General features: G+C 69.6%; 59 protein-coding genes, 1 tRNA gene and 1 pseudogene (1 of these 61 cut by a window edge). 24 read left to right on the forward strand and 37 right to left on the reverse strand.

Translation table 11 applies throughout. The annotated features are described in order from the left end of the window. The 9 genes from ACP2AD_RS04680 to ACP2AD_RS04720 all read left to right on the forward strand — a co-directional run. On the forward strand, window positions 1–757 hold a 757-nt coding region (locus ACP2AD_RS04680; RefSeq protein WP_425228928.1), incomplete at its 5' end, for a PrpF domain-containing protein. Between the two features lie 29 nt (window positions 758–786). Further along, window positions 787–2205 (forward strand): aldehyde dehydrogenase, encoded by a 1419-nt coding sequence (locus ACP2AD_RS04685; RefSeq protein WP_425228929.1) that lies wholly within the window; start codon window positions 787–789, stop codon window positions 2203–2205. 12 nt (window positions 2206–2217) lie between these two features. Beyond that, window positions 2218–3054 carry a p-hydroxycinnamoyl CoA hydratase/lyase gene (locus ACP2AD_RS04690; RefSeq protein ID WP_425228930.1) on the forward strand — a complete coding sequence of 279 codons (837 nt, stop codon included), beginning with the start codon at window positions 2218–2220 and terminating at the stop codon, window positions 3052–3054. Further along, entirely contained in the window at window positions 3051–4523 is a 1473-nt protein-coding gene (locus tag ACP2AD_RS04695) for an AMP-binding protein (RefSeq protein WP_425228931.1), read from the forward strand. The genes ACP2AD_RS04690 and ACP2AD_RS04695 overlap by 4 nt, the downstream gene beginning before the upstream one ends. Before the next feature lie 82 nt (window positions 4524–4605). Then, window positions 4606–5412 carry an IclR family transcriptional regulator gene (locus ACP2AD_RS04700; RefSeq protein WP_425228932.1) on the forward strand — a complete coding sequence of 269 codons (807 nt, stop codon included), beginning with the start codon at window positions 4606–4608 and terminating at the stop codon, window positions 5410–5412. Between the two features lie 107 nt (window positions 5413–5519). Then, window positions 5520–8078, forward strand: coding sequence for a TonB-dependent receptor (locus ACP2AD_RS04705; protein WP_425228933.1), 2559 nt, complete (start codon window positions 5520–5522; stop codon window positions 8076–8078). Window positions 8079–8080: 2 nt separating this feature from the next. Next, window positions 8081–8503 (forward strand): DoxX family protein, encoded by a 423-nt coding sequence (locus ACP2AD_RS04710; protein ID WP_425228934.1) that lies wholly within the window; start codon window positions 8081–8083, stop codon window positions 8501–8503. After that, window positions 8500–9159: a glutathione S-transferase family protein gene (locus ACP2AD_RS04715; protein WP_425228935.1), complete on the forward strand. Its 660-nt coding sequence runs from the start codon at window positions 8500–8502 to the stop codon at window positions 9157–9159. Before ACP2AD_RS04710 ends, ACP2AD_RS04715 begins: the two co-directional genes overlap by 4 nt. An 8-nt stretch (window positions 9160–9167) precedes the next feature. Next, window positions 9168–9854: a DAPG hydrolase family protein gene (locus ACP2AD_RS04720; RefSeq protein WP_425228936.1), complete on the forward strand. Its 687-nt coding sequence runs from the start codon at window positions 9168–9170 to the stop codon at window positions 9852–9854. 9 nt (window positions 9855–9863) lie between these two features. Here ACP2AD_RS04720 and ACP2AD_RS04725 read toward each other — a convergent pair whose 3' ends face one another. The 13 genes from ACP2AD_RS04725 to ACP2AD_RS04785 all read right to left on the reverse strand — a co-directional run bounded on the left by ACP2AD_RS04725 (window position 9864) and on the right by ACP2AD_RS04785 (window position 20602). Further along, complete coding sequence (locus ACP2AD_RS04725; protein ID WP_425228937.1) at window positions 9864–11366, reverse strand: carotenoid oxygenase family protein; 1503 nt, start codon at window positions 11364–11366, stop codon at window positions 9864–9866. Continuing rightward, window positions 11363–12565 (reverse strand): M24 family metallopeptidase, encoded by a 1203-nt coding sequence (locus ACP2AD_RS04730; RefSeq protein ID WP_425228938.1) that lies wholly within the window; start codon window positions 12563–12565, stop codon window positions 11363–11365. The genes ACP2AD_RS04725 and ACP2AD_RS04730 overlap by 4 nt, the downstream gene beginning before the upstream one ends. Then, window positions 12562–13518, reverse strand: a complete 957-nt coding sequence (locus ACP2AD_RS04735) for a D-2-hydroxyacid dehydrogenase (protein ID WP_425228939.1) — start codon at window positions 13516–13518, stop codon at window positions 12562–12564. The genes ACP2AD_RS04730 and ACP2AD_RS04735 overlap by 4 nt, the downstream gene beginning before the upstream one ends. After that, window positions 13515–13937, reverse strand: a complete 423-nt coding sequence (locus ACP2AD_RS04740) for a GlcG/HbpS family heme-binding protein (protein WP_425228940.1) — start codon at window positions 13935–13937, stop codon at window positions 13515–13517. The genes ACP2AD_RS04735 and ACP2AD_RS04740 overlap by 4 nt, the downstream gene beginning before the upstream one ends. Beyond that, window positions 13931–14407, reverse strand: coding sequence for a hypothetical protein (locus ACP2AD_RS04745; RefSeq protein ID WP_425228941.1), 477 nt, complete (start codon window positions 14405–14407; stop codon window positions 13931–13933). The genes ACP2AD_RS04740 and ACP2AD_RS04745 overlap by 7 nt, the downstream gene beginning before the upstream one ends. Next, window positions 14404–15234 (reverse strand): 3-hydroxyacyl-CoA dehydrogenase family protein, encoded by an 831-nt coding sequence (locus ACP2AD_RS04750; protein WP_425228942.1) that lies wholly within the window; start codon window positions 15232–15234, stop codon window positions 14404–14406. The genes ACP2AD_RS04745 and ACP2AD_RS04750 overlap by 4 nt, the downstream gene beginning before the upstream one ends. A gap of 1 nt (window position 15235) precedes the next feature. Next, on the reverse strand, window positions 15236–16162 hold the full coding sequence (locus ACP2AD_RS04755) for a 3-keto-5-aminohexanoate cleavage protein (RefSeq protein ID WP_425228943.1): 927 nt from the start codon (window positions 16160–16162) through the stop codon (window positions 15236–15238). Window positions 16163–16165: 3 nt separating this feature from the next. After that, a complete protein-coding gene (locus tag ACP2AD_RS04760) occupies window positions 16166–16966 on the reverse strand; it encodes an SDR family NAD(P)-dependent oxidoreductase (RefSeq protein WP_425228944.1) in 801 nt (266 codons plus the stop codon). Beyond that, window positions 16963–17313: a cupin domain-containing protein gene (locus ACP2AD_RS04765; protein ID WP_425228945.1), complete on the reverse strand. Its 351-nt coding sequence runs from the start codon at window positions 17311–17313 to the stop codon at window positions 16963–16965. Before ACP2AD_RS04765 ends, ACP2AD_RS04760 begins: the two co-directional genes overlap by 4 nt. Before the next feature lie 2 nt (window positions 17314–17315). Beyond that, the gene (locus ACP2AD_RS04770; RefSeq protein WP_425228946.1) at window positions 17316–18167 is read right to left on the reverse strand and encodes a cyclase family protein; all 852 of its coding nucleotides are present in this window, start codon (window positions 18165–18167) and stop codon (window positions 17316–17318) included. Between the two features lie 315 nt (window positions 18168–18482). Then, window positions 18483–19421 carry a diaminopimelate epimerase gene (gene dapF, locus ACP2AD_RS04775; protein WP_425228947.1) on the reverse strand — a complete coding sequence of 313 codons (939 nt, stop codon included), beginning with the start codon at window positions 19419–19421 and terminating at the stop codon, window positions 18483–18485. Window position 19422: 1 nt separating this feature from the next. Then, entirely contained in the window at window positions 19423–20079 is a 657-nt protein-coding gene (locus ACP2AD_RS04780) for a glutathione S-transferase family protein (protein WP_425228948.1), read from the reverse strand. A 61-nt stretch (window positions 20080–20140) separates the two neighbouring features. Further along, a complete protein-coding gene (locus ACP2AD_RS04785) occupies window positions 20141–20602 on the reverse strand; it encodes a DUF6456 domain-containing protein (RefSeq protein ID WP_425228949.1) in 462 nt (153 codons plus the stop codon). 93 nt (window positions 20603–20695) lie between these two features. Here ACP2AD_RS04785 and ACP2AD_RS04790 point away from each other — a divergent pair, with 93 nt between their 5' ends. Both ACP2AD_RS04790 and ACP2AD_RS04795 read left to right on the forward strand, forming a co-directional pair. Then, window positions 20696–21259, forward strand: coding sequence for a helix-turn-helix domain-containing protein (locus ACP2AD_RS04790; RefSeq protein ID WP_425228950.1), 564 nt, complete (start codon window positions 20696–20698; stop codon window positions 21257–21259). Further along, the gene (locus tag ACP2AD_RS04795) at window positions 21256–22041 is read left to right on the forward strand and encodes a GNAT family N-acetyltransferase (protein ID WP_425229213.1); all 786 of its coding nucleotides are present in this window, start codon (window positions 21256–21258) and stop codon (window positions 22039–22041) included. The genes ACP2AD_RS04790 and ACP2AD_RS04795 overlap by 4 nt, the downstream gene beginning before the upstream one ends. On the opposite strand, the gene ACP2AD_RS04800 is transcribed toward ACP2AD_RS04795, so the two are convergent. From ACP2AD_RS04800 to ACP2AD_RS04835, 8 genes are all read right to left on the reverse strand, one after another. After that, window positions 21998–22073: transfer RNA gene (locus tag ACP2AD_RS04800), tRNA-Val, on the reverse strand. The two genes, ACP2AD_RS04795 and ACP2AD_RS04800, sit on opposite strands and share 44 nt — an antisense overlap. Before the next feature lie 136 nt (window positions 22074–22209). Continuing rightward, window positions 22210–23094: a hypothetical protein gene (locus tag ACP2AD_RS04805; protein ID WP_425228951.1), complete on the reverse strand. Its 885-nt coding sequence runs from the start codon at window positions 23092–23094 to the stop codon at window positions 22210–22212. Further along, a complete protein-coding gene (locus ACP2AD_RS04810; RefSeq protein WP_425228952.1) occupies window positions 23091–24569 on the reverse strand; it encodes an NAD(P)(+) transhydrogenase (Re/Si-specific) subunit beta in 1479 nt (492 codons plus the stop codon). The genes ACP2AD_RS04805 and ACP2AD_RS04810 overlap by 4 nt, the downstream gene beginning before the upstream one ends. A gap of 160 nt (window positions 24570–24729) precedes the next feature. Continuing rightward, window positions 24730–25023 (reverse strand): proton-translocating transhydrogenase family protein, encoded by a 294-nt coding sequence (locus tag ACP2AD_RS04815; RefSeq protein ID WP_425228953.1) that lies wholly within the window; start codon window positions 25021–25023, stop codon window positions 24730–24732. Window position 25024: 1 nt separating this feature from the next. Beyond that, the gene (locus tag ACP2AD_RS04820) at window positions 25025–25240 is read right to left on the reverse strand and encodes a type II toxin-antitoxin system HicB family antitoxin (RefSeq protein ID WP_425228954.1); all 216 of its coding nucleotides are present in this window, start codon (window positions 25238–25240) and stop codon (window positions 25025–25027) included. After that, window positions 25237–25479 (reverse strand): type II toxin-antitoxin system HicA family toxin, encoded by a 243-nt coding sequence (locus tag ACP2AD_RS04825; RefSeq protein WP_425228955.1) that lies wholly within the window; start codon window positions 25477–25479, stop codon window positions 25237–25239. Before ACP2AD_RS04825 ends, ACP2AD_RS04820 begins: the two co-directional genes overlap by 4 nt. Beyond that, complete coding sequence (locus ACP2AD_RS04830) at window positions 25479–26615, reverse strand: NAD(P) transhydrogenase subunit alpha (RefSeq protein ID WP_425228956.1); 1137 nt, start codon at window positions 26613–26615, stop codon at window positions 25479–25481. Before ACP2AD_RS04830 ends, ACP2AD_RS04825 begins: the two co-directional genes overlap by 1 nt. A 1-nt stretch (window position 26616) precedes the next feature. Further along, window positions 26617–26754: an aa3-type cytochrome c oxidase subunit IV gene (locus tag ACP2AD_RS04835; protein WP_425228957.1), complete on the reverse strand. Its 138-nt coding sequence runs from the start codon at window positions 26752–26754 to the stop codon at window positions 26617–26619. Window positions 26755–26920: 166 nt separating this feature from the next. Between ACP2AD_RS04835 and ACP2AD_RS04840 the strand changes: the two genes are divergently transcribed. Together ACP2AD_RS04840 and ACP2AD_RS04845 are read left to right on the forward strand one after the other, a co-directional pair. Beyond that, complete coding sequence (locus ACP2AD_RS04840; RefSeq protein WP_425228958.1) at window positions 26921–28333, forward strand: sigma-54-dependent transcriptional regulator; 1413 nt, start codon at window positions 26921–26923, stop codon at window positions 28331–28333. Window positions 28334–28470: 137 nt separating this feature from the next. After that, entirely contained in the window at window positions 28471–29232 is a 762-nt protein-coding gene (locus tag ACP2AD_RS04845; RefSeq protein WP_425228959.1) for an SDR family NAD(P)-dependent oxidoreductase, read from the forward strand. An 8-nt stretch (window positions 29233–29240) separates the two neighbouring features. Here ACP2AD_RS04845 and ACP2AD_RS04850 read toward each other — a convergent pair whose 3' ends face one another. Next, entirely contained in the window at window positions 29241–29780 is a 540-nt protein-coding gene (locus ACP2AD_RS04850; RefSeq protein WP_425228960.1) for a DUF2306 domain-containing protein, read from the reverse strand. A 146-nt stretch (window positions 29781–29926) separates the two neighbouring features. On the opposite strand from ACP2AD_RS04850, the gene ACP2AD_RS04855 reads away from it, so the two are divergent. Beyond that, the gene (locus ACP2AD_RS04855; protein WP_425228961.1) at window positions 29927–30751 is read left to right on the forward strand and encodes a LytTR family DNA-binding domain-containing protein; all 825 of its coding nucleotides are present in this window, start codon (window positions 29927–29929) and stop codon (window positions 30749–30751) included. Here the strand turns inward: ACP2AD_RS04855 and folP are convergent. Beyond that, window positions 30748–31794, reverse strand: coding sequence for a dihydropteroate synthase (folP, locus tag ACP2AD_RS04860; protein ID WP_425228962.1), 1047 nt, complete (start codon window positions 31792–31794; stop codon window positions 30748–30750). The two genes, ACP2AD_RS04855 and folP, sit on opposite strands and share 4 nt — an antisense overlap. 58 nt (window positions 31795–31852) lie before the next feature. On the opposite strand from folP, the gene ACP2AD_RS04865 reads away from it, so the two are divergent. Then, entirely contained in the window at window positions 31853–32023 is a 171-nt protein-coding gene (locus ACP2AD_RS04865; RefSeq protein ID WP_425228963.1) for a hypothetical protein, read from the forward strand. Window positions 32024–32071: 48 nt separating this feature from the next. After that, on the forward strand, window positions 32072–32422 hold the full coding sequence (locus ACP2AD_RS04870; protein WP_425228964.1) for a hypothetical protein: 351 nt from the start codon (window positions 32072–32074) through the stop codon (window positions 32420–32422). Here the strand turns inward: ACP2AD_RS04870 and ACP2AD_RS04875 are convergent. The 7 genes from ACP2AD_RS04875 to glmM all read right to left on the reverse strand — a co-directional run bounded on the left by ACP2AD_RS04875 (window position 32419) and on the right by glmM (window position 38503). Continuing rightward, on the reverse strand, window positions 32419–33543 hold the full coding sequence (locus tag ACP2AD_RS04875; protein WP_425229214.1) for a site-specific DNA-methyltransferase: 1125 nt from the start codon (window positions 33541–33543) through the stop codon (window positions 32419–32421). The two genes, ACP2AD_RS04870 and ACP2AD_RS04875, sit on opposite strands and share 4 nt — an antisense overlap. A 179-nt stretch (window positions 33544–33722) precedes the next feature. After that, entirely contained in the window at window positions 33723–34346 is a 624-nt protein-coding gene (locus ACP2AD_RS04880) for a ribonuclease HII (RefSeq protein WP_425228965.1), read from the reverse strand. Beyond that, window positions 34346–35113 (reverse strand): bifunctional hydroxymethylpyrimidine kinase/phosphomethylpyrimidine kinase, encoded by a 768-nt coding sequence (gene thiD, locus ACP2AD_RS04885; RefSeq protein ID WP_425228966.1) that lies wholly within the window; start codon window positions 35111–35113, stop codon window positions 34346–34348. The genes ACP2AD_RS04880 and thiD overlap by 1 nt, the downstream gene beginning before the upstream one ends. Continuing rightward, a complete protein-coding gene (locus ACP2AD_RS04890; protein WP_425228967.1) occupies window positions 35046–36233 on the reverse strand; it encodes an acyltransferase family protein in 1188 nt (395 codons plus the stop codon). The genes thiD and ACP2AD_RS04890 overlap by 68 nt, the downstream gene beginning before the upstream one ends. Window positions 36234–36293: 60 nt before the next feature. Continuing rightward, window positions 36294–36518 carry a DUF1272 domain-containing protein gene (locus tag ACP2AD_RS04895; protein ID WP_425228968.1) on the reverse strand — a complete coding sequence of 75 codons (225 nt, stop codon included), beginning with the start codon at window positions 36516–36518 and terminating at the stop codon, window positions 36294–36296. Next, a complete protein-coding gene (locus ACP2AD_RS04900; RefSeq protein WP_425228969.1) occupies window positions 36511–36783 on the reverse strand; it encodes an HNH endonuclease in 273 nt (90 codons plus the stop codon). The genes ACP2AD_RS04895 and ACP2AD_RS04900 overlap by 8 nt, the downstream gene beginning before the upstream one ends. A 379-nt stretch (window positions 36784–37162) precedes the next feature. After that, window positions 37163–38503, reverse strand: coding sequence for a phosphoglucosamine mutase (gene glmM, locus ACP2AD_RS04905; RefSeq protein WP_425228970.1), 1341 nt, complete (start codon window positions 38501–38503; stop codon window positions 37163–37165). A gap of 72 nt (window positions 38504–38575) precedes the next feature. Here glmM and ACP2AD_RS04910 point away from each other — a divergent pair, with 72 nt between their 5' ends. Together ACP2AD_RS04910 and ACP2AD_RS04915 are read left to right on the forward strand one after the other, a co-directional pair. Further along, window positions 38576–39856, forward strand: a complete 1281-nt coding sequence (locus tag ACP2AD_RS04910; RefSeq protein ID WP_425228971.1) for a dicarboxylate/amino acid:cation symporter — start codon at window positions 38576–38578, stop codon at window positions 39854–39856. Then, window positions 39853–40848, forward strand: coding sequence for an aldo/keto reductase (locus ACP2AD_RS04915; RefSeq protein WP_425228972.1), 996 nt, complete (start codon window positions 39853–39855; stop codon window positions 40846–40848). Before ACP2AD_RS04910 ends, ACP2AD_RS04915 begins: the two co-directional genes overlap by 4 nt. Window positions 40849–41090: 242 nt before the next feature. Here the strand turns inward: ACP2AD_RS04915 and ACP2AD_RS04920 are convergent, their stop codons facing one another. Continuing rightward, window positions 41091–42905, reverse strand: a complete 1815-nt coding sequence (locus ACP2AD_RS04920; protein WP_425228973.1) for a peptide MFS transporter — start codon at window positions 42903–42905, stop codon at window positions 41091–41093. Between the two features lie 188 nt (window positions 42906–43093). Between ACP2AD_RS04920 and ACP2AD_RS04925 the strand changes: the two genes are divergently transcribed. Together ACP2AD_RS04925 and ACP2AD_RS04930 are read left to right on the forward strand one after the other, a co-directional pair. After that, a complete protein-coding gene (locus ACP2AD_RS04925) occupies window positions 43094–43660 on the forward strand; it encodes a nitroreductase family protein (RefSeq protein ID WP_425228974.1) in 567 nt (188 codons plus the stop codon). 72 nt (window positions 43661–43732) lie between these two features. Further along, window positions 43733–44080 (forward strand): GntR family transcriptional regulator, encoded by a 348-nt coding sequence (locus ACP2AD_RS04930; protein ID WP_425229215.1) that lies wholly within the window; start codon window positions 43733–43735, stop codon window positions 44078–44080. Window positions 44081–44095: 15 nt separating this feature from the next. On the opposite strand, the gene ACP2AD_RS04935 is transcribed toward ACP2AD_RS04930, so the two are convergent. From ACP2AD_RS04935 to ACP2AD_RS04945, 3 genes are all read right to left on the reverse strand, one after another. Then, window positions 44096–44749: a PEPxxWA-CTERM sorting domain-containing protein gene (locus ACP2AD_RS04935; RefSeq protein ID WP_425228975.1), complete on the reverse strand. Its 654-nt coding sequence runs from the start codon at window positions 44747–44749 to the stop codon at window positions 44096–44098. 82 nt (window positions 44750–44831) lie between these two features. After that, on the reverse strand, window positions 44832–45659 hold the full coding sequence (locus ACP2AD_RS04940) for an arylamine N-acetyltransferase family protein (RefSeq protein ID WP_425228976.1): 828 nt from the start codon (window positions 45657–45659) through the stop codon (window positions 44832–44834). A 9-nt stretch (window positions 45660–45668) separates the two neighbouring features. After that, the gene (locus ACP2AD_RS04945) at window positions 45669–47354 is read right to left on the reverse strand and encodes an acyl-CoA dehydrogenase (RefSeq protein WP_425228977.1); all 1686 of its coding nucleotides are present in this window, start codon (window positions 47352–47354) and stop codon (window positions 45669–45671) included. Between the two features lie 56 nt (window positions 47355–47410). Between ACP2AD_RS04945 and ACP2AD_RS04950 the strand changes: the two are divergent. Next, window positions 47411–48373, forward strand: a pseudogene (locus ACP2AD_RS04950) (L-threonylcarbamoyladenylate synthase); the annotation flags it as partial. 729 nt (window positions 48374–49102) lie between these two features. Here ACP2AD_RS04950 and msrA read toward each other — a convergent pair. Beyond that, the gene (gene msrA / locus ACP2AD_RS04955; RefSeq protein WP_425228978.1) at window positions 49103–49648 is read right to left on the reverse strand and encodes a peptide-methionine (S)-S-oxide reductase MsrA; all 546 of its coding nucleotides are present in this window, start codon (window positions 49646–49648) and stop codon (window positions 49103–49105) included. Window positions 49649–49695: 47 nt separating this feature from the next. Here msrA and galE point away from each other — a divergent pair, with 47 nt between their 5' ends. Continuing rightward, window positions 49696–50700: a UDP-glucose 4-epimerase GalE gene (galE, locus tag ACP2AD_RS04960; protein ID WP_425228979.1), complete on the forward strand. Its 1005-nt coding sequence runs from the start codon at window positions 49696–49698 to the stop codon at window positions 50698–50700. Further along, window positions 50697–51533 carry an HpcH/HpaI aldolase/citrate lyase family protein gene (locus tag ACP2AD_RS04965; RefSeq protein WP_425228980.1) on the forward strand — a complete coding sequence of 279 codons (837 nt, stop codon included), beginning with the start codon at window positions 50697–50699 and terminating at the stop codon, window positions 51531–51533. The genes galE and ACP2AD_RS04965 overlap by 4 nt, the downstream gene beginning before the upstream one ends. Here the strand turns inward: ACP2AD_RS04965 and ACP2AD_RS04970 are convergent. Further along, window positions 51504–52223, reverse strand: coding sequence for a phosphatase PAP2 family protein (locus ACP2AD_RS04970; protein ID WP_425228981.1), 720 nt, complete (start codon window positions 52221–52223; stop codon window positions 51504–51506). The genes ACP2AD_RS04965 and ACP2AD_RS04970 overlap by 30 nt on opposite strands. Beyond that, window positions 52211–54187 carry a beta-galactosidase gene (locus tag ACP2AD_RS04975; RefSeq protein WP_425228982.1) on the reverse strand — a complete coding sequence of 659 codons (1977 nt, stop codon included), beginning with the start codon at window positions 54185–54187 and terminating at the stop codon, window positions 52211–52213. Before ACP2AD_RS04975 ends, ACP2AD_RS04970 begins: the two co-directional genes overlap by 13 nt. Window positions 54188–54206: 19 nt before the next feature. On the opposite strand from ACP2AD_RS04975, the gene ACP2AD_RS04980 reads away from it, so the two are divergent. Then, on the forward strand, window positions 54207–55486 hold the 5' portion of the coding sequence (locus ACP2AD_RS04980; protein ID WP_425228983.1) for a beta-glucosidase family protein. The gene runs 736 nt beyond the window's last position; only the first 1280 of its 2016 coding nucleotides appear in the window; it begins with the start codon at window positions 54207–54209; its stop codon lies off the right edge, out of view.

The raw sequence follows: 55486 nt of genomic DNA on the forward strand, positions 1-55486 counted from the left end.
TGTCGGCCCGTTCGCGATCGAGCGCGGACTGGTCGCCGCTGTCGACGTCGAGACCGCGGTCGCGATCCACATGGTCAACACCGGGCAGACCGCGGTGGCGACGGTACAGACGCCGGGGGGCATGCCGGCGTTTGCGGGCCTGGCGCGGATCGACGGCGTGCCGGGCACCGCCGCACCGGTCGCGCTGCGGTTCCGCGCCACGGCCGGCTCGTCGTGCGGAGCGCTGCTTCCGACCGGACATGCCATCGACGAGATCGACGGCGTCGCCTGCACGCTGATCGACAACGGCATGCCCTGCGTGGTGCTGCGCGCGACCGATGTCGGCGCCAGCGGGTACGAGGATCGCGACGCGCTCGACGCCGACACTTCGCTCAAGGCCAGGATCGAGGGCATACGCCTGCGCGCGGGTCCGATGATGAACCTTGGCGACGTCGCCGCGAAGACGGTGCCGAAGATCATGCTGGTGGCGCCCCCACGGCACGGCGGCGCAGTAACGGTGCGCAGCTTCATCCCGCACCGTGCCCATGCATCGGTCGGCGTGCTGGGCGCGGTCAGCGTCGCCACCGCCTGCCTGCTGCCCGGCTCGCCGGCGGCCGCCGTCGCGGTGGTCGAGGCCGGCGATCGCGTCACCGTGGCGGTGGAGCACCCGACCGGCGAGATGACCTGCATCCTCGATATGGGCCGGAACGGACAGGTCGTCGGTGCCGCGCTGCTGCGCACCGCGCGCAAGCTGATGGACGGGGTCGTGTTCGCGTGATCGCCGCAAGAAAACAGAGGAGAGACGGCATGGCCGAGGCCGATCGGGCGGGCATGGTTCACCGGCGCAACCCGCTGACCGGCGCCGTGGCGAGCAGCGCGCCGGCGATGACCCCGGGCGAGGCGGTCGCGGTAGCCGACCGTGCGGCGGCGGCGTTCCCCGCCTGGGCCGGGAGCGGGCCGAACGCGCGCCGCGCCGTGCTGACCGCCGCCGCCGAAGCGCTGGCCGCGCGCGGCGACGAGATCGTGACGGCGATGAGGGAAGAGATCGGCGCGACCGAGGGGTGGGCGCGCTTCAACATCGCACTGGCGGTCGGCATGATCCGCGAGGCGGCGGCACTCACGACGCAGATCGGCGGCGAGGTGATCCCGTCCGACAAGCCCGGCTGCCTCGCTATGGCGCTGCGTGAGCCGGCGGGCGTCGTGCTCGGCATCGCGCCCTGGAACGCGCCGGTGATCCTGGGCGTCCGCGCGATCGCGGTGCCGCTCGCCTGCGGCAACGCGGTGGTCTTCAAGGCGTCGGAGGTCTGCCCGCGAACCCACCAGATCATCGTCGAGGCTTTTGCCGCCGCCGGCCTGCCCGACGGGCTGATCGGCGTCGTCAGCAATGCACCCAAGGACGCGGGCGAGGTGGTCGGCGCGCTGATCGACCACGCGGCGGTGCGGCGGATCAACTTCACCGGCTCGACCGCGGTCGGCCGCATCATCGCGCGGCGCGCGGCCGACAATCTGAAGCCGGCGTTGCTGGAGCTGGGCGGCAAGGCGCCGCTGATCGTGCTGGAGGACGCCGACGTCGACGAGGCGGTCAAGGCGGCGGCGTTCGGCGCGTTTATGAACCAGGGCCAGATCTGCATGTCGACTGAGCGGATTATCGTCGTCGAGGCGATCGCCGACGCCTTTGCCGAGAAGTTCAGCGCGAAGGTGGCGACGATGGCGGTCGGCGATCCACGCGAGGGGCGGACCCCGCTGGGCGCAGTGGTCGACCTGAAGACCGTCGGCCATGTCCAGGCCCTGGTCGCCGACGCGCTCGATGCAGGCGCGGTCGTGCTGAACGGCGGTGCGGCGGACGGCGTGCTGATGCCCGCGCACGTCGTCGACTGCGTGACGCCCGCGATGAAGCTGTTCCGCGAGGAGAGCTTCGGCCCCGTGGTGGCGATCGTCCGTGCGGCGGACGAGGAGGACGCGATCCGCCTTGCCAACGACAGCGACTACGGCCTGTCCGCCGCCGTCTTCACCCGCGACACCGCGCGCGGCCTGCGCGTCGCGCGGCGGATCCGGTCGGGTATCTGCCATGTCAACGGCCCGACCGTTCATGACGAGGCGCAGATGCCCTTCGGCGGCGTCGGCGCCAGTGGCTATGGCCGGTTCGGCGGCAAGGCCGGCATCGACGCCTTTACCGAGCTGCGCTGGATTACGATCGAGACGCAGCCCGGCCATTATCCGATCTGAACGGGGATCAGCATGACGGACCGCGCCGAACACGACACCGTCGCCTTCGAGGTGATCGACCGCATCGCCTGGGTGCGGTTCAACCGTCCCGAAAAGCGCAACTGCATGAGCCCCCGGCTCAACCGGCGGATGGGCGCGGTGCTGGACGAGCTGGAGCATCGCGACGATGTCGGCGTGCTGGTGCTGACGGGCGAGGGCAGCGCCTGGTCTGCGGGCATGGACCTGAAGGAGTATTTCCGCGAGACCGAGGCGCAAGGGCTGGCCGGCACGCGGCAGGCGCAGCGCGAGGCCTATGGCTGGTGGCGGCGGCTGCGCTGGTTCCAGAAGCCGACGATCGCGATGGTCAACGGCTGGTGCTTCGGCGGCGGCTATGGCCCGCTGTTCGCGTGCGATCTCGCCTTTGCCGACGAAAACGCGCAGTTCGGCCTGTCAGAGATAAACTGGGGCATCCTGCCCGGCGGCGGCGCGACTAAGGTAGCGGCGAGCCTGACCGGCTTTCGCAATACCATGTACCATGCGCTGACCGGCGAGAACATCGACGGGCGCACCGCCGCCGCCTGGGGTTTCGTCAACGCGGCGATGCCGGCCGACGCGCTGAGGGCCCGCGTCGAGGCGGTCGCGGCAGTGCTGCTCGCCAAGAATCCGGTCGCGCTCAAGGCGACGAAGGACGCGGTGCGCCGCGTGTCGGAAATGACCTATGACAATGCCGAGGACTATCTGATCCGCGCGCAGGAAGCAGCCAACAGCTATGACAATGAGGGGCGCAAAGAGGGCATTCGGCAGTTCATCGACGACAAGAGCTACAAGCCCGGGCTCGCCACCTATGACCTGGCGCGACCGGCGACATGATCGACTACATCGCCGCGCATGGCCGCGCGCGCGGCGCGGCGCTGGCCTGTGTCGACCTGGCGAGCGGCCGGCGGTGGAGCTGGGCGGCGTTCGACGCGGACGTCGACCGCGCCGCCAATGAACTGCTCGCCCGGTTCGGACCGGCGAGCGGCGCGCGGGTGGCGACCTTGGCGCGCAACCGTGCGGACCTGCTGATCCTCCAGCTCGGCTGCGCGCGGGCCGGAGCGATCTTCGTACCGCTCAACTGGCGCCTCGCCGAACCGGAGATCGCGGCGCTGCTGGCGGACAGCGGCGCCGTGCTGCTCGTGGCCGACGACGACTTCGCCGCGCCGGGCTATTCCGGCGAGCGGCTGATCTCCGCCGACTGGACCGCGGCGATCGCCACTCGTCCCGCGACACCACCCCCGATTACGGCGCGCCAGCCTTGGGACGCGCCGACGACGCTGCTCTACACCTCGGGCACCAGCGGATTGCCGAAGGGGGTGATGATCAGCGAGGCGAACGCGTGGTGGGGCAGCATCGCGTTCATGCTCGGCAACCAAGTGGCGAGCGACAGCGTCTTTCTGGTCGACAACCCGCTGTTCCACACTGCCGGCCTCTTCGCGGCCGCACGGACGCCGTTGCTGGCGGGGGGCACGGTGCTGATCTCGTCCGGCTTCGATCCCGCAGTGACGCTCGCGCGGCTCGCCGACCCGGCGCTGCGCGTCACCCACTATTTTTCGGTGCCTCAGATGGCGCAGCGGCTTTGGAACGCGCCCGGCTTCGACCCGGCGATGCTGCGCGGGCTGACGGTGCTCGCGACCGGTGGTGCGCCGAACCCGGCCGCGCAGATCGAGCGCTTCGTCACCGCCGGCATCGCGATGTCGGACGGTTTCGGCATGACGGAGACCTGCTCCACGACGGGCATGCCGGTCGGCGATCCCGCACAGCTGATCAACAAGGCCGGGTCGATCGGGTTGCCCTATGCCGGTGTCTCGCTGCGCATCGTTGACGAGGAGGGGCGGGATTTGCCCGATGGCGAGGTCGGCGAGCTGTGGGTTCGCGGGCCGGGCGTGACCGCTGGCTACTGGAACCGGCCCGCACTGTCTGCCGCCGCATTCTGCGACGGCTGGTTCCGCTCGGGCGACCTGGTCCGCCGTGATGCCGACGGCTTCTACTTCATCGTCGATCGGCGCAAGGACATGTACATCTCGGGCGGCGAGAACGTGTATCCGGCCGAGGTGGAGACAGTCCTCGCCGAGCTGGCGGAAGTCGCCGAATGCGCGGTAATCGGGGTGCCTGACGCGCGCTGGGGAGAGGTTGGCCGCGCGTTCGTGGTGGCGGCGCCAGGGCGCACGGTCACGGGCGAGCAGCTGCTCGGGCATTGCCGCGCGCGGCTCGCCGCGTTCAAGGTGCCCGCGACGATCGTCTGCGGCCGCCCGATCCCGCGCACCGCATCGGGCAAGGTGCAGAAGCACCTGTTGCGCTGACCGGCACGTCCATATTGCGGATGATTGTTGCCACATGGCGGTGTTTCTGCACACGGCTGGCCCGATCAACGAAAGGCGGGCCGTGGCAGTCATCGAGGACGTGGACGAGGCCGAGAACAAGGCGAACGACCGGAGCGGCGGGATCCAGGTCATCGCTCGCGCCGCGTCGATCCTGCGCGCGCTGGAGAACGAGCCGGACGGGCTGAGCTTGGGCGAACTCGCGCTGCGGCTGGGGCTCGCGAGATCGACCGTCCAGCGCATCGTCGCCGCGCTCGGCGAGGAGCAGCTGCTGATCAGCGCGGGCCCCCGCGCCGGCGTGATGCTGGGTCCGGCGCTGGTCCGGCTGGCGTCGGCGGCGAACATCGAAACGGACAAGATCGTTCGCCCGATTATGCAGGACCTATCGCGGTCGCTGGGCGAGACAGTAGACCTTTCGGTGTTGCAGGGCAGGACCGCGATGTTCGTCGACCAGGCGATCGGCACGCTGCGGCTGGTCGCGATCTCCTCGGTCGGCGAGACCTTTCCGCTGCATTGCACCGCCAATGGCAAGGCGCTGCTCGCCTGCCTGCCGGCCGCGCGGCGCGCAATCCTGCTGCCACGGCGACTGCCCGCGCACACCCCGCGCACGGTGACGAGCCTGGCGATGCTGGCCGACGAGATCGAGGAAGCGGCGGCGACGCACCTCGCCTACGATGTAGAGGAGCATTCGGAAGGGATCAGCGCGGTCGGCACCGCCTTTGTCGATCCGCTGCGCCGCCCCTTTGCCCTCTCCGTCCCGATGCCGTCTCAACGCTTCGCCCAACGCCGGGAAGAGGTGCAGGCGGCACTTCTCGCCACCCGCGCAGAGATCATGCAGCTGATCCCCGGCGCCAGTTCGACCTCAAGCTAAAACCACGATGCGGTCGGTATTGACCGCGATACGGAACACAGGCATGACGAGGCCGACCCGGCTTTCGATCGGGCGGCAATGGCGTAATCGCGCCGGGAGAGGTTCCGATGAAGCATCTTGTGCTCACGACAAGCGTTCTGGCCCTCGCCGTCGCCGCACAACCCGCATGGGCGCAGTCGGCCACGACCGCTCCCCAATCCAGCGAGCCCGCGCAGGCGGGTTCCCCCGCCGCCGCTGATCCGGCCGCGCCGGCGCCTGCCGCCGATCAGCCGGCAACGACGGAGGCGACCGACCGGGCCGGGGCCGGGCTCGCCGACATCATCGTCACCGCCCAGCGCCGCAGCGAGTCGGCACAGCGCGCCGCGGTGGCGATCGCCGTCGTGACGCCGGGCGTGCTGACCAATGCGGGCGTCGTCACCCCTACCACGCTCAACGCCGCCGTGCCCGCGCTGATCGTCACCAAGGCGGGGGGCGCCAACACCAGCTTTTTCGTGCGCGGTGTCGGCAACTTCACCGTCAACGCGTATGCCGACCCGGCGATCGCGTTCAATGTCGACGGGGTCTATCTGGGCCGGCCGACGTCCACCACCGGCACCTTCTTCGACCTTGACCGGGTCGAGGTGCTGAAGGGGCCGCAGGGCACGCTGTACGGCCGCAATGCGACGGGCGGCGCGGTCAACGTCATTCCCGCCAAGCCCATCCTGGGCGAGTTCAGCGGCTATGTGCGCGGCGGCTATGGCAGGTTCGACGCGGTCGATGGCGAGGCGGCGGTAAACATCCCGCTGGGCGACCGGTTTGCCTTCCGCGCTGCGGGCAAGGTCGTCCACGATGACGGCTACAATCGCGACGGCACCAACGACGAGGTCGGCCAGGCGGTCCGTCTCCAGCTCTATGGCCGGCTGAGCGACAGCCTCAGCGTTCGGATCGCCGCCGACTATTCGCACCAGGGCGGGGTGGGGCCTGGCGCCTCGTTTAACGGCTCGTTGCGCTACACGCCGGGGTCGCCCGCGACTGCGGCATCGACCGCCAACTATACTTACATCCCTGCCAACATACCCGCCTATGACGGGCTGCACACCGCGAGGAGCCAGGCGTATTTCCGCACCCTTGTGATCGGTGGCGCGTTCATCAATCCCGGTACCTTTCCGGCTCTAGGCGAGTTTCTCAAGCCGGGGCAGGCCTATGCCTATCCGGCGCTGGACAACGACTATCGGGGCATCCTCGCGGAGGTGTCGCTCGATACCGGCATCGGCCAGTTCACGTTCCTTCCCGCCTATCGCAAGTCGACGCTGGATTCGGTGTTCAACGGACCTGCCTTCGCCGCCGGGATCAACACCGAGGAGGATCGCCAATACAGCGCCGAGCTGCGGCTCCAGGGCAAGACGATCGGGCCGATCGAATGGCTGATCGGCGGCTATTACTTCGACGAAAGCATCCGTGCACAATACACGTTCTCGCAATTTCAGATCAATGTGTTTCAGAACATCGCAACGGGCACCAAGTCCGTCGCCGGCTTCGGCCGGATCGTCGCCAACCTGACGGACAGGCTGCGGCTGGTAGGCGGCGCGCGGTATACCCGCGACCGCAAGCGGTTCGACTACGTGGCCGACACGCTGGTGGAGATCTGTTCGCGACCGCCACCGCCGAACGGCCCCGGCTGCTTCGGGGGACCTTCGGTGACCCCGGCTCGCTCGCTCGACCAGCTGCCGTTCGCGCCCATTCCCATGCCGAACCGCGGCCCGGTCCCGTTCGGGACGGCCGGCAACCTCATCCTCGACAATCAGGATAGCGGCAACCCGCGCGAGGCGTTCAGCCGCTTCACCTATCGCGCCGCGGCCGAATATGATCTGGGCCCCGCCTCGCTCCTGTACGTCAGTTACGAGACCGGGTTCCGCAGCGGCGGTTTCTCGGCTTCGGCCACCTATCCGACCTATCAGCCCGAATATATAACGGCGCTGACGCTGGGGTCGAAGAACCGGTTCCTCGACAATCGCCTGCAGGTCAACGTCGAGCTGTTCCGCTGGAAATACACCAATCAGCAGGTTTCGCATTTCGGCTTCGAGGCGAGTGGCGCGACCAACCTGTTTACCGAGAATATCGGGCGATCGACGATCCAGGGCGTCGACTTCGATACGCAGCTACGGGCGACGCCGACAACGCTGCTGCGTGGCTCCGTTCAGTATCTCGACAATCGCATCGATCGCTTCGCCTATACCAATCCGTTCGGCGGCACCAACCTGACGCCGGTTACCGGCTGCCGGGTGAGCGCACCCGCAAGCGCCGCTGCGCAGCAGGTCTACACGGTCGATTGCGCCGGTCAGCGCGGCTACAACTCGCCACGCTGGTCGTTCAACGCAGGGGGCGACCAGAGCTTCACCGTTGGCGACTACCGGGCGACTCTGACCGGAGAGGTACGCTATCGCTCTAACCGCGTGATCGGTTTCGAGCGGCTGCCCCAGCAGAACTCCGGCGACGACACCACAGTGGACCTGTCGGTCACCTTCGGTCCCGCGGACGAACGATGGATGCTGACCGGCTATGTCCGCAATCTGTTCGATGTCACCGCCGCCGCGGCGGCGCAGTTCAGCGGCAGCACCGGCAATTCGATCAGCACCAACTATTACCCGCGCCGGAGCTACGGCGTGCGCGGCAGCGTCAAGTTCTGAGGGTGGTGGACCGAACCCTGCTTGACGTGCGGCACGAGCGCTCTTTCCTGCTGCTGGCGCGCATCGGCATGGCGTCGCTGTTCGTGTTCAGCGGCTTGGAAAAGCTGACCGACCCGGCGGGAGCGGCCGGATTCGCGGCGGCGTTCGGCATTCCGGTGCCACAGCTCGCCATTCCCGCGGCGATCGTGATCGAGCTGGCGGGGGCGGCGGCGCTGCTGATCCCCGCCACCTGCCGCTACGGCGCCGCAGTGCTGGCGCTGTGGGCGTTTGGCCTCAATCTGTGGTTTCATCGCTTCTGGGCGGTGCCGCCCGACCAGTGGCAGATGATGATCGACAATTTCTTCCATCATTTCGTGATGGTCGGCGGCCTCCTCTACGTGGTCGTGTTCGGTGCCGGCCGACCCGTGACAGCCGCGCACGAATGAGGACCCTCTACGGCCATCCCTACTCGCGGGCGCACCGCGTCATGTGGATGCTCAAAGAACTTGATCTGCCGTTCAAGCATGTCCCGACCAGCTTCACCGACGGCAGCACGCGCGCGCCCGACTTCCTGGCGATCAACCCAAACGGCCGGGTGCCCGTGCTGATCGACGATGGCGAGACGTTCGTCGAGTCGCTTTCAATCAACCTCTATCTCGCGGCGCGCTATGGCGGGCCGCTCGCGCCGGCCGGTCCGGTGCAGACGGCGCGTGCGGTCGAATGGAGCCTGTGGGTCGCGACCGAGGTGGAACGCGCGCTGCTGCTCGCCGCCGCCAACCTGTTCCTGTTTCCGCCGGCCGGTCGCGACGCTGATCAGGCCGCGCTGGCACTGCGCAAGCTGGATCGGCCGTTCAAGGTCATCGACGCGCACCTCGCGCGCTCGGCCCATCTGCTCGGCGAGCAGTTCTCGGTCGCCGACCTGAACGTCGCCAGCGTGCTGACCCTGGTCCCGCTTGCGCGGGTGCCGGTCGATGCCTATCCCGCGCTCGCCGCCTGGCTGCACCGGTGTCTCGAGCGCCCCGCCGCGGCCGACTGGAAGCCGATCCATTTCACCATTCCCCGCCCGGCGGATGCGTCGGGCATCCTCGCCATGTTCGTGTAAGGCCAGCCATGCACTTCGCAGATGCCGATCGCCTGCTTGATCCCCGCCCGATGCCACTCGAAATGGGTTGGCAGCGCCAGAACAATGGTGTGCTGCACGTCGCCATCCGCACCGACATGCACGGCTGTACCGGCGCGATGCTGGAATGGTGGTTCGGATCGCGGATGGGCACGCGCGAGTATCGCTGGTGGCACCCGATCGATCATATCGCATCGAATTGGGTCGAGGGCGCGGCGGGCAGTCCGGTCGGCGCGATCCATCAGGCCGAGGAGCGGTTCACCGAGCGCCCGGCCGAGCAGCTCTCCATCCAGTTCCGCGATCCGGCCGAGGCGTTCGACGCCGGCGCGCTGGCGGCGGCGCGCGCGGGCGGCGCGGTGTCGGCCGCGATCCTCGCGCATGGCGGCCCGGGCTTTGATCCCCGCCGCCGGCCCGACGGCGCGGTGATCGGCACGCGGCTGATCCATCTCGGCCGCGACACGCCGTGGGGCATGGTGCTGCGCACGCGTTTCTTCCTCGGCCACGATCTGCCGCAGGTTGGGATGCCGCCGGCGGAGATCGCGCGGATCTTCCCCGATGAACAGGCGCCCGCGTTGCTTCAGCATTGCTACGACGAGTTCACTTACCTGTCGCGCATCCTGCCCTCGCTCTACCTTGCCGAGGGCCCGGAGGACGTGGCCGTGACGCGGCCCTGGTAGCCGCACCTGTCATTCCGCCGCCAGCAACGCGGCCTCCTCGCCCGCCGCGCTCGGCACCCAGATGCCGTGAAATCCTTCATGGACGCGCGCCGGAAAGCGCAGCGTCGCGACTGGCCCGGCTGACAGGTTCAGCGCGTCCAGGATGACGAGATCGGTCCGGTTCTCCGCGCGCCGGCCGACGATCGTCAGTAGCCAGCCGTCGCCCTGTCCGGCATCAGCGCTCTTGGGCACGAACACTGGCTCCTCGGGCGCGGAGTCCGGCCCGGCATAGAAAAAGTCGAGCTTGTCGGCCTGTGCGTCCCAATGGCCGATGCAGGTGAACGGCGGGCCCTTGGGACCGAGCGGCAGCATCGGGCCGAGCGCGGGGTTGCTGGTGCCAAACCAGAAATGCCGCGTCTTCTTCGTGGCGTAGCGATGGTCGATCATCGGCATCTCGCCGACCTGCGGGAACAGCTTGACACTCTCGAACCGGTCCTCGTTCGACGCGAGGTCGAAGCTCCAGCGATAGGCGAACGGCGGCTGCTCGCGATTGGCGGGATCGTTGACGTCGGGGAATTGCGACAGCCAGCCGGTGCCGGTGAAGAAATGCTCCAGATGCAGCGTCGAGCCTTCTTCCCAGGCGTTGAAGGTATGCGTCTCCATGCCGGTGACGGGAGAGGTGAACCAGCGGATGCTGCCCGTCCCGCCGGGTGCACGCGGGATCACCGCGACCTTGGTCGGCAGCGTGCCGTTCCAGTGGAAGAACGGCTCGCCCGCCTTTACCCGGTCCCAGTCGCACACCATGGGACAGATGGTGAAGGCAATGTAGTTTTCGGACAGCATGAAGTCGTGGACCATCGACGGATACGGCGCCTCGAACTGCTCGGTACGGGTCAGCGTACCGTCCGGGTCGATGAAATAGAGCTCGATCACGGGGCTGGCGACCCCGTCGACATTGTAGCCGTACGCGACCGTCTCGCCGGTACGCGGGTCGATCTTGGGGTGGGCGGTGAAGGTCTTGCTGGTCAGCCGCCCGTCGAAATCGTGGCTGCCCAGCGTCTCCAGCGTGTCGGGATCGAGCCGGGTGGGGCGCGAGTCCTCCTTCAGCGCATACAGCTTGCCGTTGTTCCACCAGACCGAGGTATTGGCGGTGCCGCGATCCATGCCCTCGACCTGCGGATCGTCGGTGAAGGGATTGCGATAGGCCCCGAACATCGCCCGGCGGGCGGCGCGCTCCGCCTTCCATTTGGGCGTGCGGACGTAGCGCGTCTTGAGATCGGCGTGCCCGTTCTCGATCCGCACCATGTGGATCATCCCGTCGCCGTTTAGGAAGATGTCCTTGCCCAGCCGCGGCGGATAGCGGGGGTCGGCGCTGTTGCGGTAATAGGTGCCCTCCAGCTCGGGCGGGATCGTGCCATCCACTTCCAGGTCGAGGACGTCGCCCTCGATCCGCACCGGCGCGGAATAGCCGTTGTAGATCAGCTGCTCGGGAAAGCGGCGGCCGGGCGCGGGCATGTCGGGGGCGATCGTCATGAAAGGTCTCCGATCTCGATGATCTCTTGCGGATAGGCATGGAGGCGTTCAGTCGCGTCCTCGCCGATCAGATAATTGTCGCACAGCCAGTGCAGACCGTCGGCGTCGAACCAGGTTGGGTGGCACGATACGACCATGTTCGCCGCCAGCGGCATCGGCTCGTCGAAGCGCACCAGCGGCCGCTCGACGAGGTCATAGCCCATCGAGTGGCAGTGCAGCCGGTCCTCTTCGGGCAGGCCGCGACCGCGCATGTACGCGTTGTAATCGTGCCAGATCGCGGCGCAGTCACCGCCCGGCCGCAGCCGGTCGAGCATGAAGGCGCGCGCCGCCTTTACCTCCTCGAGGCTGCGGTGCATCGCGTCGGTGGCGCGGCCGAGCACCGCGGTGCGTCCGATCTCGCAATAGAAGCCGCCGATGCCTGCATTCTCGATCAGCAGCGCGACCTGGTCGCCGGGCTGGATGACGCGGTCCTGATAATGACGGTTGCGGAACTGCACGCCGACCCCGACTGGCGAGGAGGCGACCATGTAGAGGCCCTGCTCGCTGCCTTCGCGGAGCGAGAGGCACTCCGCCGCGGCGGTCACGTCGCGGTCTCGCCCGCCGGGGCGGATCGCATCGAATGCCGCCGCCGTGGCGCGGTCCTGCATGGCGGCGACCTCGCGGATGACCACGATCTCGTCGGCGCTCTTGATGGCCTTGATCCGGTCGACGAGGTCAGAGGCGTCGACGAAGGTGGCGCCCGAGAGCTGGCGCTTGAGCGCCTCGATCAGGTGCCAGGACAGCGTCGACAGCCCGACCAGCCCGATCGTGGCGCGCGCAAAGGGCGCGAGCGCCTTCAGCGTCAGCTCGGCGTCATAGGCGTGGGTATAGCCCGCGGACGCATACATCGGCGCGGTCAGCACCCGATCGACGCCACGCCGCACGCCGTCGCCCTCGTCCGGCACGGCGCGATCGACGCCGAACGGCCCCTGCCCGATCAGGGTCATGCCCGCGTCGCGCGGGAACACCACGATCTCGGTGTAGCCCTGCGTCGCGGGCAGGTCGGTGAACCATTTGGGATAGCCGCCCATGAAGTCCTGGTTGGCCTGACAGAGCAGCACGTCGATCCTTGCCGCCGCCATCGCAGCGCGCGTCGCCGCCCAGCGGCGCTCCAGCTCGCGAGTCGGGATGGGCGTGTTGACGCGTTCGTCGTGGGTCATGCGTCCACCCGATTGACCAGCGCCTCGATCCCGCCCGCCAGGTAGCGGCGCAGATTGTCGGCGACCGCCGTGTACACCTGCTCGCCATAGCCCGCGTGAAAGCCGCCAAGGTGCGGCGTGACCAGCACGCGCGGATGCCGCCACCACGGGCTGTCCGCGCCGAGCGGTTCCTGCGCGAACACGTCAAGCGCCGCGCCGCTGAGCCGCCCCGCGTCGAGGGCGATCAGCAAAGCCGCCTCGTCCACCACCCCACCGCGCGCAAGGTTCACGACGCATGCGTCGGGTTTCATCGCCGCGAGCACCGCCGCGTCGACCAGATGATGCGTGTCAGTTGAATAAGGGGTCAGCACGACCAGGTAATCCAGACCGGCCGCGACCTCGACCAGCGCACCGCGCGGCTCGACCCGGTCGAAGCCGTCGAGCGCGCGCGGCGTCCCGCCGATCCCGACCGTCGTCATGCCGAGCGCCTTCAGCCGAGGCGCCAGCGCGGCGGCGATAGCGCCCAGGCCCAGGATGCCGACGGTGGCGCCGGCCAGCAGCCGCGGCGCGAACCGCTCCCACCGCGCCTCCGCCTGCTGCCGCACGATCCGCGGCAGATCGCGCGCCAGCGCGAGCATCGCGCCGATCGCGGCCTCCGACATCTGATCGCCATGCACCCCGCGCACGTTGGTGACGGCGACGCCGGGCCGAAGCGCCGGGTGGCCGAGCAGATTGTCCGTGCCCGTTCCGATCGACTGTATCCAGCGCAGCTTGCCCGCCGCCACGAATATTTGGTTCGCCGCGCGACCCAGCGCGGGCCCGATCGTCACCAGGATTTCCGCGTCGGCGGCGTGGTCGGTCGCCACCGCCGCACCGCCCGTCGTCACCTTCACCCCGGGGAATCGCACCGAAAGCCGCTCGAACGCCATCGCACTGCGCTCCGGTTCGGCAAGGATCGCGAGCAGTTGCGTCATGCGCCGGTATCCGCGACCAGCCCCGCCGCCGCGATCCCCGCGACCGCGCAGGCCTCGTCATTGGGCGCGGTGTCGCCGCTGATACCGACCGCGCCGAGCAGCACGCCGGCGGCGTCGCGGATCAGCACCCCGCCCGGCACCGGCAGCAGCGGCCGGAGCGCACCCACCGCCGCATAGAAGGCCGGTGCCGCGCCCGCGCGCTGCGCCACCGCGCGGCCGCCGAACCCCATGCCGAGGCATCCCATCGCCTTGGCCGCGGCGATGTCGGGCCGGTAGAGGGAGGCGCGCTCGTCGCGCTGCACCGCGAGCGGGTGGCCGCCTGCATCCAGTACCGTCACGCACAGCGGCGCGATGGCGTTGGTTGCGGCATGGGCGCGCGCCGCCGTGGCGATGCCGTTGGCCTGCGCGAGCGTCAGCATAGGTCAGCCAGCGCGCGGCGGACGAGCGGCGGGGCCATGGTCAGCCCGACCATTGCGCCAAAGGCGATGTTGAAGATCAGCAACCCCACGCGCGTCAGCGGCAGGATGTGCAGCGCCAGCGCGGCGAGCGTGCCGAGCGGCACCAGTAGCGCGATTGCCGCCAGTGCCAGCACGATCGCACGCGGCAGCAGGCGCGCCGGCAGGAATCGGCCGGGGCCCGTCACGGCGGGGGTGCGCGGCAGGCCGCCCTTGCGCAGCCGCGCGCGCAGGATGGCGGTCAGCACCAGCGTCATCAGCAAGGTGGCAAGCCCCGCCGCCTTGAGCATTCCCTGCACCAGCCCTGTCGCGCCGCCCAATGCCTCGGGGCCTGGAATGCCCACGAGCCAAATGATGCCGGCCGGGATCAGCGCATTGATCGCGATCGAGACGCAGGTCTCGATGCGGACGGCCCTGGTGGCGGGATCGGTCACGCGAACGCGCCCCTGAGATGCGCGGCAAGACGCGCGCGGGCAGCGGCGGCCTCGTCGGCGGTCGATCCAAGATATGTCCGCCCCCCTGCGAGACGTTCGAGCAGGCCAGCGGCGGGCTCGCTCGCGCGGCTCAGCATCGGCAATACCACCTGATGAATGTCGCGGGTCAGCTCCAGCCCGACCAGATCGGCATTTTCCAGCGGCCCCAGCGCCGCCAGCCGCGCGCCGAAGCTGCGGCGGACGATATGGTCGACATCGGCGGGTGAGCACACCCCTTCGTCGACCAGCGACATCGCCTCGCGCCATAGCGCGTGTTGCAGGCGATTGCCCGGCACGACGTCGCGGCGCACCCGCACCGGCTCGCGCCCGGCCCGCGTCAGCAGCGCCATCGTACGCTCGACAGTCGCGTCGGCAGTGCGCGCCGCCGCGATCACCTCGACCAGCGGGATGAGATCGGGCGGGTTCCAGAAATGGGTGCCCACCACCCGTGCGGCTGCCGCATCGTCGAGCGTCGCACCGACCGCGCCAACCTGGATAACCGACGAGTTGGTAGCCAGGATCGCGTCGCCGCGGGCGGCAGCCGCCAGCTCGGCGAATACCGCCTGCTTGACCGGCAGCCGTTCGGCCACCGCCTCGATCACCAGCACCGCGTCGCCGATCGCCTCGGCCAGGCTTGCCGCGGCCACCGCCGCCGGAACGGCCTCGATCAGTCGGGCGAGCGCCGCTGCGTCCCGGTCCCACACCGCGACGGGCCAGCCCACGCCCGCGAACAGCCGCGCCAGCCCCGTACCCATCATCCCGGCCCCGATCAGCGCGACCCGCACCATCTCAGCCGATCCGCACCGCGTTACGCCCCTTGAGCGCCAGCATTGCTCGCGCTTCGCCGGGGGTCGCCGTCTCCAGGCCCAGCTCGGCCAGGATCGCGCAAACCTTGCTCACCTGCGCCGCATTGCTCGGCGCCATCTGCCCGCGGCCGAGGAACAGGCTGTCCTCCAGCCCGACGCGGACGTTGCCGCCCAACAGCGCGGCCTGGGTCACCACCGGCATCTGGTGCTTGCCCGCGGCCAGCACCGACCAGACGTAATCCTTTCCGAAGAGCCGGTCGGCGGTGCGGCGCATGAACAGGACGTTGTCGGGGTCCGCGCCGATCCCGCCAAGGATGCCGAACACGGTTTGGATGAAGAAGGGCGGCTTCGCGATCCCCCGGTCGACGAAATGCGCAAGGTTGTAGAGGTGACCGATATCGTAGCACTCATGCTCGAACCGGGTGCCGTGGTCGACGAGCAGCGCATAGTTGCGCGCGATATCGGCGAAGGTGTTGCGGAAGATGAAGCTTTCCGAGTTCCGGATGTAGCGCTCCTCCCACTCGAACCGCCAGGGCCTCTGCTTGGCGGCGAGTCCATGAAAGGCAAAGTTCATCGAGCCCATGTTGAGCGAACACATCTCCGGACTGAACGCGAGCGCTGCGGCGAGCCGATCCTCCGGGCTCATGTCCGGACTGCCGCCGGTGGTGAGGTTGATCACCGCATCGGTCGCGTCGTGGATCGCGGGCAGGAACTGGCGGTACACGTCTGGATCGCCGGTCGGTGATCCGTCCTCGGGGCTGCGCGCATGCAGGTGCAGGATCGCCGCCCCGGCACGCGCCGCGGCGATCGACTGCGCCGCGATGTCGTCGGGCCGCCACGGCAGCGCGTCCGACAGGCTGGGCGTGTGGATGCCGCCGGTGATCGCGCAGGTGATGATGACCTTGGCCATGGCTCAGCCCGCGGTATAGCCGCCATCGGCATAGACGATGTGGCCGGTATGGAAATCGGACGCGCGGCTGCAGAGGAACAGCAGGGGTCCGGCGAGATCCTCGGGTTCGCCGAGGCGTCCGACGGGAACGCGGGCGAGAAAACCTTCGCGCACCGCCTTGGCCTTGTCGTCGTCGGCGAACATCCACGCGGTCAGTGGCGAGCGGAAGACGGTGGGGGCGATGGCGTTGACGGTGATGCCGTGCTCGCCCCACTCGCATCCCAGCGCGCGCGTCAGCCCGTCGACCGCCGCCTTGGAGGTGCAGTAGGCCGAATAGCCCGCGGGGTGGCCCAGCTTGCCGCGCGCCGACGAGGTCAGCACCACCTTGCCGCCGCGCGCCTGCGCAATCATCGCGGCGCCCGCCGCGCGCGCCATGAGCCAGGCGCCATCGACGTTGGCCCGCATGACCGCATCGAAGCGGGCCGGTGTTAGTTCGCCGATCGGCGCAACGTCGTTCATGCCCGATGCGATCACCAGGATGTCGACACCGCCGAAGGTGACCTGCGCGGTGGCGACGATCGCGGCGCAATCCGCCTCGCTGCCGGGGCGTCGGTTGGCGAGCGCAACGGCGATGCCGTCGGCGCGCAGCTCATCGCCGAGCACGGCCAGCGCCTCGCCATCACCGGCGGCGATCGTCAGCTTGGCGCCCGCCCGGCCCAGCGTCGCGCAGACCACCTGCCCGAATGCGCCGGTCGCGCCGATCACGATCGCGGACTTGCCACGGATGTCGAACAGGGTCGCGGGGTCGATCGCGGGCAGCGTCACGCCGCGGCCTCCGGATAGGGCATGACCACCAGCATGGATGCGACCGCGTTGCCCTCGTTGCGGATCGCGCGCGCCTCGCCGCCGGGGATGAAGCAGCTGTCGAACTTGCCCAGCCGTTCGGTCGCGCCGTTGCCGAGTTCGATCGTCACCGCGCCGTCGAGCACCACATAGATTTTCTCCAGCGGGCTGGCGTCCATCTCCGCGCCGCCGCCGGGCAGGAAGTGCGACAGGCCCGTCCACGCGAACCGCGCGCCCGACGCGTCAAAGCCCTGCAAGCGCAGGCCGCGCATGTCGTGGTGCTTGGGGGCGGTATACGGCCGCGCGTCGGCGAAACGGGTGATCTCCACCGCTACGCGCCCCGCCCGGTCTCGATGCGAAAGCCGCCGGTCGGATCGACGATCGCGACCAATCGGATGATGCAGCCGTCGCCTTTGGTCCAGCGCCACGGGAAGCCCGCGATGGTGACACGCTTGCCCGTCACCTTGTCGATGTCGCCGCCGACATTCTCGAACCCGCAGATACCCGCTGACAGCACCGCGTTGTGGCAAGGCTCCCAATATGGAAAGTCCTCGATGACCTTGCGACCGGTCTCGCGCTCATATTCGTCGTTCACCGCGGGGATCAGCCCATGCGGCGCACCGGTGCCGTGCGGTCCGATCGCAGTACCCAGCGGATGATCCAGCGCCTGGGTGTCGGTGCCGATCATCTTGACCTTCTTGTTGACGAACCACTCGCCCGCTTCCTTGTAGAAACCCGGCGAATAGGCGTAATAGTGGCGGTTATCGCCGTAATAGCGGTGCCAGCCGGTGTTCACGATGACGATATCACCCTCGCGGATTTGAGGTCGGGCGTTTTCCAGATCCTCGGCGGTGACGACCTCCCATTTCTGCTTGGGAATCGAGACGACGACGCCCGGGCCGAAGAAATAGGGCAGCGGCACCTCGTCCATGAACGGCGTGCCGGGCACGACATGAGCGGGCGCATCCATGTGCGTGCCCGAGTGCATGACGGTGGTGATCTTCTGCGTCAGGACGTTCGACTTCGACATGCCGTGCAGCCGCTCGATCTTGACGTCCTCGAAATAGGGCCAGACCGGCTGTCCCAGTCCCCAGGGGTGGCTGAGATCGTAGAACTCCAGCCCCATCGCGTTTTGCAGGTTCGATTCCTCGAACTTGCACAGCGCCTCGTCTCGCCACTCCACCACCGCTCTCCATTCTTATGTATCGCTAGATGGTACAACCGTCCCGCGATGTGGGCAATAGGGTTTGTGGCTGGATTTGGCGCGGCACCCGCCGCGATCCGCGTCGACAAGGCCGCCAATAAAATCGGTCAACAGCGTCATGGTGCGGTGCGGCTTGGGCAGCGCGCCTTGCTCCGCAAGAGCAACGCGGAGTTGGCGGCCAGCGCTCCTTGCCGCATTCGTTCAACGCCGTGTCGGAAAGCCGACCGGCCGAAATCCCCATATTTGAATATGGCTCGCACCGACGCTGGCGTTTCCCCACGGATAGCGAACCCCTCACCCCGCTATCAGCGCTGCCCAGGCCTCCACCTCGTCCGCAAACCGTTGCTCGACCCGCACCGCGCCCACCGCGCCCGTCGCCGCGTCGATCTCGACCGACCCCGCCCACGCCCAGGTTGCATTGCCCAGCAGCGTCACCGTGCCCCCCATGTCGGCGCTGCCCTTCACCAGCCCGCCGCGGTTGAGTACCCTCACCTCGGCATCGTACGCCGCCCGCCCGGTCAGGCACGCGGCATAGACCGACGCCGCCATCGCGCTCCCGCAGCTGTCGGTCAGCCCGACGCCGCGCTCGAACGTCCGCACGAACAGCGCGCCCGCCGACCTTGCTTCCACGAACGACACGTTCGCGCGGTTCGGCAACCACCCCGGCGCCGCCTCGACAAACGCCCCCAGCGCCACCAGCTCCGCCTCGTCCACGCGCTCGACGAACGCCACCAGATGCGGGTTGGGCATCGCGATCGCGGTGAACGCGCGCGTCGAGGGCAGCCGCTCGATCGCCCGCTCGACATTCTCGGCTCGCCCGATCGCCATCGGCCAGCCTGCCAGGTCAAGCGACGCCGGCCCCGCCGTCTCGCGCACCGTGTAGACATTTGGGCCCAGCGGCGCGGCGCGCGCCGCGGCAACCGACGACGCCTTGCACCGGATCAGCGCCTCTTCGATGCCCAGCGCCTCGAACCCCAACCGCGCCACGCAGCGCAGGCCGTTTAGGCACAGCTCCGCCTCCGACCCGTCACTGTTCCACATCCGCATGCCAAAATCGTGCGCGTCGTCGCCTGCGGTCAGCGCCAGCAGCCCGTCGCCGCCCAGCGGCCCGGCCCGGTCCGCCAGCGCTACCGCCGCGGCCGACCAGACGTCATCGTCGAACCGCACCTGCCGCGCATCGAGGAGCGGAAAATCGTTCCCCGATCCGTGGCACTTGATCAGCGGCAGCCGCATGTCAGGGCAGCGCCGCGATCATCGCCCGATCGCTCGCCACACAGGCGAAGCTCGGCCGCGCCAGCACGCTGTCGACCCATGCCTGCACCCGCGGCCAGCGCGACAGGTCGAACCCGATCAAGGCTAGGTTCGCGAAGGGCGACGCCACCGCCAGGTCGGCCAGCGTCACGCGCTCGTCGATCAGGAAACCGCCGGGGGCGGGGGCGATCCGCTCCAGATAATCGAGGATCGGCGGCATCTCGTCGCGCTCCGCCGCGTCGGCGGCCGCGGCGTCGCCCGGCTGTTTCAGAAACCGCGGCGCGACCATGCGGTTGAAGAACATCTTCGATCCGGCCGCGGTCACGATCGTGCTCGCGAACTGCTCGAACCAGATCGTCCTTGCCCGCGCTGCCGCCGCGGTCGGGATCAGGTTGGGGTCGGGCTGCTTCGCCTCCAGATAGGCGACGATCGCGGTCGAGTCGGACAGGATGAAATCGCGCCCGTCATCCGCGCCCGGATCGCGCAGGGCGGGCATCTTGCGGAACGGCGACGCCTCCAGGAAGTCCGGCCCGCCGCGGCCCATCCCGCCCGGCGTCACCGTCACAGCGATGCCCTTCTCCGCCGCAAAGGCGACGACCTTGCGCACAAATGGCGAAATCGTGGATCCATAGACGATCATCGGCTCTCTCCCCGTTTGCGGTGGTGCCTAGCCCTTCCGCCCGCACGCGAGAAGATGCCCCTCACACGCCATACCAGGCCGCCACGCGGTCCAGCGCGAGGCACAGCACCACGCGGCCCGCCCGCACCGGCCAGCCGAACGCCTTTTCCGTCGCCGGCAGACCCTCGCCAGCACAGACCACCCGCCACAGTACGTCCTGCAGCCCCGGGCCCGCCGCCGCGACCGCCGCATCGAACCGCCGTTTGGCGCTCAGCTGCGCCGTCGTCGCGTCGCCGCTGTCTGCGCTGCCGCCATCGACCCGCACCCGATCCCACGCCATCGTCACCCGCGGGCTCAGCTGCGCGCGCTCCCAATCGGCGCGCAGCCGCTCGCCCGCCGCCAGCTGCCGCGCCGTCACCAGCCCGCGTGCCGCCAGCCACGACAGCGGCGATTCGCGCAGGTTGACGGTCACGCTGCGCCGCGCCCGCCCCCGCTCGCCCAGCACACCATGCTCGCCCAGCCCGCGCTCCACCAGTTCCCGCACGATCTGCCTCCATCCGACTCGCCCGGCGCCCGCTTGCCAGCGGCGCTGGTTTGTAGGACAGCCGTAAAACCAGATCGGTTGGAGAAATTGCGGATGATCACCGCCATCAGGGAGGTTCGCCGCGCCAAGGGGCTGACGCTGGACGACGTCGCGCGCGCCTGCGACCCGCCCACCACCGCTCAGACGATCGGGCGGCTGGAGACCGGCACCCGCACCGTGTCGGTGATCTGGCTCAACCGGATCGCCCGCGCGCTGGGCGTCACCGCGGCCGAGCTGGTGAAGCTACCCGACCGCGCCGACATTCCGGTCGCTGCGGTGCTGGATGCGGCCGGGATCGAGGCGCCGCGCCGGGCCGCCGCGCTCACCCCGCCGCTCCCCGCCCCCGAGCTGGTCGCGGTCACGGTGCGGGCAGGCGTCGGCGACTATCGCGCCGGCGACGCGATCTGGTGCGAGCGCCTGCCACCGGAACGGTTCGCGCAGGCGCTCAACCGCGATGTCCTCGTTCCCCGTCCCGGCGGGCGGTTCGTCTTCGGCCGCCTGCTGAACCGGGAGGGCGCCAAACTCCACATCTTGCCGCTCGGTCACGGCACGCGTCAGCAGGTGTTGAGCGACGCTCCCTGGCTCGCCCAGGCGGTACGCCTCATCCGCAGCCTGTGAGTGGTGCGCCGGCCGCAGTTCCTGGCCCCTGGCGCATCGAACACGCATGCCAGGCCGCCTGGCCCACCGCCGCCGAGACGCTGATCGACGGCTGGCTGCTTCGCGCCGGCGGCGGTGCGACGCGACGGCTCAACAGCCTCAACCCGATCGAGCACGGCCCCCGCGACCCCGCCCCCGTCCTCGCGCAAGCCCGCGCGATGCTCGCTGCATGTCGCAAGCCCCTTACCGTCCGTGTCCCCGCCATTGCCGTCGGCCTCGACACCGCGCTCGACGCGCTTGGCTTCGGCGCACCCGAGGACGCGACGCTGACCCTGCTCGCCGCGCCCGCCGCGGCCGCGCCCGACGCGTCGGTGACGATGACCAGCATCGCCACGCCGCGCTGGCTCGCCGCCCGCGCCGTGCTGGCCGGGCTCGACCGGGACGGGCAGGACCAGCTTGCCGCCGCCGTCGCGCTGCTCGTCACCGCCGCCTTTGCGACCGTCACCGACGGCGGCATTCCCGTCGCCGCGGGCTACGCCGCGCTGGTCGACGGCGTCGCCGTTCTCGAAGCGATCGTCACCGGCGCTGCACACCGCCGCCGGGGCCATGCCCGCCGCCTCGTCGCCGCGCTTCAGGGCTGGGCCGCCGCGCAGGGAGCGGAAGCCGTCTGCCTTCAGGTCGCCGCCGCCAACACCCCCGCCCACGCGCTCTACCGCGGCGTCGGCTTCACGACCGAGCTGTATCGCTATCATTACCGGGTGGTGGGCGCTGACGGGCTCGAACCGCCGACATCTTCCGTGTAAAGGAAGCGCTCTACCAACTGAGCTAAGCGCCCCCGAAGGCGCAGTCGCGGCCACGACCGCACCGGCGCGCCACCGGCGCGCGCCGAGGGCGGCCGGCGGGTCGGTGTCAGCCGAGCCCGTCCGACGAGGCCGGCGGCTTTGCCGTCGGCCGCCGCTCCCTACACGAAGCTATCCAAGGCTCAACCCCGTCCGCTCCAGCGCCGCCACATACGCCCGCATCGTCGCCGATGCCCTGCCGGACAGCGCCACGAAGGCGCGCCGCCGGTCCTGCGGATCGGGGCGGCGCTCGAACAGCCCTTCCGCGGTCAGCCGCCCGATCCATCGCAGCGCGGTGGTCGGCGCAACCTGCGCGGCGATGCACAGCGAGGAGACCGACACCCGCCCGCCCTCCAGCTCGGCCGCGTAGAGGTCGAGCAGCATGTCCCAGGCCGGGTCCTCGAACAGCCCGTCGCCGAAATACTGCGCGCGCAGCCGCCGCGCGCGGATCGCGGCGCGGACCAGCTTCGGGTTGGCCGGAACGCCGCTCGCCGGACCCGGGTCGTAGGCCGGCCGCCGGTCGGCCAGCACCCCATCGGCTTTCGGTCCGCCTTCCGCCGTCGCCAGCCGCGCGAGCACCCCGGCGATCCGCGCGACCTCGCCCGAGAACCGGCGCAGCCGCGCGGCGTCGCCCTCGCGTACCGCCGCCTCGGGCGCATGCCCCTGCGCCGCCGCCAGCGCCAGCGCCTCGACCCGCTCGGCCAGCGTCGGCGCGCACAGCAGCTGCGCATCGCTGAACAGCACGGCATCGGCCACCGCATCGAGCTGATCGAGCCCGCAGGTGACCAGGTCCGCCCACCCGGCCAGCCCCGCCAGCGCCGACAGCGCCGCCGCGCCTCCGTCCAGCTCCACCGCCACCAGCGCCGTCGCGTCGGCAGTCGCGACCGCGTCCCACCCCAGCCGCGCGACCACCCGCCCGCCGGCCAGCGCTACCGCTGCCGCCATGGGCTCCGCGTCGCCGACCAGCACGACGTCGAACGCGTCTCCCGTTCCCTCGCCCCATCCCGGCAAGGTCACGCGAGCGCCTTCACGATCTCCTCGACCATCTTCTTGGCGTCGGCGAGCAGCATCATCGTGTTGTCGGCATAGAAGACGTCGTTGTCGACGCCCGCATAGCCGACGCCGCCCATGCTGCGCTTGATGAACAGGACCGTCTTCGCCTTCCCCACGTCGAACACCGGCATGCCGTAGATCGGCGAGGCCTTGTCGGTCTTGGCGGCGGGGTTCACCACGTCGTTGGCGCCGATGATGAAGGCGACGTCGGTCTGCGCGAACTCCGAGTTGATGTCCTCCAGCTCGAACACCTCGTCATAGGGCACGTTCGCCTCGGCCAGCAGGACGTTCATGTGCCCGGGCATGCGGCCGGCGACCGGGTGAATCGCGTATTTCACGCGGACGCCATGTTCCTTCAGCTTGTCGGCCATCTCGCGCAGCACGTGCTGCGCCTGCGCCACCGCCATGCCGTAGCCGGGCACGATGATGACCTGCTCGGCCTGCTGCATCAGGAAGGCGGCGTCCTCCGCCGAGCCGCGCTTCCACGGCCGGTCGATCTTCTCCCCGTCACCGCCGCCCGCCGTCGCGCCGAACCCGCCCGCGATGACGCTCAGAAACGACCGGTTCATCGCGCGGCACATGATGTAGCTCAGGATCGCGCCCGACGAACCGACCAGCGCGCCGGTGATGATCATCGCGCTGTTGTGGAGCGTGAACCCCATCGCCGCCGCCGCCCAGCCCGAATAGCTGTTGAGCATCGACACGACGACCGGCATGTCGGCGCCGCCGATCGGCACGATGAGCAGGAAGCCGATCGCGAACGACAGCGCCAGCAGCGTCCAGAACGGCCAGACATCCTGCGTGTGCGCAAACTGCATGACGAGGAGCAGGATGGCGGCCAGGATGCCCAGGTTGATGACATGGCGGCCGGGCAGCAGGATCGGCTTGCCGCCCATGTTGCCGTTGAGCTTCAGGAACGCGATCACCGAGCCGCTGAACGTGATCGCGCCGATCGCGACGCCCAGCCCCATCTCGACCTTGCTGACGGGATGAATGACCGCGAACGGTTTGGCCAGCATCGGGATGACGAGATCGGCGATCCCGAACGCCTGCGGGTTGAGGTACGCCGCGACCCCGACCAGCACCGCGGCGAGGCCGACGAGCGAGTGGAACGCGGCGACGAGCTGCGGCATCGCGGTCATCCGGATGCGCCGCGCCGTGGTAAGGCCGATGACCGCGCCGATGCCGATGGCGGCAAGGATTTCGGCGCCAGCTGTCCAATCTATGTTGGTCGGATCGAAGGGACGTTCTTCCGGCGGGAATACACCGCGCGGGATGTGCGTGAGCAGCGTCGTCCCGACCGCGATCAGCATGCCCGCCATGCCGAAGCGGTTGCCGCGCTGGCTGGTAGACGGGCTCGACAACCCGCGCAGCGCCAGGATGAAGCACACCCCCGCAACGAGATAGGCGAGCGCGACCCAGGGGTTGACGATTTCCACTAAAATCCTCCCCGTTCACGGGGAGGGGGACCGCTCGCCCCCTTGGGCGAGTGGTGGAGGGGGCTCGCCGCGACGGTCATCGCCAGCCGCCCGCCCCCTCCGTCACGCGGGCTGCGCCCGCGCCCCACCTCCCCGTCCCGGGGAGGATTGCCAGCACCCATCACCGCCCCTTCTTCTGGTACATCGCCAGCATCCGCGCCGTCACCGCGAACCCGCCGAAGATGTTGACGCTCGCCAGCGTCACCGCCGCCAGCCCCAGCCATTTCGCGCCCAAAGCACCTGGCGCCGATCCCGCCGCCGCCGCCGCGATCAGCGCGCCGACGATGATGACCGACGAGATCGCGTTCGTAACCGCCATCAACGGCGTGTGCAGCGCCGGCGTGACGCTCCACACGACATAGTAGCCGACGAAGCAGGCCAGCACGAAGACGGAGAGGATCGAGATGAAATCCATCTCAGGCTGCTGCCCGGCGCGGTTCGGGAACGGGACGGCCCATTTCCTCTGCGGCCTCCATCCAGCAACCGATCGCATCGTAAGCGTTCCGCAGCGCTTCTTCCGGTGTTTCACCGTCGGAAAAACAACCGGGAAGCTCGGGCACGGTCGCAATGAACCCGCCGCCGTCCGCAACGGACAGCGGCCGAATATCGACCTCATATTGCTGTGGGCTCACGCATTTGCTCCCGATATCGCGTCTATGAAGCGGACCAGTGCGTGGATGTATACCGGCTTGATCGGCCGATGTGCAGGGATGGTCAGAATCTGCGACACGGCGTCGTGCTTCACCTTGTAATGTGACCCCTTGCGCGGAGGCGTGCAAGTCGCACCCGCTGCCCGGTATGCCCTGATCACATCCTCGACAAGCCAGTCACGCGGGTTCGTCCGCATCCGCTCCAGCAGGTCGTCGGCCATCAGCTGTCGAGCAGCCTCGCATGCACCACCTTGCCGTCTTTGGTCAGCCGCACCGCGTCGCCGATCTCGGCGTCGAGCACCGGCCGCCCCGCGTCCTTGTCCCAGAACGCGCTCAGGAAATTGTAGAGGTTCCGCGCGAACAGCGCCGAGGCGTCCGCGGCCAGCCGCGACGGCACGTTCCTGTGCCCGACGATGCGAACGCCGTGGACCTCGACCACCTCGCCCGCGACCGCACCCTCGACATTGCCGCCCTGCTCGACGGCCAGGTCGACGATTACCGAACCCGGGCGCATGCTCGCGACCTGCGCATCCGACACCAGCCGCGGCGCGGCGCGGCCGGGGATCAGCGCGGTGGTGATCACGATGTCCTGCTTGGCGATGTGCGACGACACCAGCGCCGCCTGCGCCGCCTGGTATTCGGACGAGGTCTCGCCTGCATAACCGCCGGCGCCTTCGCCCTCGATTCCCGCCACGCCCTCGACGAACACCGGCTTGGCGCCGAGCGACTGGATCTGCTCCTTCGTCGCCGAGCGGACGTCGGTCGCCGACACCTGCGCCCCCAGCCGCCGCGCCGTCGCGATCGCCTGCAGCCCCGCGACGCCGACCCCCATCACGAACACCCGGGCGGCGCTGACCGTCCCCGCCGCGGTCATCATCATCGGAAAGGCGCGGCCATATTCGGCGGCCGCGTCCAGCACGGCTTTGTAGCCCGCCAGGTTCGACTGCGACGACAGGATGTCCATGCCCTGCGCGCGCGTGATCCGCGGCATCAGCTCCATCGCCAGCGCCTCGACCCCCGCGGCGGCATAGGCGTCGACGCGGGCGCGCCCATTCTCTCCGGCGCCGAACGGATTGAGCGACGCGACCACCCAGGCGCCCTGGGTCACACCCGACAGGCTCGCCGGGTCCGGCCCCTGCACGCCCAGCACAATGTCCGCACCTGCGACCGTCGACGGGAGGTCGCCGACCGTCGCGCCCGTCGCCGCATAGTCGGCGTCGGCATAGGAGGCCGCCTCCCCCGCGCCCGCTTCGACGCCAACGCTTGCACCCAGTGCGGCCAGCTTGCGGACGGTTTCCGGCGTCGCTGCGACGCGCTTCTCGCCGTCGGCCCGTTCCCTGACTACGGCGATCCTCACCCTAATGAGCGATCAGCCAGATCACCAGCGCCGCGACCACCGCCGCCACCACCGCGCCCCACTTCAGCAGCGCGATGACGCCGTCATAGGTCTCGACATGCGTCTCCAGGCTGCCGCGGTCGATGCCGTCACTGTCCATCGCACTCTCTTCATCCGGTTGGAACCGGTGCCTTTATCGAGCGGTTCGCCTGCCTGCAATAATTGTCGGCTAGCGTTTAAGCCGCCTTTACCGTCGCGGGGTATGTCGCGTGCTCGATGTCCAACCCTGCCCGCCCCCATCCTGCCCCCCCGCGTCCGGTCCGGTCATGACGCGCAACGGCCAACGCCTGCTGCTGCTGATCGACGCCGAGCCGGCGCAGCGGCGGCTGGTGTCGGCGCTCGCCGCCCGCGCGGGCTGGCGCTCGATATTCGCCGGCGACGGCGAAACGGGGGTGGCGACGCTCGGCACGCAGGACGGGATGCAGCTCGACGCGATCCTGCTCGATCACGGCTCGCCCGACGACGATGCGACCGCCACCATCGCCGCGCTGCGTGAACGCCGCCCGGCGCTGCCGATCCTGATGCTCACCGCCAACGGGTCGGTCGCGGCGGCGGTCGGCGCGATGCGCGCGGGCGCGACCGATTTCCTGGTCAAGCCGCTGGCGCCCGAACGCCTGCTCGCCGCACTGGAGGCGGCGGTGGCGGGGACGGCCGCAGGCGAACTGCGGCCGCTGACCGAGAAGATCCCGGCGCTGCTCGGATTCGACGAGATCGTCGGGTCCTCGCCCGATTTCCGCACCGCGCTGGCGATCGCGGCCAAGGCGGCGCGGGCGCGGATGCCGGTGCTGATCGAGGGCGAAAGCGGCGTCGGCAAGGAAGTCGTCGCCGAAGCGATCCACGCGGCGTCACCGCGCGCGAAGAAGCCGATGGTGACGGTCAACTGTCGCGCGATCCCCGCCAACCTGGTCGAATCCGAACTGTTCGGCCACGAATGCGGCGCCTTCACCGGCGCCTTTGAGCGAAAGATCGGCCGCCTGTCCCACGCCGACGGCGGCTCGCTGTTCCTCGATGAGGTCGGCGAGATGCCGCTCGACGCGCAGGCCAAGCTGCTCCGCGTCCTGCAGTTGGGCGAAATCCATCCGGTCGGTGCGCGCCACGGGCAGCAGGTCGACGTCCGCGTCATCGCCGCGACCAACAAGAACCTGGCCGACGAGGTGGAGGCGGGGCGTTTCCGCGAGGATTTGTACCTGCGTCTCAATGTCGTGCCGGTGACGATCCCGCCCCTGCGCGACCGCGCGGGCGACATCCCTGCACTGACCCGCCATCTGCTTGCCCGCATCGCGCAGCAACCGGGGCTGATGGCGCTCGGCATCACCGACGACGCGCTGACGCTGCTCTGCGACTATGACTGGCCGGGCAATGTCCGCCAGCTCCAGAATGCGCTGTTCCGCGCAGCCGTGCTCTGCGACGGCGCGGCGCTGACGAAGGCCGACTTTCCGCAGATCGCCAGCCTGGGCGCGCGGCGTCACGCGACGACCTCGGCGGCGATGGCGGGCGGCGTTACGCTGTTCCGCCCCGACGGCAACATGCGGCCGCTGGAAGACATCGAAGCCGACGTTATCCGCCTCGCGATCGGCCATTATCGCGGCCGGATGACGGAGGTCGCGCGACGGCTGGGGATCGGGCGGTCGACGCTGTACCGGAAACTGGGCGAACTGGGTATCGACAACGCGGCGTAGCCCGCACGCACGCAGCGACGCTATGTGCGAGACGGGCGAGCCCGGCCGGCGGGCGCAAAGCCGACCCGTCCGACGCCGCGGCTTCACGGCCGCGCGCCCGAATAGCCCCCGGGCGACTGCCCCGCTAACGCTCCGCAATGCCTGACTTCGCCGCCGCCACCATCCTCGTCACCGGCGCCGCGCCGGGCATCGGCCTCGCCGTAGCGGAGCGGCTGGCGGCGGACGGCACCGCGAAGCTGGTGCTGGTCGACCTCGACGGCGCCGCGCTCAACCGCATCGACCTGCCCTGTTCGATCGAAACGCTGCCAGGCAGCGTCGCGGAGGAGGCGTTCTGGGACGACGTCGCGCCGCACCTGGCGGGGCTGACCCACGCCGTCGTCAATGCCGGCGTTGCGGGCGCGGGCGCGATCGCCGAGCTGCCCTTCGCCGAGTGGCGGCGTATCCTCTCGGTCAACCTCGACGGCGCGTTTCTGACGCTGCGTGCGGCGTTGCGCGCGATGAGCGCCGGAGAAAAGGGCGGCGGCGCGATCGTCGCATTGTCGTCGGCGACCGCGGTCAGGGCGGAGGCCGGCACCGCCGCCTATGGCGCGTCCAAGGCCGCGCTGCTTCAGCTGGTCAGGGTCGCCGCAAAGGAAGCCGCTCCACGCCGCATCCGCATCAACGCACTCGCGCCCGCCGGGGTGGAGACGCCGGTATGGGACGGCGTGCCGATGTTTGCGGCGCGGGCGGCGGTGATCGGCCGCGATGTCGCCTTCGCCGAGCTGGCGTCGATGGCGACCCCGCTCGGTCGTTACGCGAAGCCGGCGGAGGTCGCGGCGCAGGTCGCCTGGCTGCTGTCCGGCGACGCGGCGCTCATCACCGGCGCGACGCTCTTGGCCGATGGCGGCTACACGCTCTGAGGGACAACCTAGCCCACCAGCCACGTCCACATCAGCCGGCCCGGGACGAAGCTGAGCAGCGCGGGTGTGATCATCCCGCCGGCGAGCAGCCCGATCAGCGCGCGTTTATGCGCAACGATGTCGCCCCGCCGCGCGCTCGCGACGACGCGCCACGCGCCGGCCAGCACCACCGGCACCAGCAGATGGATCGCGCTCAGCCGCCCGTCATTGAGGTGCCGCACCCATAGGGCGGACACCGCGCCCGTCACCATCAGCGCCAGCCAAATCTTGCCGAGCAGCCGGTGCCGCGGGCTGCCCTTCCTCGCCAGCAGCACCCATGCGCCGAGCGGCAGCGCCGGGATGACAGCCGCCAGGTGGACCGCCAGCGCCACTTCCCTCAACGCCGCCGCACCGGGCGCGCCGAACAGCAGCGCGCGGGTCAGCGCCACCCCGATCAGCGCCAGGATAGCAAGCGCGCCCGTCGCCAGCGCGATGCGGATGCGGGGCTTCAGGTCGGCGGCGGGCCGGCGGGCCGGGCGATCGGTGCGGGGCAGGGCGAGCGAGGTCATGGGGTCGGCTCCGATGGGGTCGCCGCCGCTTCTGCCCGCCGCCCGTCCGCGGGCAACCGCACCTGCGCCGACGGGCCGGATGCTTCGCGGTCTGCACGCGCACGCCATTTCGCGAAGCGCCAAGTGGCGATAAGCACAGGCCCGCGATGTTGACCCTGCGCCGGATGCTGATCGACCTTGCCGTGATGGTGGCGCTCGGTATCGCGCTGGCGCTGCTCGGGCCCTTCGGCAGCTTCGCCGCGCCGGTCGCGACGCGGCTGTTGTTCTGGCTGCTGCTCAGCATCGGCGGCTATGCGCTCTACATGCCCGTGATCCGCGGCGCGAACGTGCTGGCCGCGCGGCTCGCGCTGCCGGCCGCGGCGTTGTGGGCTGCGGGATGTATCGCCGCCAGCGCGCCGATGGCCGCGGTGGTGTGGTACGCCAACCGGCTGTGGTCGCCCGTCGCGCCGCCGACGCTGGACGAGGCGGCGGCGCTGTACGGCGACGTGCTGATCGTCGCGGCGATCGCCTGCCTCGTGCTGTGGTTCGTGACGGCGGACCGGCGGGTCGAGGCAGAGGCCCCGCGCCACAATGACGCCGCGCCGTCGGACCTCGATCCCGACGGCAGCCGGCCGGGCTTGCCGGTCTCGCCCGCCCCCGAGGCTGCATGCGCGCCGGCGGCGCCGCGCCTGCTCGACCGCCTGCCGCCGCATCTCGGCCGCGACCTGCTCGCGCTGGAGATGGAGGATCATTATGTCCGCGCCCATACCCCGCACGGCTCCGCCCTCATCCTGCTCCGCATGCGCGACGCGGTGGCCGAACTGGACGGCGTCGCGGGCGCGCAGGTGCATCGCAGCTGGTGGGTCGCCCGCGCCGCAGTAACCGGCGTCGCGCGCGATGGCCGCAACGTTCGGCTGACGCTCGTCAACGGCCTCGACGCACCCGTCGCCCGCGCCGTCGCGCCGGATCTCAAGGCGCAGGGCTGGTACTAGCCGACCAGCGCCTGGTCGCGCAGCCCGCGCCAGACCCGCACCGCCTGCACGGTCGCGGCGACGTCGTGGACGCGGAGCAGCTGCACCCCGGCCTCCACGCCCTTCATCGCCAGCGCCACGCTGCCGCCCAGCCGTTCGGCCACCGGCGCCTCGTTCGACAGGGCGCCGATCAGCCGCTTGCGGCTCGCCCCCAGCATCAGCGGCACGCCCAGCCCGTGGAACAGCGGCAGGGCATTGAGCAGCTGCAGGTTCTCGGCCAGCGTCTTGCCAAAGCCGATCCCCGGGTCGGCGATGATCCTCGTGCGATCGACCCCGCCCGCGACCACCGCATCGATGCGCGCGTCGAGCCAGTCGAACACCTCCGTGACGACATCGCCATAGGCGACGCGGCCATGCCCGCCCGTCTTCGGATCTGGCGAATGCATCAGCACGACCGGGCACCCCGCCTTCGCCACGACTTCCAGCGCGCGCTCATCCCACGACAGCGCCGACACGTCATTGACGATCGCCGCGCCAGCGCCCAGCGCTTCCTCCATCACCGCCGCCTTGCGCGTATCGATCGACACCACCCCCCCGCCCCGCGCCAGCCGCTCGATCACGGGGAGGACGTGGGCGATCTCGTCACCCTCCCAGACCGCCGTCGCACCGGGTCGCGTCGACTCGCCGCCGACATCGACCAGCGCCGCCCCCGCCGCGAGCATGTCGGTTCCTACCCCCGCCGCGCCCGCCGGGTCGCCGGTATGCTCGCCGCCGTCGGAGAAGCTGTCGGGGGTGACGTTGAGGATCCCCGCGACCAGCGGCTGGTCGAAGCGCAGCACGCGCTGCCCGAGCAACAACTGCGGCCGCGGCGCCGTGATACGCGCATGAAGCTGCTGCGCGCGCGGACCGAGGGTTGCGACGTCCGCTACGGGAACGCTGCGCAGCATGCCTCCCTCACGCAAATCGTACGCCGCAAACCACTGCATGCCACCCGCCAGCCGCGCGACGACGCCGTCGGGGTGGCGCACGGGCGAGGCGACGAACTGGGTGGGGAGGAGGTGCATCGCCGCTCCCCTCGCGCATCTGGCGCGGCGGCGCTAGGGTGAGACGGGGGGAATGCCGGTGACCGCTTTCGAGTTCGTTTTCGCGCTGCTGGCGATCGTGTCGTCGCTGGGGCTGACGCATCTCGTCGCCGCCTTCATTGCTCTGATCCGTCATGCCGAGCGGGTGCGCTGGTCGGCCGTCCATGCGTTGTGGATGTGGGCAGCGCTGACGCTGACGATCGGCAATTAGGGCTCGTACTGGCCGCTTAGGAACGTAACGGCCTAGTCGCCCTATCTGGTGCTCGTCAGCGTGATCATGACGATCGGGCAATATGCGTTGTGCGCGCTTGTCGCACCGGAGACGCCGCCAACCGGCGAGATCGACCTACGCGGTTTCCACAACCGCGAGCACCGGCGCTACGCCGCCGCGCTGCTGGCGCTGTGTGTACTCGCCGTGGTGCAGAACCTGATGCTGATGTCGGCTTACGCGAACTGGATACGCGACTCGATCAGCAGCTTCGAACTGGCGGCGATCGGGGTGCTGGCGCTGGTCGTGCGGCGCGGCCGGGTGCAACTGTGCGCCGCCGCCGCACTCGCGCTCAGCACGACTTGGTTCATGATCCTCTCCTGCGCGATCACGCCCCGCTAGGGCTGCGTCGCCAGCAGGTAGAGCTGCCGCGCCGCGTCGACCGGCTCCAGTCCGCCATCGCCCTCCCGGTGCCAGAAAGTCCACCCGTTGCACGCCGGCGCCCCCTGCAGCACCGCGCCGAGCTTGTGGATCGACCCCACCGTCCCGCAGCCGCTGAGCAGCGAGCCGTCGGCGCGCACCGTCGCAGCCCAGCGCCGCTTCGCGTCGGTGAGCACCGTGCCCGGCACCACCCAGCCGGTCTCCACCAGTGTCCCGAACGCCACCTTGGGGGCAGAGCGGGGCGACTGCATCGTCGTGAGCGCGGTTTCGTCGAGCGGCAGCGCTGCCGCGATCCGTGCCGCGGCAGCGGAGCAATAGGCGGGCTCGCGCTCGATCCCGATCCAGCGCCGCCCCAGCCGCTTCGCCACCGCGCCCGTCGTGCCGGTCCCGAAGAACGGATCGAGCACCACATCGCCGGGCTTGGTCGACGCCAGCAGCACGCGGTACAGCAGCGCCTCGGGCTTTTGCGTCGGATGGACCTTGTGTCCATCGGCCTTGAGCCGCTCCGGCCCGCCACAGATCGGGAACTCCCAGTCCGACCGCATCTGCAGCTCGTCGTTCAAGGTCTTCATACTGCGATAGTTGAACGTGTATTTTGCCTTCTCGCCCTTGCTCGCCCAGATCAGCGTCTCATGGGCGTTGGTGAAGCGGGTGCCGCGGAAATTGGGCATCGGATTGGCCTTGCGCCAGACGATGTCGTTGAGGATCCAGAACCCCAGATCCTGCACCGCCGCGCCGACGCGGAAGATGTTGTGGTACGACCCGATCACCCACAGCGTGCCGTCATCCTTCAACAGCCGGTGCGCCTCCGCCAACCACGCGCGGGTGAAGGCGTCATAATGCTTCAGGCTCTCGAACTTGTCCCACGCATCGGTGACCGCGTCGACATGACTGCCGTCGGGGCGGAACAGCTCGCCGCCGAGCTGCAGGTTGTAGGGCGGGTCGGCGAAGATCAGGTCGACCGACTTGGCGGGCAGCGCCTTCATCGCGGCGATGCAGTCGGCCATGATGATGCCGTCGAGCGGCAGCGCCCCGGCCACGACGGGCGGCGCGGTCGCCATCAGTTTCGCCGTGACCCCCATCCAGACCGCCCCCCCGCCTCGCGCATGGAACCCGCCCCGATCGGACTCCGTCAAGCGGACATTGGTTAACGCCGGCGGTGAAGATCGCGTTAACAGCCCGGTGGCCAGACGCGAGAACCTACATCTTGAGTCCGCCCGTAGATCGCAGCCTCAACCGGTAGCGGTGTGACCCGAAAGACTCACCGGCCGAGTTCCGCCTGCGCAACCGGCGCGAAGCTGCGACGGTGGAGCGGCGATGGCCCGTGTTCGCGCAGCGCGCGCTTGTGGGCGGGACAGGCATAGCCCTTGTTCGAATGCCAGTCATATTGCGGGTAGGTTTCGGCATGCACGCACATGATCTGATCGCGCGTGTGCTTGGCAACGATCGAGGCGGCGGCGATCGACAGGCTGAGTGCGTCGCCACCGACGATTGCAGTGGCGGCGTGCTCCCACCGCGGCAGGCGGTTGCCGTCGACCAAGACGTGCGCCGGCGCATGGGCGAGCGCCTCGACCGCGAGGCACATCGCCTTCATCCGCGCCCAGTATATGTTGAGCCGGTCGATCTCGTCCGCCTCGACAATGCCGACGCCGACCGTGGCGCAGGCGAGCAGCCGCCCGTACAGCCGCGCACGCTCGCCGGCAGTAAGCTTCTTGGAGTCGTCGATGCCACGCGGCACGCCCTTCAGGGGCAGCATCACCGCCGCCGCGACCACCGGCCCCGCCAGCGGCCCGCACCCGGCCTCGTCGACCCCCGCGACCGGCGCGAGGCACAGCTTCTCATGCCTGAGCGAGGGGCGGCGGTTCGGACGAGAAGGCGCAGCCATCACGCGATACCCGGGAAGTTGCGGACGAACTGCTGCCCCATCGGCCCGTGCCCGCCGCCCAGCCCCGGCGCGGCCTGGATCGCCAGCCGGACGAATCGCACCGCCGCCGAAAACGCATCCGCCATCGAATGGCCCTGCCCCAGCGCCGTCGCCAGCGCGCTCGCAAAGGTGCAGCCGGTGCCGTGGGTCGCGTTCGTGTCGAGGCGCGGTGCTTCGACCGACGCCAGCAGCGTGCCGTCGGGGGCCCAGAGCCGGTCGACAAGCATCGCCGCGTCGCCATGGCCGCCCTTCTCCGCAAGGTGACAGCCGTAGCGTAGGACCGCGTCGCGCCCGCCAAGCGCCTGCAGCTCCAGCAGGTTGGGCGTAACGATCGAGGCCAGCCCCATCAACCGCTCGAACCCCGCGATCGTGGCGGCCTCAGCCAGCCGAGCGCCGCTTGTCGCGACCATGACGGGGTCGAACACGACGGGTACGTCGACCTGCTCCAGCCAGTCGGCGACCGTTTCGGCAACCGTCGGTGACCCGAGCATACCGATCTTCACCGCATCGACGCCAATATCCCCCGCCACCGCCTCGATCTGCGCGCGCACGACCGCAGACGGGATCAAGTGGATCGCGTCGACACCCACTGTATTCTGCGCGGTGACGCAGGTGATCGCGGTCGACGCATGCCCGCCCAGCGCAGAGACCGTTCTGATGTCAGCCTGTATCCCCGCGCCGCCGCCAGAGTCTGACCCGGCGACGATCAGGATGCGCGGGATCGTCATGCCGCGCGCCGTACCCGGCGATGGGACCGCGCGCCAGCGCCGACTCCGCCGGCACCCGGCCTCCGCGCGGATCGGCGGGATGCCGCGCCGGCGCGATCAGGTCGAAGCGGATTCGTCTGGCTGGCCACCACCGGTTACCGAGCCGAAGTAGCGGCCGCTCCACCCAATAATTGGCGGAGAGCCCGGCGATCAGCGCCGTGGCGGCAACGACGACAGCGGCCCAGACCAATCCGGCACCGTTGATCACCACCCCGGCCCTGGCCAGGCTGACCCCGATGAGCGAGATCACCAGCGGGTGCACAAGGTATAACGCATAACTGCCGTCGCCGAGCAGCTTTGGCCAGGCCAGCGCGCGCATCGACCCGCGCTGGTCGAATCCTACCGCGCCGGCGACCACCAGGGTCGCGGCGACGCCGATGCCCCACCCGGGCAACGCCGGAACACCGAGCAGCAGGATGCCCGGCCACAGGAGCCAGCGTCCGCCCGCGAGCGAGCGCGACGCAGCCACCTTCCCCAGCAGGAGTCCGGCGCCGAACTCGATCAGCAACGGACTGGTGCAGGTGACGACCAGCGCATTATGCGGCGACCACACCCGCCCCAGCAGCACGCATCCGGCGAGCAGCGCCACCGGCGCCATGACCGGCCGACGCGCGATCAGCCCGATGGAAAACAGCAGGTAGAAGAACATCTCGTACTGGAGTGTCCAGCCGACATAGAGAATGGGGTTGATGTGGCCCGGACTGGCGTCGCTGTACCGGGGAATGAATAGCAGCGAGGCGAGCGTATCGCTGCCGCTCGGATGAGTTCCCTTCTCCCAGATCATGAGCGCGAACATCGCCGCGGTGCCGAGCCAGTAGAGCGGCACGAGGCGAAGCAGGCGGCGGCGCCAGAACTCGCCGAACCGTTCCTCGCGTGCTGCGGTGAACATGATGAACCCGCTGATCACGAAAAACACATCGACCCCGCGCTGCCCGACATGCAACCAGGTCCAGCCCGGCGGCGCCAGCTTGAAGGCGAGCACGTGAAAGACGACCACCGCCAGCGCCGCGGCGCCACGGATATATTGGATCGTCAGAAATTGAGCGGGCCGATGCGGCCCGATCGATGGAATTGATGTCATACGCCCCCGCGCCGGCGCATCTAACATCAAAACCTTGACATAAATCAACCAAGCGGTGGACTAGCCGCGGAACCGCCGCTCTTGCGCCGCCGGATGCTTCTTCAGCGCCGCCCCCGTTCGCGTCGGCCGGTCGAGCAGCTCACCCCCGCAATTCGGACACCGCTCGTCCAGCGCCTCGGCGCATGCGGCACAGAAGGTGCACTCGAATGAACAGATGAACGCGCCGCCGGCCGCGGCCGGCAGGTCGCCGCCGCAGCGCTCGCAATCCGGGCGCATCTCAAGCATGGGAAGAAGGTCCGCATGGCCCCAGCAGACGCTCTAGTCCGTCCCACGCGCAGGGCTCCCGCTTCGGATCGCGTTCTCGAAGAAACGGGTTTTCTAGCCGCGCCTCTTCTAGCGTCGCCTCCATTCGGCCGAAGTTGCAGGCTGCGCATGTCACCACGACGTTGTCGATCGAACTCTCTCCGCCACGACTGTTCGGCAGGAGGTGATCATATTGCAGCCACAGACACATGAAGGCCGCATGCTTCCCGGTGTCCTGCCAGGCCATTGGACTCCGCCCGGATACTCTCGCCTCAGTACATCCCGGACGGCCGGCTCAATGACTGGCATTTCGCAAACGCGGCAGTGCCAGCCGTCGCGCGCCTTAACCGCCTTTCTGGTGATCGTATTCGGCATACGCGGCACGGGTCTGGCAGAAACGGGCAGATAAATGGGCGCGTCCATCAAAGTCGAAAATGCGTATCGTGCTTTGGCGCCTTCTCCCCAGCCCGCATTAATGAACGGACGCACCTTCGGGCAATTCGCCCTCATCAACATCGCGGCCGCAGATGCGCGATCGCCTGCGAGATGAGCATCTACCGCCAGACTGAGGTTTCGGCCAGCCTCAAACACTTCTGGGATCGGTTCGTTCAGGTAGCGTCTTAGGGTCATGCTGCTTCTCGCACCGCCGCGCAGATGCGGTCGACCACGGCCTCGACCGCGCGCGCATCCTCGCCTTCGGCCATCACCCGGATCACCGGCTCCGTCCCGCTCGCGCGAATCAGGACGCGCCCCGTGCCGTCGAGCGCCTGCTCGCCTGCCGCGATTGCCGCCCTGACGCTGTCCGCCTCCAGCGGCCTGGCGCCGCGGTCAAAGCGGACGTTCTTGAGCACCTGCGGCAGCGGCTCGAAGCGGTGGAGCACCTCGCTCGCCGACGCACCCGCGCGCTTGAGTTCCGCGAGCACCTGCAGTGCCGCGACCAGCCCGTCGCCGGTCGTCGCGTGATCGGCAAGGATGATGTGCCCCGACTGCTCGCCGCCGACATTGTAGCCGCGCGCGCGCATCGCCTCGAGCACGTGGCGGTCGCCGACATTGGTCCGGACCAGGCCCAGGCCCTGCGCCGCCAGATGCCGCTCCAACCCGAGGTTGGACATGACAGTCGCGACCAGCCCCCCGCCCTTCAGCCGCCCCGCGCGTGCGAGGCCGGTCGCGATCGTCGCCATCAGCTGGTCGCCGTCGACGATCCGCCCGCCCTCGTCGACGACGATCAGCCGGTCGGCGTCGCCGTCCAGCGCGATGCCGATGTCCGCCCCGCTCGCGACCACCGTCTCGCTCAGCGTCTCAGGCGCGGTCGAGCCGACCCGGTCGTTGATGTTCGTCCCGTTCGGCGTCACGCCCAGCTCGACAACGTCGGCGCCCAGCTCCCACAGCGCGGAGGGCGCGACCTTGTACGCCGCGCCGTTGGCGCAATCGACCACGACGCGCAGCCCGTCGAGGCGCAGGTCGCGCGGAAAGGTAGCCTTGGCAAAGTGGATATAGCGGCCCTGCGCGTCGTCAATCCGCCGTGCGCGGCCGATCTGGGCCGATGGGGCGAGGGGAACATCGCTGTCGATCAGCGCCTCGATCGCCTCCTCGGCCTCATCGGACAGCTTATACCCGTCGGGGCCAAACAGCTTGATGCCGTTGTCGGCGAACGGATTGTGGCTGGCGGAGATCATCACGCCGATGTCGGCGCGCATCGACTGGGTCAGCATCGCGATCGCGGGCGTCGGCAACGGCCCGGTCATCACCACGTCCATCCCGACGCTGGTGAACCCCGCGACCAGCGCGCTCTCCAGCATATAGCCCGACAGCCGCGTGTCCTTGCCGATCAGTACCCGGTGCTTGTGACTTCCGCGCAGGAAATAGGCACCTGCGGCCATCCCGACCCGCATCGCCATCGCCGCGGTCATCGGCTGGGTATTGGTCGCGCCGCGGATGCCGTCGGTGCCGAAATATTTTCTTGCCATGCAGGCCTCAGGTTGTTGCGCTATCTGCCCGGTGACGGGCAGCGATAGCGCGCCACGCAACGAAGGGCGAGTATGTCGCAGGCCACACGCATCCTCCTGTCGCTCGTGCTCGGCCTTGCCGCCGGGATCGCGCTCGCCGCACTGGCGCCCGGAGCGGTGCCCGGCACGGTCGCGGTCGCGCAGCCAATCGGGAGCGCCTGGCTCAACGGGCTGCAGATGACGATCGTGCCGCTGGTCGTCTCGCTGCTCGTCACCGGCGTCGCGGCGACGGCGGAAGCGGCGCGCGCCGGCCGGCTCGCGGGCCGCGCCATCGCGCTCTACGTCGTCATGCTTGCGGTATCAGCGACGCTGTCGGCGCTGCTGACGCCGCTCTTCCTGTCGATCGCGCCGCTGCCCGCCGACGCGGCCGCGGCGCTCCGGCATGCGCTGGGGCAGGCTGAGGCGATTCCACCGGTGCCGCCAATCGGTGAGTTCCTGGTCGCGGCGATCCCCAACAACATCGTCAAGGCCGCCGCCGACAGCGCTTTTCTGTCGCTGATCATCTTCACCCTCGTCTTCGCGTTTGCCGTGACCCGCATCGGCGAGGCCCAGCGGCAAATGCTGACCGGCTTCTTCACCGCGGTCCGCGACGCGATGCTGGTCGTCATCGACTGGGTGCTGTGGATCGGCCCGCTCGGGGTCGGCGCGCTGGCGCTGGTGGTGGGCGCGAAGGCGGGGACGAGCGCGTTCGGGGCGCTGCTTCACTATATCGGCACGCTGGTCGCGGTCGGGTTCAGCGTTTCGCTGCTCGCCTATCCGATGGCGGTGCTGGGCGCGCGGGTGTCACTCGGCCGATATGTCCGCGCAGCAATGCCGGCGCAGGCGGTGGCGATCTCCACCCAGTCTTCGCTCGCCAGCCTGCCGGCGATGCTGGGCGGGGCGGAGCAGCTCGGCGTGCGCGTCTCGACCGCGGGGGTCACGCTGCCGCTGGCGGTGGCGATCTTTCGCTGGACGGGGCCGGCCATGAACCTGGGTGTCGCGATCTATGTCTCGCGCTGGTTCGGGATCGAGCTGCCGCCCGCGACGCTGGCGCTGGCGGTGCTGGTCGCGACGCTGACCTCGCTCGGTTCGGTGAGCCTGCCGGGCACGGTCAGCTACATCAGCGCCATCGCCCCCGTGGCCGCGACGCTGGGCGCGCCGCTCGCGCCGCTCGGGCTGCTGGTCGCGGTGGAGACGATCCCCGACATCATGCGGACGCTCGGCAACGTCATGATGGACCTGGCCACGACCGCCACGCTAGGGCGGCGCGAGATAGCGGCGCCCGATGCCGATGGCGGCGAGGGCGACCTGCTGGTGCAGGAGACGATACGATGATGAAGCGGTGGCTGGGGCAGCGGTTCGAGGTGTCGGCGATCGGCATCGGCTGCATGCCGATGGTGGCAGGCGGCAACATCACCTACGGCCACGCGTCGGAGGACGAAGGCGAGGCGACGATCCACGAGGCGATCGAGCGCGGCGCGACCTTCCTCGACACCGCGCAGATCTACGGCCCCTTCACCAACGAGGAGCTGGTCGGCCGCGCGATCAACGGCAAGCGGCAGGGGCTGCAGATCGCGACCAAGTTCGGCTTCAGGTTCGGCGACAATGGTGCGATCGTCGGCGTCGACGGCTCGCCCGCCAACGCACGCGCATCCGTGGAGGGCTCGCTGCAACGGCTCGGGATCGACTGCATCGACCTGTTCTACCAGCACCGCGTCGACCCCAATGTGCCGATCGAGGAGACGGTCGGCGGAATGGCCGAGCTGGTGACCGAGGGCAAGATCCGCCACATCGGCCTGTCCGAAGCGGGGCCGGAGACGCTGCGCCGCGCCGTCGCGACTCACCCGATCGCCGCGCTGCAGAGCGAATATTCGCTGTGGGAACGCGGCGTGGAGGACGAGATCCTGGAGATCTGCCGCGCCAACGATATCGGCTTCGTGCCCTATTCGCCGTTGGGTCGCGGCTTCCTGGCGGGCGGCATCCGCTCGCTGGCCGATCTCGCGCCGGACGACTGGCGCCACCAGGACCCGCGCTATTCGGCGGAGAACATGCCGCACAATCTCGCCATCGTCGACGCGGTGGCGGCGGTCGCGGCGCGCCACGGCGTGTCGAACGCGCAGGTCGCTCTCGCGTGGCTGCTTGCACAGGGGCCGCACATCGTGCCGATTCCCGGCGTCAAGCGCCGCGAGACGATGCGCGACTCGGTGGCGGCGTACAAGGTGGCGCTGACCGCTCAGGACCTGGCGGAGCTGGACGCCGCCGCGCCCAACGGCGGCACGGCGGGGCCGCGGTACGGCGAACGGGGAATGCGGATGGTGCGTCTTTAGCGGGACGCGCAGCGCAGCAGCGCGTCGATCGAGCAAGGGCAGCGTCGATCGACGCGAAAGGCCGGCCGGCGCGGCCAGCAGCCGCGTCCGACGTCACGGGATTTACTCCCGTGACAGCCCTCGGACTTGGGTTACCCAAAGGGCGGCGCCGCGGCAGAGCGTCGTCGGACCTCGGCAGCGCCGAGGCCGGCCGGGCTTGGCGGTCTCGCCCGTCGCTGCGCTACTGGCGTGCCGACCGCGCCTCACTGCACCCCATGCATCCACCGCCGGATCAGCGGCGACAGCACCAGTAACACAACGCCGATGCCGATCGTGATCAGCCCGTAATGCTGATAGACGGCGGTGTAGGTGTCCAGGCTGACCTTCGGGTTGGTCACCTGCCCGCCGACTGTCTCCACGCTCGCCGATTGAGCCAGCAGCCCCGCCAGCGACTGCGCGACCGAGATCGACAGGAACCACACCCCCATCATCAGCCCGACGATCCGCGCCAGCGACAGTTTGGTGATCATCGACAGCCCGACCGGCGAGATGCACAATTCGGCCAGGCTGTGGATCAGATACAGTCCCGCCAGCCACCACAGCCCGACCCGGAAATCCGCACCGGCGAAGCTAGTGCCCCACACCAGGAACAGGAAGCCGCTGCCGACGCCGATCAGCGCCAGCGCGAACTTGACGGGGATCGGCGGCTCGAACCCCCGCTTCGCCAGCGCGCCCCACAAAATGGTCAGCACCGGCGCGAACAGGACGATCGAGACCGGGTTGAAGTTCTGCGTCTGCGGCGCCGACATCTCGAATAGCCCGAACACGCTGCGGTTGACGTTGCGGTCGGCGAACAGCGTCAGGCTCGATCCCGCCTGCTCGAACAGCGTCCAGAACACGACGTTGAAGGTGATGAGCACCATCGCCGCGAGCATCATCTGGAACTCGCGCCGGTCGCCCGCCACCCAGGACCAGGCGAGGATGCCCGGCACCGACAGGAAGAAGGTGACGTACAACGCCTTGTTGAGCAGCGGCAGCGCCATCAACGCCCCCCAGAACCCCTCTCCTGCCGACAGCTTGGGCGTCGCCAGCACGTTCTGGAACAGCAGGAACACGATCGGCACCGCCACCGCCGCGCCGAGATAGATGAGCAGCGCGCGATCCGGTCCGGCCTGTACGGGGGTCTCGCCGATCCCGGCCAGCCTGCCGCCGTTGAACTGGATCAGCAGCCACGAGATGACCATGCCAAAGCCCGCGCAGCTCAGCCCCGCCCACCAGCCAACCGTGTCCGCCAGGAACGGGCAGGCGAGCTGCCCTAGGATCGAGCCAAGGTTGATCCCCATGTAGAAGATGGTGAAGCCGCTGTCGCGCCGCCGGTCGCCCTGCGCATACAACTCGCCGACCATGGTCGAGATGTTGGGCTTGAAGAAGCCGTTGCCGACCGAGATCAGCGACAGGGCGAGCAGCATGATCGCCACCGCGGTGCCGTTCTTCTCACTCTTCGACTGCAGCCCGTCCTTGGGAATGCTGCGCGCGACCGAGCCGTCGGCGTTGAGCAGCGACACCGATCCGTCCTCGTTGCCGTGGATCTGATAGCGACGGCCGCCGTCGACCAGCATCCGCCGCTCGGTCTTGGCGCTGGTCGGTCCGTCGCGGAAATTGTCGATCTGCACCTCATAACGCTGGCCGCCGATTACGGCGTAGGGCTTCGACGGTGAGCCGCCGAACGCCAGCGTGAAATAGCCGATCGCCATGATGATCGCGCCGAACTTCACCGATCGCTTGGCGCCGAGATATTGGTCGGCGAGCAGCCCGCCGATCAGCGGCGTCAGATAGACCAGCGCGGTATAGCCGCCATACAGGCCGGTCGCCTCGCCGTCGGCGAAGATGAAATGCTTGGTCAGGTACAGCGTCAGCAGCGCGCGCATGCCGTAATAGCCGAACCGCTCCCACATCTCGGTGGTGAACAGCCGCGCGAGCTGGCGCGGGTGACCGAACCATTGCGACCCCGGCTCGACCGCGTGCGGACGGGTGAGGTCGAGATCGTGGTCGGTCTCGACGACGGGGGTGTCCACCATGTCCAAAGCTCCCAGATGCGCCGGCGGCCTTTTCCGGCCTGCTCTGCGAGCCAACCTAACGGCTTGTGCCCGGCTGTAAATGGCGGGGGCGGGGAGAGGCGGTACACGGCCTCGCAGAGTTCACTTTGCGGCCCCTCTCGGCGCATCCAGCCGTTGCTGCGAACCGCTCGCAACACTACATCGCCGCCATGCTCAACGACACCACCAGCTACCTGTCCGCGCTCGCCACCCGCCGCTCGGGCAAGCCGCGCGATCTTGCCGGGCCCGGGCCGAGCCCCGCAGAGATCGACCGGATGATCCTACTCGCAGCGCGGTCGCCCGATCACGGCAAGCTCGCGCCGTGGCGCTTCGTCGTGGTAGAGGACCGGGCGCGGTTCGCGGCGCTGCTGGCGGATATCTGGGCCGCCGATCACCCGCGCGCGCCGGCGCACGAGCTGGAGACGGCGCGCCAGTTCGCGCTGCAGGCCCCGGCGCTAGTCGTCATCCTCTCCGCGCCCGTCCACGGCCACCAGGTGCCGCTGTGGGAACAGGAGCTGTCCGCCGGCGCGGCGACGATGAACCTGCTCCATGCCGCCCATGCGATGGGCTATGCGGCGGGCTGGCTGACCGGCTGGCCCGCCTTTTCGGATCGAGTGCGCGACGCGTTCGGCACGGCCGACCAGCGGCTGGCGGGATTTGTTTTTATCGGCACCCCGGCGCGCCCGCTCGATGATCGGCCGCGCCCCGACATGGCCGCGATCGTCAGCCGATGGTGAGCGGCTGTCAAAGCTGGACTCGCCTGCCCCCTTGCTGTATTAGATCACCATGACAGTGTGCGGTATCGCCGGATGATCGACGGTGACTCCCCCGTCTATCTCCGGCTGCGCGCGACCATCGCCGCGGGCATCCTGCGCGAGGTGTACGGTGCTGGCGATCAATTGCCATCGGTTCGCGCCCTCGCCGCCGAGCACGGCGCCAACCCGCTCACCGTCGCCAAGGCCTATCAGAGCTTTCAGGACGACGGCTATGTCGAGGTCCGCCGGGGCGTCGGCATGTTCGTCCTCACGGGCGCGGCCGAGCGCCTGCGCATCGCCGAGCGCGAGCGCTTCGTCACCGGCCAGTGGCCGCGCATCCGCGACTATATCGAACTACTCGGGCTCGACGCGGCGCAGCTGCTGGAGCCGACCGACGCCTGACCGAAGCGGCGGCCGTCAGCCGGTTGCCACGGCGCGTTGCGGTCGCGCCCGCCGTCGCAGCACCCCACCGGCCACGCCGAACCCGGCGATCATCAGCATCCACGCCGCGGGTTCGGGCACCGCCGGCGCGGCGGTCAGGAAGTTTTCCGAATACTCGGTATCCGAAAAGGCCGAAACCAGATAATTCGCCGTCGATGACGCGGTCCTGCCGCTCGCCGAATTGACGACCAACGTCAGGCTATGGCCGATCGGCACGACCACATCGAAAAAGCGGGGGTCGCCGGGGAAATAATTGCCCGAGCTGCCCGCATCGCCCAGCCAGTTCAGCGCCTTGTTAGCCGGATCATAGCTGTCCATGTACGCCGAGATAAACAGGTCGGTCATCTCGTCATCGAAGTTGATGTCATAATAGACGGTCTGAAAAGCGTTTGCTCCAAACGGCGCCGCGATCGTCGTGAACGCATAGGAGGTACCCGTGTTGATGACGCCAGGATAGGTCTCGGTGCCGGTCCAGTCCTGCTGGACGCCGTTGCGCGACAGTCGTCCGAGCTGAACCGGGCTGGCAGGTCCGACCGAAACCGATCCCGACGTGACATCGGTCGCGAGCGCTGGCGCGGCTACCCACGACGATGCCAGCGCGATGGCGATCGCGCATCCAAGCCTTGTCATGCCCATCGTCAATTCCCCTGATCGCATTGGCGTATTTTGGTCAGCGATCTTGCCGTATCGCTGTCAGGCGGGGCGGATGACGTCAAGGGGCTGAAGGCCATAGCTCAAGCGCCCCGACCTCCGCCGCCGTCAGGTCGATCCCGAACATCAGGCTCAGCCGCAGGCGGTAGACGCGCGGATCGGTGATCTCGCCCTCGCCGACCTCGCTGCCGACCTGGCGGCGGTAATGCCGGTCGGTCAGCCGCGCGAACCCACGCGGCAGGACGATGGACACGATGCGATGCTGAACGAACCGGCTCGCCGGATCGGTCGATGCCCAGCGATTGCCCGCCGCGATCGCCGCGTCGTCGACCGCGGCGGTCGTGAAGCGATATTGCGGCCGCCACCCCGCGCCGCCGCCGCGGCCGTCGGTGGTGCCGGGATCGCCATCGCGTAGCAGCGCCCACCCGCCGTCCGCCGCCTCCAACCGGAACCGGGCGCCGTCCGGTGCGCTCGCCTCGGCACCGTCGCTTAAGGGCATCGGGGGTGAATAGCTGCCGCCGAAACCGGCGTCGGCGATCCAGTCCTGCCGGTCGATCGTGACGAGGCTCAGCGCGTGTGTGCCCGGCGGGGTTGGCGTGCCGCTCAACAGTACCTGCGCCGACAGCGGCCGCGCCACGAAGCCGAGCGCCGCCAGCGCGTCGCCGAACAGCCGGTTGTGCTCGAAACAATAGCCGCCGCGCCGGGCGGTCACCAACTTGGCGAACACCCCCGCAGAGTCGACCGCGATCGCACGCCCGAGCGCCACATCGAGGTTCTCGAACGGAATGGCGAGCCGATGTGCACGCTGAAGCCGGTGCAGGCCTGCGGCATCGTCGGTGACGCGGGTCGGAAGCTGGACGCGCGCGAGATAGGCGGGAAGGTCGAACACCCCGTCCGCTCAACCCGTCAATGCCGCTGCAGGCAGTGCGTACAGCACCTCCGCGCTCGCGGTCGCCGCGGCGCGCAGACCGAGCACTTCCGGCACGATCTGCTCGACATAGAAGCGCGACAGCACGCGCTGGGTGTCGCCGAACGCGCCGTCCCCGGCCGCGCGCGCCAGCCGCTCCATCAGCCAGCCGCAAACCGCCACCGACAGCATCGTCAGGAACGGATAGCTCGCCGCCAGCCGATCGTCCGCGCTCGCCGCTGCCAGCCGCTGGCCGATAACGTCGCAGGTCTCGACCAGCGCGAGCAGGTCGTCTGCCGCCGCATCGCGCCGCATGTCGGCGATCAGCGCTGCGAACGCCGCGCCGCCGTCGAGCCCCAGCTTGCGCCCGACCAGGTCGGCGGCCTGAATACCGTTGGTGCCTTCGTAGATGGGCGTGATCCGCGCATCGCGGAAGAACTGCGCCGCGCCCGTCTCCTCGATATAGCCCATGCCGCCATGCACCTGGATGCCGAGGCTCGCGACTTCGTTGCCGAGATCGGTGCCGTGCGCCTTGGCGAGCGGGGTGACCATCTCCAGCCGGTTCTTCGCCTCGATGTCTCCCAGCCCCGCCCGGTCAACCTGGCCCGCGGCGTAATAGACCAGCGCGCGCGCCGCCATCGTCTGCGCCTTCATCCGCAGCAGCATCCGCCGGACGTCGGGGTGCTCGACGATCCGCGCCGCCTGACCCGCGCGCGCGCCTTGCACCCGCTCCAACGCATAGGCGACCGCGGCCTGCGTCGCGCCCTCCGCCACCTGCACCCCCTGCAGCCCGACATTGAGCCGCGCATTGTTCATCATCGTGAACATCGCCCGCATGCCGCCATGTTCGGGGCCAATCAGCTCGCCGACGCAATCGTCATGGTCGCCGAAGGAAAGGACGCAGGTCGGCGAGACATGCAGCCCCATCTTGTGTTCGATCGAGACGACGCGGACGTCATTCGGCGTGCCGTCCAGCCGAACCTTGGGCACCAGGAACAGGCTGATCCCGCGGGTGCCCGCCGGCGCATCGGGGGTGCGCGCGAGGACGAGGTGGACGATGTTGTCGGTCAGGTCGTGATCGCCGTAGGAGATGTAGATCTTCGTGCCCTTGATGCTCCATCGACCGTCACCGAGCGGCGTCGCGTTGGCACGGAGCGCGCCGACGTCGCTGCCCGCCTGCGGCTCGGTCAGGTTCATCGTCCCGGTCCATTCGCCGGTCGCAAGCTTGGGCAGGTACGCCGCCTGCTGCGCGGGCGAGCCGTGATGCGCCAGCGCCTCGATCGCGCCGACGGTCAGCGTGGGGCATAAAGCGAACCCCATATTGGCCCCGCCCAGCGTCTCCAACACCGCGGTCTGCACCGCGAAGGGCAGGCCCTGCCCGCCCCATGCCTCGCCGACGCCGATCGTGCCCCAACCGCCAGCGACGTAATCTTGATATGCCTGCCGGTAGCCATCGGGCATCACCACCCCTTCCGGGGTCCACTTTGCGCCCACCGTATCGCCTGCCTTGGCGAGCGGCGCCCATTCGCCCGCCGCGAACTGGCCCGCGCCGTCGAGCACCGCGTCGACCACGTCGGGGGAGGCGGCGGCGAAGCGCTCGGTTGCGCCGAGCGCGGGCAGATCGACGATGGCGTCGAGTACCAGCCGCTGCGCGGTGGTCGGGGGGGTGAAGGGCATGCGATAGTCTCCGCGGGGACCCGCGCCTATAGCCGCGCGTCCAGGGGAGACCAACCATGCCTGCACCGACGATCCTGCCCTTCGGCGACGACGCGATCGCGCGCGCGGCGGCGCTGATCGCGGCGGGCGAGCCGGTCGCGGTGCCGACCGAGACCGTCTACGGGCTGGCGACGGACGCGACCGACCCCGCCGCAGTGGCGCGCATCTATGCGGCGAAAGGTCGGCCGAGCTTCAACCCGCTGATCGTACACGTGCTCGATCTCGCGGCGGCGGAGCGGCTGGCGGTGTTCGACGGCGACGCGCGGACGCTGGCGGCGGCGTTCTGGCCCGGGCCTTTGACGCTGGTGTTGCCGGTACGCGACGATGCGGGGCTCGCGGCGGCGGTGACGGCGGGGCTGCCCACCGTCGCGATCCGGGTGCCCGCCGGCCGCGCGATGCGCGCGCTGCTGGCGGCCAGCGGCGTGCCGCTCGCCGCACCGTCCGCCAACCGCTCGGGCGCGATCAGCCCGACGACGGCGCCGCACGTCGCCGCAAGCCTGGGCGGCCGCGTGCCGCTGATCCTGGACGACGGCGCCTGTGCGGCGGGAGTGGAGTCGACGATCGTGGCGGGACGGGAGGTACTGCGGCCCGGCCCGATCACGACCGCCGCGATCACAATGTTGCTCCCCCTCTGCGAACGCGGGGCTCCGGCTGCGATGCAGCCCGATGCCGGAGCGCAGCTGCCGCCGCCGAAGGTGATCGCACCCGGCCAGCTCGCTAGCCACTACGCTCCCGCCAAGCCCCTCCGCCTAAACGCGACCAGCGCCGCCGCGGACGAGTGGCTCATCGGTTTCGGCGGGATCGCGGGAAACGATACGCTGAGCGCCACCGGCGACCTTGCCGAAGCCGCCGCGACCCTGTTCGCCGCCCTCCACCGTGCCGATGCCGCGCCCCACCCGCGCATCGCGGTCGCGCCAGTGCCGGAGGAGGGGATCGGCGAGGCGATCAACGATCGCTTGAAGCGAGCCGCGCATCGGGACGGCGACGGGTTGCCAACCTCGGCCGCAGCCATCCAGAACGCCGACGGAGGCACGGCGACGGGCCAAACGCCAGTGCGACGTGCGGATTGGCGAGCATTCCTTCGCGAGATCGCGATCGTGGTCATCGGCGTCCTGCTCGCGCTGGCCGGCCAGCAATGGGCCGACGGCGCGCGCTGGAAAAGCGCGGTCGCCGATTTTCGCGACGCGGCGGATAAGGAACTGGCGGCAGACCTCGCCGCCTATCGCTATCGGGTCGACCAGAGCGGCTGCGTCGACCGTCGTATCGCGGAGTTGCGACGATGGCGGCATGAGGCACGCGCCGGGCGTTTCGTCGCGCTCAGCCGCGAGATCGGACGGCCGGCGCTGATCACGCAGCGCACCAGCGTGTGGAACACACGGACCGGCGACCTCATGGCGAAGATCCCCCTTGAGCGTCGTCTCGCCTACTCGTCGCTCTATGACGAACTCGCGAACAACGACCGCCAGATGGCGGACGAGCGCGAGGCGTGGCGGAGCTTGTCGGGCTTCGCCGCCGCGTCCACGCTGACCAATGACGACGTGATCCGGCTGAGTGAGCTGCTCTACCGCGCCGCCACGATAAACGTCGTCCTGCGCTCGAACCAGCATGAGGTTGACGCGATCGCCGGCACGCTGGCGCTGAGGCCCGGCTTCGGCACACGCTACATCGCGCCACGCGATCCGGGCTTTTGCAGGCCGCTGTCCTGATCTTCAGACGCTTTCGGTGAGAGCCCGCGATCGCGCGGCAAAGCTCTTGCGCAATTTCTGCAGCTTGGGCGGGATGACCGCGACGCAATACGGGTTCGACCGGCCCGACGTCTCCCAGTAATCCTGATGATAGCCCTCCGCCGGATACCAGGTGGAGAACTCCTCCACCGTCGTCACGATCGGCTTGGCGCTGTCCGCCTGCGCGCGTGCGATCGCCTGGTCCGCCTGCTCCTCCTGCATCACCGTTTCGGGGAAGATGGCGGAGCGGTATTGGGTGCCGACGTCGTTGCCCTGCCGGTTGAGCTGGGTCGCGTCGTGGGTCGCGAAGAAGATGTCGAGCAGGTCGGCGTAGCGCAGCTGCGCCGGGTCGAAGCCGATCCGGATCGCCTCGGCATGGCCGGTGTCGCCGCTGCACACGGAGCGATAATCCGGATTTGCGGTCGTGCCGCCGATATAGCCGCTCTCGACGCTCTCGACCCCGATCACGTCCTTGAACACCGCTTCGGTACACCAGAAGCACCCGCCCGCCAGCGTCGCATAGTCCGTCATCGACCGATCTCCTTTGCCCCGATGTAGGAAGCCGCTAACGCCGGGCAATGGACGGAACGATACTGGTCACCGGCGGCGCCGGTTATATCGGCAGCCACGCGGTGCTGGCGCTGCTCGACGCAGGGCGCGAGGTGGTGGTGGTCGACAACCTCGTCACGGGTTTCGCCTGGGCGGTCGATCCGCGCGCGACGCTGGTCGAGATGAATGTCGCCGATCCGCGCATGTCGGACTTGCTCCGCGCACACGATATCCGGGCGATCATGCACTTCGCGGGGTCAGTGGTGGTGCCGGAGTCGGTCAGCGATCCGCTCAAATATTACGAGAACAACACCGCCGCGACCCGCGCGCTGCTGGCGAGCGCGGTGGCGGCGGGGACGCCGCATTTCATCTTCTCCTCGACCGCCGCGACTTATGGGACCCCCGATCGCGTACCTGTCGCGGAGGGCGATCCGACCGTCCCGATCAACCCCTATGGCATGTCGAAGCTGATGACGGAGGCGATGCTGCGCGACGTCGCCGCGGCGCACCCGATGAACTATGCGGCGCTGCGCTATTTCAATGTCGCCGGCGCCGATCCGCAGGGGCGATCGGGCCAGTCGACGGTCGGCGCCACCCACCTCATCAAGATCGCGGTGGAGGCCGCCACCGGCAAGCGCAACGCGGTCGGCGTCTTCGGCACCGACTTCCCGACCCGCGACGGCACCGGCGTGCGCGACTACATCCACGTCAGCGACCTGGCCGCCGCGCATGTCGCCGCCTTCGACCAGCTGGCCGCCGAGCCGGCGCGCAGCCATACGCTCAATTGCGGCTACGGCCGCGGCTTCTCCGTCCTGGAGGTGCTCGACGCCGTCGACCGGGTGACCAACCTCAAGCTCGACCGCCGCCTCGAGTCGCGCCGCGCGGGCGATCCGGCCGAGCTGATCGCGGACAATCGCGCTATCCTGGCGACGCTGCCCTGGCGGCCCGAGCGCGACGATCTCGACGGCATCGTCCGCGATGCGCTCGCCTGGGAGCGCAGGCTGGGCGAGCGGGAAAAGGGGCGGCAGGGGTGAGGCTGCGCTCGCTCCTGTTCGTCCCCGGCGATCGCCCCGAGCGCTTCGCCAAGGCGGCGGCGAGCGGGGCCGACGCGCTGATCCTCGACCTGGAGGACTCCGTGGTCCCGGCGCGCAAGGACGCGGCCCGCGCGGCGGTGGCGGCGTACCTGACCGAGCAGCGCAGCATAGCCGTTTTCGTTCGCGTGAACCCGCTTGCGTCGCCCTTCGTCGATGACGACGTCGCGGCGCTGCTCGGCGCGCGGCCCGACGGAATCGTCCTGCCCAAGGCGGATGGCGCCGGCGATGTCGCGCTGCTCGCCTCGCGACTACCGCTGCCGATCCTGCCGGTCGCGACCGAGACCCCGGCCGCGATCTTCGGATTGGGCAGCTATCGCGACGCCGCGAGCCGTCTGGCCGGCCTGACCTGGGGCGCCGAGGACCTGCCCGCCGCGATCGGTGCCGCGAGCAGCCGCGAGCCCGACGGCCGCTACACCCCGCCCTATCAGCTCGCGCGCAGCCTGACCCTGTTCGGCGCGCATGCCGCGGGCGTGCCGGCGATCGAGACCGTCTATCCCGATTTCCGCGACATCGACGGACTCGCCGCCTATGCCGCGCGCGGGCGGCGCGACGGGTTCACCGGCATGCTGGCGATCCATCCCACCCAGGTGCCGGTCATCAACGCCGCCTTCACGCTAAACGACGCAGAGATCGCCCACGCCCGCGCCGTCGTCGCGCTGTTCGCCGCCAATCCCGACGCGGGCGCGCTGCAGCTCGACGGCAAGATGGTCGACGCGCCCCACCTCAAGGCGGCGCAGCGGCTGCTAGCGCTGGCCTCGTCGCCCGCCGCGTGACGCGCGGAAACGGGCGGTGAGGAACCACCAGCCCAGCGCCCATAGCGTGCCGAGGCTCCACCCTGCCAGCACGTCCGACGGCCAGTGGACGCCGAGATAGACCCGGCTCACCCCGATCGCGCCGACCAGCATAATCGCTGCGCCCAGCAGATAGCGCCGCGCCGCCCGCTCGCGCATCACCTGCGTCGCGAGCGCCGCCAGCGTCAGATACACCACCGCGCTCGACGCCGAATGGCCCGATGGGAAGCTGAGGTCGTGGACGCTCGCCCAATGCTCGACCAGCGTCGGGCGCGGCCGGTGGATCAGGTGCTTGATCAGGCTCACCGCCTGGCCGCCGGTGATCGCCGCCAGCACGGCCGCCAGCGCGGTCAGGTAATGGCGCTGCGCGATCAGCAGCCCGGCGCCGGCGATCACCACCAGCGTCAGCACCGTGACGCTGCCGAGCGCCGTCACGTCGCTCGCCGCTTCGCGCAGCCAGGACGGTGCGGCCCCCGATACGGCCCAGCGGCGCAGCCCGACGATGATCGCCTGGTCCCATCCGACCGGCCACCGTCCCAGCGCTGCCCCCGCGCCGAGCACCAACGCGACCGCCAGCGCGATCAGCCCGGCTCCGATGAGCAGCGGCGGCGGGCGGCGGACGGCGGCGGTCATCGGGGCAAAACGCAGGATCCGCGCCGTCAGGTCCGCCACGCTGCGACCCCACCGGCTGGCAGCGGGTCAGACCCGAGCAGCAGCTCACCCACATCGGCATGCGCTGACAGCGCAATCGGGGTAGCCTCGTAATTGAACGCGAAGCGCACACCGCCGCGCGAGCGCAGCCGCAATCCGGGCGGCAGGCTGAGCACCGCAAGTCCCGCCTCTTCAACCGCCTCGCGCACGATCCGCACCAGCAGATCGGGGGTGGGCCACCCGGCGACATAGCGCAGCCGGCGGTGCCGCCAGACCAGCCCCGCGCCGTTCTCCAGTCGCAGCGACGGCTCGATCTCGCCCTCGACCTGCTCCAACCAGCGCTCGACACCGCCGCTGCCCTCGACCGGCTCGACCACGCCGCGCGGCAGGCTCTCGACCCGGGTCACCCGGATCGGAAGCGCGTCGCCGAACGCCGGCCGCGGCAGACCGAGCGGTAGCTGGAAGTCGGCGGTCCTGCTGGCCGTGCGCGGCCCGAGCAGCACGACCGCCTCGCTCGCGGCAAGCGTTGCGGCCAGCGCCTCCGATACGACCGGCAGCGACGGCGCGACGATCAGGCGGTAGCCCAGGAGGTCCGCGTCGGGCGATACGATGTCGACGTCAAGCCCCAGCCCGCGCAGCGCCGTGTACCAGCCGAACACCTGCTCCAGCGCGCGCCATCCGCGTCCCTGCGGCTGGATGTCCAGGACCCACTGCGCCTCGTAGGAGAATAGCAGCGCCACCGGCGCGCGCACCGCCGGCTCGACCTGCACCGCCGCCCGCTCGGCCGCGACCGCGCGCACCTCGGCGGCCGCGGGCCCATCCTCGCTGTCGGGGCGGAGCAGCCCGGCGTGCATCTGCTCCTGCCCGAACGGCGCCTGCCGCCAGCGGAAATAGCTGACGAGTCCGGCCCCGTGCGCCCACGCCTCCCAGGTCCACAGCCGCACCATGCCCGGCAGTGGTGCCGGGTTGTGCGCCGCCCAATTGACCGGCCCCGGCTGCTGCTCCAGCACCCACAGCCGCTGCGACGGCGTGCAGCCGCGGTACAGGTCGTGGTGGAAGGCGGCGAAGTCGGGATGCCCCTGGCGCAGGAAGCGCCGCTTGGTCGCCGCGTCGTCCCAGCCGCCGTCGAGGAAGCCGAGCGGATAGCTGTCCCACCCCGCCGCATCCAGGTCGCGCCCGACCGCGTGATGGTCGAAGCCGGTGAAGAACCCCATGAAATTGTGCGCCACGTCGCGCCCCGGTGACCCCGCGCGGATGATCGCCGCGGCCCGCGCGTTGAACGCCACCACCTGATCCGACGAGAACCGTCGCCAGTCGAGCCGATGCGCCGGGTTCGCCTCCGTCACCGTCGCAGCTGGCGGATCCACCGCGGCGAAGCCCCGATACTCGCCGCTCCAGAACACCGTGCCCCAGGCGGTGTTGAGCGCGTCGATGTCGCGATAGCGCCGCTCAAGCCATGCGCGGAACGCCACCGTTGCGGCGGGCGAGAAGCTCTCGACCGTATCGTGGCAGCCATATTCATTGTCGGTCTGCCACGCGATCACCGCCGGATGCTCCCCATAACGCGCCACGAGCGCGGTCACGATCCGGTCGCTCTCGCGCCGGTAGGTATCGCTCGAAAAACAGTAATGCCGGCGCGACCCGAACCGCCGCGGCTGGCCCTGCGCGTCGCAGGGCAGGATGTCGGGATGCGCGTCTACCAGCCATTTCGGCGGCGTCGCGGTCGGCGTGCCGAGGATGACCTGCAATCCCGCCGCGGTCAGCGTCGCGATCGCACGGTCGAGCCAGCCCCAGTCGAACCGCCCCGGCTCGGGCTCGATCCGGCTCCAGGCGAACTCGCCGATGCGCACCACCGACAGCCCCATCGCGCGCATCCGCCGCGCGTCCCCGGCCCAGCCCGCCTCCGGCCATTGCTCGGGATAATAGCACACACCCAACCGCAACGGCGCCAAGCCCCCTTCAACCGTTTTGACGCCCGCTGCCATGCGCCCTAGCCTCGCATGCATGACCGACACCGTCGACACCCTCCTCGCCACCGCCACGCTCGAGGAAAAGATCGGCATGATGTCGGGCCGGGGGTTCTTCGCCGCCTACAAGGAAGACGGCGGCGTCTGGGGCGCGCGGCCATACCGCGCGGGCAGCGGGATCGAGCGGCTCGGAATCGAACCCCTGTGGTTCACAGACGGTCCTCGCGGCGTCGCGCGCGGCGTCAGCACTTGCTTTCCTTGTACGATGGCGCGCGGCGCATCGTTTGATGTCGCTCTTGAACAGCGCATCGGCGAGGCGTTGGGAATCGAGGCGCGCGCGCAAGGCTGCACGCTATCGGGCGCGGTATGCATCAACCTGCTTCGCCATCCCGCCTGGGGCCGCGCGCAGGAGACCTATGGCGAGGATCCGCATCATCTCGGCCGGATGGGCGCGGCGCTCGGCCTCGGCATCCAGGCGCACGGCGTCATCGCAACGATCAAGCACTTCGCGCTCAACTCGATGGAAAACGCCCGCTTCACCGTCGACGTCCGCATCGACGAACGCGCGCTGCATGAAGTCTATCTTCCCCATTTCAAACATTGTCTCGACCGCGGCGTCGCCAGCGTCATGTCGGCGTACAACCAGCTCAACGGCGAATATTGCGGGCAGCACCGCCACCTCCTGACCGACATCCTGCGCGGTGAATGGGGCTTTGCGGGGTTCGTCCATTCCGACTGGATCAAGGGCGTGTACGCGCCTTATGGTGCCGCCGCCGGGCTGGATATCGAGAATCCCGAACCGCTCAAATGGGGCAAGAAGCTGCTTGCCGCGGTCGAGGCGGGTACGGTCGAGCCGCAGGTGATTGACCGGGCCTGCCGTCGCATCCTGTCGGTCCAGCTCGACTTCGCCGCGCGCGAGCTGCCGCTGGAGCGCTATGACGAGACGCTGGTCGCCTGCGCCGCGCATGTCGCCCTGGCGCAGGAGGCGGCGGAAAAGTCCGCCGTGCTGCTCGAGAATGACGGCACGCTGCCCTTCGCCCCCGGCGTCAGGCTGGCGTTGCTCGGTCGCCTTGCGGCGATCGAGAACACCGGCGACAACGGATCGAGCCGCGTCCGCCCGCCAGCCGTCGTCACTGCGCTGACCGGGCTGGCGGCGGTGACGGCGGTGATCCATGCCGACGAGCGCGACCTCGCCGCCGCGCGCGCCGCCTGCGACGATGCCGACGCGGTCGTGATCGTCGCAGGCTATACTGCACGCGAAGAGGGCGAATACATTCCCGGCGACATGACGCTGGACGCCGCCGGTTCGTCCGCCGC

Source organism: Sphingomonas sp. (assembly GCF_965248875.1).
Classification (GTDB): domain Bacteria; phylum Pseudomonadota; class Alphaproteobacteria; order Sphingomonadales; family Sphingomonadaceae; genus Sphingomonas.

Excerpts from the sequence above, each read along its gene's own strand:
- ACP2AD_RS04685 (WP_425228929.1), top strand. The coding sequence starts at position 787 with ATGGCCGAGGCCGATCGGGCGGGCATGGTTCACCGGCGCAACCCGCTG.
- ACP2AD_RS04690 (WP_425228930.1), top strand. The coding sequence starts at position 2,218 with ATGACGGACCGCGCCGAACACGACACCGTCGCCTTCGAGGTGATCGAC.
- ACP2AD_RS04695 (WP_425228931.1), top strand. The coding sequence starts at position 3,051 with ATGATCGACTACATCGCCGCGCATGGCCGCGCGCGCGGCGCGGCGCTG.
- ACP2AD_RS04705 (WP_425228933.1), top strand. The coding sequence starts at position 5,520 with ATGAAGCATCTTGTGCTCACGACAAGCGTTCTGGCCCTCGCCGTCGCC.
- ACP2AD_RS04715 (WP_425228935.1), top strand. The coding sequence starts at position 8,500 with ATGAGGACCCTCTACGGCCATCCCTACTCGCGGGCGCACCGCGTCATG.
- ACP2AD_RS04720 (WP_425228936.1), top strand. The coding sequence starts at position 9,168 with ATGCACTTCGCAGATGCCGATCGCCTGCTTGATCCCCGCCCGATGCCA.
- ACP2AD_RS04725 (WP_425228937.1), bottom strand. The coding sequence starts at position 11,366 with ATGACGATCGCCCCCGACATGCCCGCGCCCGGCCGCCGCTTTCCCGAG.
- ACP2AD_RS04730 (WP_425228938.1), bottom strand. The coding sequence starts at position 12,565 with ATGACCCACGACGAACGCGTCAACACGCCCATCCCGACTCGCGAGCTG.
- ACP2AD_RS04735 (WP_425228939.1), bottom strand. The coding sequence starts at position 13,518 with ATGACGCAACTGCTCGCGATCCTTGCCGAACCGGAGCGCAGTGCGATG.
- ACP2AD_RS04740 (WP_425228940.1), bottom strand. The coding sequence starts at position 13,937 with ATGCTGACGCTCGCGCAGGCCAACGGCATCGCCACGGCGGCGCGCGCC.
- ACP2AD_RS04750 (WP_425228942.1), bottom strand. The coding sequence starts at position 15,234 with ATGGTGCGGGTCGCGCTGATCGGGGCCGGGATGATGGGTACGGGGCTG.
- ACP2AD_RS04755 (WP_425228943.1), bottom strand. The coding sequence starts at position 16,162 with ATGGCCAAGGTCATCATCACCTGCGCGATCACCGGCGGCATCCACACG.
- dapF (WP_425228947.1), bottom strand. The coding sequence starts at position 19,421 with ATGCGGCTGCCGCTGATCAAGTGCCACGGATCGGGGAACGATTTTCCG.
- ACP2AD_RS04780 (WP_425228948.1), bottom strand. The coding sequence starts at position 20,079 with ATGATCGTCTATGGATCCACGATTTCGCCATTTGTGCGCAAGGTCGTC.
- ACP2AD_RS04790 (WP_425228950.1), top strand. The coding sequence starts at position 20,696 with ATGATCACCGCCATCAGGGAGGTTCGCCGCGCCAAGGGGCTGACGCTG.
- ACP2AD_RS04815 (WP_425228953.1), bottom strand. The coding sequence starts at position 25,023 with ATGGATTTCATCTCGATCCTCTCCGTCTTCGTGCTGGCCTGCTTCGTC.
- ACP2AD_RS04825 (WP_425228955.1), bottom strand. The coding sequence starts at position 25,479 with ATGGCCGACGACCTGCTGGAGCGGATGCGGACGAACCCGCGTGACTGG.
- ACP2AD_RS04835 (WP_425228957.1), bottom strand. The coding sequence starts at position 26,754 with ATGGACAGTGACGGCATCGACCGCGGCAGCCTGGAGACGCATGTCGAG.
- ACP2AD_RS04840 (WP_425228958.1), top strand. The coding sequence starts at position 26,921 with ATGACGCGCAACGGCCAACGCCTGCTGCTGCTGATCGACGCCGAGCCG.
- ACP2AD_RS04845 (WP_425228959.1), top strand. The coding sequence starts at position 28,471 with ATGCCTGACTTCGCCGCCGCCACCATCCTCGTCACCGGCGCCGCGCCG.
- ACP2AD_RS04850 (WP_425228960.1), bottom strand. The coding sequence starts at position 29,780 with ATGACCTCGCTCGCCCTGCCCCGCACCGATCGCCCGGCCCGCCGGCCC.
- ACP2AD_RS04855 (WP_425228961.1), top strand. The coding sequence starts at position 29,927 with ATGTTGACCCTGCGCCGGATGCTGATCGACCTTGCCGTGATGGTGGCG.
- folP (WP_425228962.1), bottom strand. The coding sequence starts at position 31,794 with ATGCACCTCCTCCCCACCCAGTTCGTCGCCTCGCCCGTGCGCCACCCC.
- ACP2AD_RS04875 (WP_425229214.1), bottom strand. The coding sequence starts at position 33,543 with ATGGGGGTCACGGCGAAACTGATGGCGACCGCGCCGCCCGTCGTGGCC.
- ACP2AD_RS04880 (WP_425228965.1), bottom strand. The coding sequence starts at position 34,346 with ATGGCTGCGCCTTCTCGTCCGAACCGCCGCCCCTCGCTCAGGCATGAG.
- thiD (WP_425228966.1), bottom strand. The coding sequence starts at position 35,113 with ATGACGATCCCGCGCATCCTGATCGTCGCCGGGTCAGACTCTGGCGGC.
- ACP2AD_RS04890 (WP_425228967.1), bottom strand. The coding sequence starts at position 36,233 with ATGACATCAATTCCATCGATCGGGCCGCATCGGCCCGCTCAATTTCTG.
- ACP2AD_RS04895 (WP_425228968.1), bottom strand. The coding sequence starts at position 36,518 with ATGCTTGAGATGCGCCCGGATTGCGAGCGCTGCGGCGGCGACCTGCCG.
- ACP2AD_RS04900 (WP_425228969.1), bottom strand. The coding sequence starts at position 36,783 with ATGGCCTGGCAGGACACCGGGAAGCATGCGGCCTTCATGTGTCTGTGG.
- glmM (WP_425228970.1), bottom strand. The coding sequence starts at position 38,503 with ATGGCAAGAAAATATTTCGGCACCGACGGCATCCGCGGCGCGACCAAT.
- ACP2AD_RS04910 (WP_425228971.1), top strand. The coding sequence starts at position 38,576 with ATGTCGCAGGCCACACGCATCCTCCTGTCGCTCGTGCTCGGCCTTGCC.
- ACP2AD_RS04915 (WP_425228972.1), top strand. The coding sequence starts at position 39,853 with ATGATGAAGCGGTGGCTGGGGCAGCGGTTCGAGGTGTCGGCGATCGGC.
- ACP2AD_RS04920 (WP_425228973.1), bottom strand. The coding sequence starts at position 42,905 with ATGGTGGACACCCCCGTCGTCGAGACCGACCACGATCTCGACCTCACC.
- ACP2AD_RS04925 (WP_425228974.1), top strand. The coding sequence starts at position 43,094 with ATGCTCAACGACACCACCAGCTACCTGTCCGCGCTCGCCACCCGCCGC.
- ACP2AD_RS04930 (WP_425229215.1), top strand. The coding sequence starts at position 43,733 with ATGATCGACGGTGACTCCCCCGTCTATCTCCGGCTGCGCGCGACCATC.
- ACP2AD_RS04935 (WP_425228975.1), bottom strand. The coding sequence starts at position 44,749 with ATGACAAGGCTTGGATGCGCGATCGCCATCGCGCTGGCATCGTCGTGG.
- ACP2AD_RS04945 (WP_425228977.1), bottom strand. The coding sequence starts at position 47,354 with ATGCCCTTCACCCCCCCGACCACCGCGCAGCGGCTGGTACTCGACGCC.
- msrA (WP_425228978.1), bottom strand. The coding sequence starts at position 49,648 with ATGACGGACTATGCGACGCTGGCGGGCGGGTGCTTCTGGTGTACCGAA.
- galE (WP_425228979.1), top strand. The coding sequence starts at position 49,696 with ATGGACGGAACGATACTGGTCACCGGCGGCGCCGGTTATATCGGCAGC.
- ACP2AD_RS04975 (WP_425228982.1), bottom strand. The coding sequence starts at position 54,187 with ATGGCAGCGGGCGTCAAAACGGTTGAAGGGGGCTTGGCGCCGTTGCGG.